Here is a 54,364-nt window from a genome sequence, read left to right on the forward strand (position 1 = left end):
TTCGGTGATGAACTGGTGGCCCGTCAGAAAGTTGCCGATCGTTACAATGAGTCCTTACGCGATGTCATCAAGGTGCCGGAACTGGATGCGGGCGCAACCAGTGCCTGGGCGCAATACACCCTGACCCTGAAGCCGGGCCAGAACCGCGCCGCCGTGATGGATGCATGCAAGGCCGCGGGTGTTCCGACGATGGTTTATTACCCGATCCCGCTGTCGCAACAGCAGGGATACAAGCATTACCCGTCCGTTCCGGGCGGCGTGCCGGTATCGGAGCGTCTGGCGCAATCGGTGTTCAGCCTGCCGATGCACCCGTATCTTGATACGGAAACGCAGGATTACATCATCGGCGTTGTTCGTGATGCGGTCGCCGGATAAAAAACTGGTCTACCTCGCGCTGGAAGCCACGCGCGAGGGTTCGGCCAGTTTCGTCCACGTCAATGAAATCGCAAACGGCCTGCGTGCGCAGGGCTGGCACGTCACGCTGGTGCAACCGGCCTATGCGCGATTCAAAAAATCCCCGCCTTTGCCCGTGCGATTGCTGTGGCTGATGGCGTTACAGGTTAAAATGTGGGCGGGCTGGCCGTTCCGACATCGCGGCGCTGTCTTGTATGTGCGCAATCACAATCTGGCTTTTCCTTCAGGGGTGATGGCGCGTCTGTCCGGGGTTCCGATTTTTCATGAAATCAACGGGCCGTATGACGATGTGTTTATCACGCATACGGCGATCCGCCCCTTTCAATCCATTTTGATCTGGATGCAGAAACAGCAATTCCGCTGGGCTACGGGTCTGTGCGCGGTCACGCCGCAACTGGTGGAATGGGTGCGTGCGCAATCGGGTGGACGCCCGGTTGAATTTGTACCCAATGGGGCGAATACGGATCTGTTCCATCCCGATGCAAAGCGGCCCGGTGGGTTGCCGGAACGCTATGTCCTGTTCTTCGGTTCGTTGGCCCGTTGGCATGGCGTGCCGGCGATGATTGCGGCGGCGGCGTCCGCGCAATGGCCCGCCGGGGTCGATCTGGTCGTGATCGGCGCGGGGCAGGAAAGCGCGGCGGTGCAGGAGGCTGCGCGGGTGCACGCCCATGTTCACGCATTGGGCCATGTTCCGCATCACCAGTTGGCGGGGTATATCGCGCACGCGATCGCGGGGTTGGTCCCGATCGGTAATCCGGGGCAACGGTCCGGGACCGGATTATTCCCGCTGAAAATGTTTGAAACGCTGGCCTGCGGCGTTCCGGTAATCGTGACCGATTTTCCGGGGCAGGCCGACCTGGTTCGTGAACACGGGTGTGGTGTCGTGATTCCGCCGGAGGATGCGGAGGCTTTGGCCCGGGCCGTGGCGGATCTGGCGGCGCACCCGGACCGGGCATCGGCCATGGGCCGGGCCGGGCTGGATCTCGTCCGCCGGGATTATCGCTGGCCGGCTCTGGCCCAGCGGACCGCGGCCTTTATCGAACGGCAGATTTTGGCCAAAACCCCCGGATAAGCGCCGTTTTTAACCTTTGCCCGGTTGCCCGGCTCGGTTAAACACATTAAAACGGAACCTATGGCAACAGAATCGCAAAATACCGTCCCGTACCGCGTTTTGGCCCGGAAATACCGGCCGCAGAATTTTGACCAGTTGATTGGTCAGGATGCGTTGGTCCGCACGCTGACCAACGCCATCAATTCCGGGCGGATTGCCCATGCCTTTATGCTGACCGGTGTGCGCGGGGTGGGGAAAACCACCACGGCGCGGATTATCGCAAAGGCGCTGAACTATACCGGGGCCGATGGCACCGCGGGTCCGACCACGGGTCCGACCGATGATTGCGCCGTGTGTCAGGCGATTTCCGAAGACCGCCATCCCGATGTGATCGAGATGGACGCCGCCACCCGCACCGGCGTCGATGACATTCGTGAAATTCTCGATGGCGTGCGCTACGCGCCCGTATCCGCGCGGTACAAAGTCTACATCATCGACGAAGTGCACATGCTGTCGAAGCAGGCGTTTAACGCCCTGCTGAAAACGCTCGAAGAGCCGCCGCCGCATGTGAAATTCATTTTCGCCACCACCGAAATTCGCAAAGTGCCCGTGACCGTGTTGTCGCGGTGCCAGCGTTTCGACCTACGCCGCGTTGAAATTCCGGTGCTGGAAAAACATTTCACGAATATCTGCGGTTGGGAAAAGGTTGGCGCGGAAGACGCCGCCATTTCCATGATCGCGCGCGCCGCCGATGGGTCGGTGCGGGATGGGTTGAGCTTGCTGGACCAGGCGATTGCGCTGGGGGGCGGCGTTGATATCACCGCCGCGCAGGTACAGGCGATGCTGGGGTTGGCCGATCGTGGCCGTGTGCTGGATTTGCTGGAACACGCGCTGAAGGGCGAAGCACCGGAAGCGTTGGACATTATGGGTGACCTGCACCGTTTGGGTGCGGACCCGGCGGTAATCGTGCAGGATATGCTCGATCTGACGCACTTGATGACACGCCTGCGCGTCGCGCCGAAAACCAAAGATATGCCCGTGGGTCTGTCGCCGGAGGCGCTGGAGCGCGCGATTGATCTGGCCGCGAAACTGTCCATGCCATCTTTGGGGCGTGCGTGGCAGATTTTGTTGAAAGGTCTGGGTGAGGTCACCGCCGCGCCGAACCCGGTGGCCGCATCGGAAATGGTGATCATTCGGTTGATCTATGCCGCCGATCTGCCGGACCCGTCCGATCTGTTGAAAAAGATCAAGGACATGAAAGACACGGGCGCCATCGGTGCGCCGGGTATGAATGCGGATGCAGGGCGCAGCCCGGAACCTGTGGGCTTGCGTGCGGTGTCTGGTGGAGCCGCTGTGGCCATGGCCGCGCCGATGCCTGTGGTTGAGGCCACACCCGTTGCCGCACCGATGCAGATCGCGGCCCTGAACAGCCTAGCGGATGTCGTCGCCGTGTTGCAGGCCAATCGCGAAATTCGTTGGGCCACCGAGCTGTATAACTACGCGCATTTCGTGGCCATCCGCCCCGGCGTGCTGGAGGTGCGTATGGCCCCCGAAGCACACCCGAAAACGTCGCAGGAAGTGGGGGCCATTCTGACCCGTGCGATGGGTTCGCGCTGGCTGGTGTCGCTGTCGTCGGCACCGGGCGCGGCCACCTTGTCCACCGTCGAACGTGCGGAGATGAGCGCCAAGATCGAAGCCGCGCGCGCCCATCCGATCGTGTCCGAAATTCTGGTCCGGTTCCCCGGTTCCGACATCGCCATCAAAACCAAAGACAATTAAACGGAGATTTTCCATGAACATTCAGAAGATGATGCAACAAGCCCAAGCCATGCAGACGAAAATGCAGGAATTGCAGGAGCGTCTGGGTGAAATGGAAGTTCAGGGCATGTCCGGTGGCGGCATGGTGCAGGTTGTGATGACCTGCAAGGGCGAAGTGCGTAAGCTGACCATCAACCCGGAAGTCATCAATCCGGACGACCGCGAAACGCTGGAAGATCTGGTGATGGCGGCGATCAACGCGGCCCGTGCCGTGGCCGACAACACCATGACCGAAGAAACCCAGAAGTTGATGGGCCAGTTTGGTATTCCGGGCGGGGCGAAGCTGCCGTTCTAATCGAGCGGGCTTTGGTTCTGGCTCTATGCGCATCCTGACATGGAATATCAATTCGGTTCGCCTGCGGATGCCGCTTTTGAAAAAGCTGGTCCGCGAATGCGCGCCCGATATGATCTGCCTGCAGGAAACGAAAACGCCGGACGATCTGTTCCCCCTGCGTGATGTTGAAAAAGCGGGATATGCCTACACCCATATCCACGGCATGAAATCCTATAACGGTGTTGCGATTTTATCCAAAATGCCGTTCACCACGACCGAAATCCACCACCGCGTCGGGCGTGAAGATTGCCGCCATATCGCGGCCCATGTGCAGGTCGCGGAATTTAAAAAGCCCCTGCAAATTCATTGCCTGTACATTCCCGCTGGGGGTGATGTGCCCGACCGCACTGTGAATGATAAATTCGGGCACAAGCTGGATTTCGTTGATGAAATGGCGGCATGGTTTTCTGCGCAAGGCAAATCGGGCGACCCGATGATTGCGCTGGGTGATTTCAACATCGCCCCGCTGGAACAGGATGTGTGGTCGCACAAACAATTGCTGGATGTCGTGTCGCACACGCCGGTTGAAGTTGAAAAACTGACCGCGATGCAGGATTCGTTGAAATGGCATGATGCCATTCGCCACTTCGTGCCGCATGATCAAAAATGTTACACATGGTGGTCATACCGCAACCGTGATTGGAAAAAATCGAACCGGGGTCGTCGTCTGGATCATATCTGGGTGACCAAGCCGCTGGTGCCGCATTTGACCGGGCACGATATTCTGGCCACCGCCCGCGATTGGGAAAAGCCCAGCGACCACGTGCCGGTGATGATTGACCTCGACCTGAAGGTCGCGTGAAACGCGCTTTTTTACGTGCGAAAATCGTCCCGGATAATGCGTCCGTTAATTCTGCAATCAATTTGATTTAATTTGATTTATTTGACTTTTTTGCACCATCCGGGCGATCATTGTCTATGCAGTGCCCTGCATCGGTTTACGCGACAATGATGATGGATCATGAATTTCGATTTTAATCTGCCTTATCACGTTTACTGTGAATCCGCCTCGTTCTTCGGGGTGTCCCAGCCATTGAATATTCTCTCCAACCTGGCCTTCGTCGCCGGGGCGTTCTTGCTGTGGTCGCAAGATCGCGGGCGCGGCACGTCCTTGTCGTTGCTGGCCATGCTGATGGCGGTGGTTGGGTTTGCGGGCATGGTGTGGCATATCACCGGGCAACAATTTGCCGCCGCCATTGATATTGGGGCGCAACTGGTCATGGGGGCGATCCTGACCATGATTTTGGCGCATCAAATTTTGCGCTGGCATCCCGTCAATGCGGTGATTGTGGGTGTCATCATGCTGTTGTCCGCCATGCTGGGGCGGGATTTGGGGTTGCCGTTCATGTTGCAAAATGGCGGCGCATTTCTGCCCGCGATGCTGTTTCTGGTTATTCTGGCGTTTGTTGAAATTCAACGCGGGCGCATGCGCGAGGCCAAATTTCTGATGGGCGCGGCCTATGTGTTGTTTGTCGGGTTGATTTTCTATTCGCTCGACTGGGCTTTGTGCTGGTCGTTCCCGTATGGCATGCATTTCATGTGGCATCTCTGCATGGCCCTGTCGATCTGGCTGGCGGTGGAGGCCATCTGGACCGATCGACAGGACAATGCGAGAGAGCAACAACTGGCCGCTTAAGCCGCCAGCCTTTTTTCCGCCCGGATCAGGCCAATCATAAACGGCCCGCCCAGCAATGCGATAAATCCGCCAAGCGCCAGCAACGCGCCATCAATGCCGATGGGCTCCTCCAATATGCCGAAGATGGTCATGGCGGGAATGGCCATGACATGCACCATCAGGCTGGCGGTTGATAAAATGGTCGCGCGCCGCGTGCTGTCCACCCGTTTGTTCAACGCGGCCTGCATCCGGGGTTGGCCCAGACCGTAAACCAGATAGCCGCACAAGATCAGCACAACGCCAATCCAGCCGATAAAAATCCCGGCCACGGCGCAGATCAACACCTCAAACGCCAACAGGCCGCCGAGAACATAACGGTTGGGCCAATGCGCGGGCAGGATATGGCTGAATTGCCCGGCCACCGCGCTGATCAGGAAACCGCACGCGCCCAACACGCCAAACCATGCCGCAGGCACATCATTGGCAATGTAATAAGGCTGCTGCGTCCATAACAACACTTTCGTGCCGCAGAACATGACCGCCCCGGCGAAGATCAACATGGCCACCTCGCGATGACCGTGCAGGGCATAGCGCATGGTTTCGATCATATCGGCAATGGGGTGTTTTTCCGCCGCGCGTTTATGCCGTGCCGGCTCGACCAGCAAGGCCGCGCAAACAATGGCAAACCCATAGCCAAATCCGGTCAAGCCCATGGCCAGATGCGGGTCGATGGCGTAGAGGAATCCGCCCACCGCGCTGGCCGCCGCGATGGAATAAAACCCGTACGAAAACCGCGTGCCCTCGCGTTTGGAAAATTCGTCTTCGCGGCTCTGATCCAGCAGCGTGTCATACAAAAACGCCTGCACCGTCCCGGAATTCAAACTGACCCCAACACCCAGTAAGCCTTGGGCGATGCAGGCATCCAGAAACGAATCCGCATTCCACAACAGGGCAAAGCCAAAAATATTGATCGCGCAACCCAGAATAAGGGTATGTTTGCGCTTCCACACATCGGACAACCACCCGCTGGGAACCTCCATCAACAAAACGACGGCGGAGAAGACCGCCTCCGCAATCATCAACTCGCGAAACCCAATACCGATCACGTCTTGGTAATACAGCAGGAAGACAGGCAGAATAAAAATCGCACTGATCCCGATATTGTGCAGGTTCAGAAGCAGGATGTTGCGGTTTGTAACAGAGGCCATTTTTTCCATTCTTCATGAAATCACAATGAGCTTGTGCGGCGCAATGAATATTCGGTGATAAAATCTATTCAAACGGGTTGTCGAGTGGAGTTATAATCCCGGCCATGAGCGATTCATTCTTCACACGGCATCTGCACGATGCGGACGAACGGTATTTTGAACATCTGGCTTTCACGCTGAAAGTCGGCGCGATGCTGGTCGCGATCGCCTTTGTGGTCGTGGTTCATGGCCTTCTCCCCTTCCTGTTCACCCATACGGGCAGCCGCATGCTGGACCGCCTGAACGCCGATATGGCCGCCCGCCGGGCGCATTGCCAGGCCAAATGTGCGGGCAAACAGGGCGAAAACGGCTGAAAACGGCCCTTGGTATAGGGTGTAAATCACAAAAATCTCGCTTTTTACCCCCGGTTTCGGGTATATCTCCGCCCATGAAACAGGTCAAAAAAGCCCCCACAGTTGGTATGGTCTCCCTCGGTTGCCCCAAGGCGCTGGTGGATTCCGAACGCATCATGACGCAGCTCCGGTCCGAGGGGTATGATTTCTCCTCCACCCATGACGGGGCCGATGTGGTCATCGTCAACACATGCGGGTTCTTGGACTCGGCGAAGGAAGAATCGCTGGCCGCCATTGGCGATGCGCTGAAAGAAAACGGCAAGGTCATCGTCACCGGCTGCATGGGTGCCGAACCGGAATCCATTACCAAAATTCACCCGAAGGTCATGGCTGTGACCGGCCCGCAACAATATGAAGATGTTGTGAGCGCGGTGCATGACGTGGTCGCCCCGGTGCATGACCCGTATGTCGATCTGGTCCCGGAAGCGGGTCTGAAGCTGACGCCGCGTCACTACGCGTATTTGAAAATTTCCGAAGGCTGCAACAACCGTTGCACGTTCTGCATCATCCCGTCCTTGCGCGGTGATCTGGTCAGCCGCCCGGCCCACCACGTGTTGTTCGAAGCGGAAAAGCTGGTCAATGCGGGCGTGAAGGAATTGCTGGTCATTTCGCAGGATACATCGGCCTACGGTGTTGACCTGAAATATGCCGACAGCCCGTGGAAGGGCGGCCGCGTGCGCGCGAAATTCTATGATCTGTGCGCGGCATTGGGCGATATGGGCGTGTGGGTGCGTTTGCATTACGTCTACCCATATCCGCATGTGGATGATGTTATCCCGCTGATGGCCGATGGGAAAATCCTGCCCTATCTGGATATTCCGTTCCAACACGCCAGCCCGAATGTGCTGAAAGCGATGAAACGCCCCGGCAACGTCGACAAAATCGCCGACCGCATCAGCAACTGGCGCAAACAGGTGCCGGATCTGACGCTCCGCTCCACCTTCATCGTCGGCTTCCCCGGCGAAACGGAATCCGACTTCCAGATGTTGCTGGATTTCATGAAGGACGCAAAAATCGATCGCGCCGGATGCTTCAAATACGAAGCGGTGCAGGGTGCAAAAGCCAATGATATCGACGGCGCCGTTCCCGAAGAATTAAAACAGGAACGCTACGACCGCTTCATGCAGGTGCAACAAGACATCAGCGCCGCAAAATCCGAAGCCAAGATCGACACCATCGTTCAATGTATTATTGACGACGTCGATGGCGAAGGCGGCGCCGACGCCCGCTCCATGGCCGACGCCCCGGAAATCGACGGCAAAGTCTTCCTGCGCGACGTTCCATCTGATGTGAAACAGGGCGATTATGTCAGTGTCTTGGTGGAAGATGCGGACGCGTATGATTTATACGGCGTCGTTGTCGAATAAATAAAAAAGCCCCGGTTGATCCGGGGCTTTTTATTTATCTTGGGATCAGGCTTAACGCCCGCTCAATCTTCTGGCTCTGCACCTGCTTCGCCGCTGTTTTGAAAACGCCATATTCGGTTTTCAGGTCGATGCGGCCCAGAGCGCTGGCATTGTCCATGCCGTTCTTTTCAACATCACTGCGCAGGTAAAAACCACCCGTTTCGTGGTTCAGCATGATGCGGTCATTGCGGACCGGGCTGGATAGCAGGGGGTGCATCTGGCGTTTCAATTCGGAAATCCGGTTTTGGATGTCGACCAGATCAAAGGCTGGTTTCAAATTGTGCGTCATCGTGAAAATCCCTGTTTTTTATAATGCGATGCCAAACCATAACAAGTCCCGTAAAAGGCGGCAAGGTGGCCAAATTAAGGCATTGAAAAGCAATGTTTTTTTGCTTCAGGGGTTGAAAAGGCTGCGGGGCGACCTCCTTTATTAGACAAGGGGGCGAGGCCTGTTTGTCGTGCCCCGGATTAGTTCGGGCCGACGGCAGGCCTGTCTCCTGTACTGGGTGGGGTGTTTTGTTTGCAAACGAAAACACCATGAAAGAAGTCGATGGAGGCTCCACATGAAAAATTTGATGCGTAGAATATTGCTGACCGGTTCTGTTCTGGCTCTTGGGTTGGGCGCAATGCCGGTTGGGGCGGAAACCGTGATGCGTGACACATACGTCAAGCAGATCGATCTGCCCAACACGACCGTCGTGAATTTCGGTGCCTTTGACACCAACAAGGACGGTATATTGTCGCGTGACGAAGTGGGTGAACGTCTGTTCGTCAGCTTTGACGGCGACGGCAATGGCGTCATTGATAACGTCGAATTCGATAAACGCAATGTGCTGACCTACATTCCGATGGAACGCGGCACGGTGTTGTATTTCGATTATAATGATGACGGTATCATCGACGACATGGAAAAACTGAGCCAGGAAAGTTTCATTGAGAAATCAATGCTGGATCGGTTTGCTAAGGACTCGCGCGGCCTGTCCCCCCGGGACTTCATTGAAATGGGGTTCTGGCAACTGGACAGCGATCGGTCCCGTGTGATCGAACTGAGTGAATGGAAACGCGGATACGAGGTCGCCCTGCGCCCCGAAGTCGCGGAATCCTATCTGTATAACCAGTAAGGTTTCATCCATATCCTCCTGTGGCATCCCCGCGAAAGCGGGGATCCATTTTTGGTGGTGGACGGATGGATCCCCGCTTTCGCGGGGATGCTAAAAAGGGGCGGTCGTTTCCGACTGCCCCTTTTGCTAGGTCTACGCTATAGCGTGATTATTTACACGCTTGCTATGTTTGTTCGCACTTACGCGCTCAGGGATTCCTTCGCGGATTTCTTTTTCGCGATCTCGCGGTCGTTCGGCGAGAGGTGCTTTTTGCGCAGACGCAGTGACTGCGGTGTGACTTCGACCAGTTCATCATCGTTGATGTACGCGATCATGTCTTCCAGGCTCATCTTCCGCGGCGGAACCAGTGTGACGGCTTCGTCCGAACCGCTGGCGCGCATGTTGGTCAATTTCTTGCCCTTCAGCACGTTGATGTCCAGATCGTTATCGCGGCTGTTTTCGCCGACGATCATGCCTTGGTACACTTTGTCGCCATGGCCGATAAACATCGATCCACGATCCTGCAGGTTGAAAATGGCGTAAGCCACGGCATCACCCTTGTCCGTGGAGATCAGGGCACCGTTGCGACGGCCACCCATCTCACCCTTGTACGGGCCATAGGAGTGGAACAGGCGGTTCATCACGCCCGTACCACGCGTATCGGTCAGGAACTGGCCCTGATACCCGATCAAACCGCGGGACGGTGCCAGGAACGTAATACGGGTCTTGCCCGCGCCGCTCGGGCGCATGTCGGTCATTTCCGCTTTACGCAGGGTCATTTTTTCAACAACCGCACCGGTATATTCCTCGTCCACATCGATGAAGACTTCTTCATACGGTTCGGTCAATTGGCCGGTGTCGTCTTTCTTGAACAAAACGCGCGGGCGGGATACGGACAATTCGAACCCTTCACGGCGCATGTTTTCGATCAACACGCCCAATTGCAATTCACCGCGGCCCGCCACTTCGAACGCATCCTTGTTCGCGCTTTCGCTCACGCGGATGGCCACGTTGGTTTCGGCTTCGGCCATCAGACGGTCACGGATCATGGTCGAGGTCAGTTTCTTGCCCTCGGTGCCCGCATACGGGGAATCGTTGACGGTCAGGGTGATGGACATTGTCGGGGGATCAACCGGGGTCGACGGAACCGGGTTGGTCACGGACGGGTCGCAAATCGTATCGGATACCGATGCGTTCACCATCCCGGCGATGCAGATAATGTCGCCAGCTTCGACCACGTCCACCGGAACGCGTTGCAGACCTTTGTAGGACAGCAATTTGGTCAGGCGGAAGTTTTCAACTTGTTTGCCGTCCAGGCTCATGGCTTTAACGGCCATGTTCACCTTGGCGCGGCCCGATGTAACGCGACCGGTCAGAACGCGGCCCAGATACGGGTCGCGGTCCAGCAGGGTGGCCAGCATCGTAAACGGTGCATCCACTTCCAGGCCAGGGGCCGGAACGTGGGACACGATCAAATCCATCAACGGGGACAGGTTTTCGCGTGCGCCGTCCAGTTCCATGGAAGCCCAGCCATCACGGCCCGACGCATACACAACCGGGAAATCCAATTGTTCCGGTGCGGCGTCCAGCGCGACGAACAAGTCGAATACTTCTTCCAGAACTTCGTCCGGGCGACCGTCCGGGCGGTCAATCTTGTTAATCACAACAATCGGGCGCAACCCTTTTTTCAGGGCTTTGCCCAGAACGAATTTGGTTTGCGGCAAAACGGATTCAGCAGCATCAACCAGCAGCAAAACGCCGTCGGCCATGTTCATGATCCGCTCAACTTCACCGCCGAAATCGGCGTGGCCCGGCGTGTCGATAACGTTCACGCGAACATCTTTCCACTGCACCGCGGTGCATTTTGCCAGAATGGTAATGCCGCGTTCTTTCTCCAGATCGTTGGAGTCCATGGCGCGTTCGGCAACCTGTTGGTTGTCGCGGAACGTACCGGATTGTTTCAGGATGTTGTCCACCAAAGTGGTTTTGCCATGGTCAACGTGGGCGATAATGGCGATGTTGCGAAGATTCTGGACGAACGTCATAAACTCTAAACCTATTGTTGCGATTGCGAAAAACTGGCTGCTGTGTACAGGAAATAGGCCGAGAATGCCATAAAAAAAGCCAGTTTCCGCGTGTTTCAGGGGTTTAATATCGCATTTTCCATGGACGGGGTTCCGCCGGGGGCAAAAATCGCTAAGATCCGCCTGAAATCAAGCCAAAGGATGAAGGTCATGGAACTCTTGAAACCCTACCGCGCCCGGATTGACGCGCTGGATGATAAAATCGTCGATCTGTTGGTCGAACGTGCTGGAATCATTGCCGAAGTTGGTCATTTGAAGGCCCGCGAAGGCATCCCGGCCATCCTGCAAGACCGGGTGGATCAGGTGCGCGAGCGCAATGCCGCCCGCGCGGCGGAGAAGGGGCTGGACCCCGATCTGGTCCGTGCGCTTTATGCCATGCTGATCCAATGGAGTTGCGATCTGGAAGAACAGATCAAAGCCGATAAGGCCGCGTGATTTTTATGTTCGATCTGCCTTTTGATCTGCGGGCTGCGCTGAACGCCCACACCCCGATTGATGACAAGGAAGCCACCGACCGCGATGCGATGCTGGCTTTTTTGGCGTCCGGGGTGCCGTGTTTTGACCGCACCCATTTGCCGGGGCATTTCACCGGATCGGCGTTGCTGATCAGCCGGGATGGGGCGCGGGTGTTGCTGAACCATCACCGGGCGTTAAATTTCTGGCTGCAATTTGGCGGGCATGCGGATGGCAGTGCCGATTTGCTGGATGTCGCCGCGCGCGAGCTGGTCGAAGAATCCGGGTTCAGCGCGTTTGAACACGTGATTGATGGCATCTTCGATCTGGATATTCACCCGATCCCCTACAGCGCCAAACGTGGTGAGCCTGCGCATCTGCATTACGATGTGCGGTTTATCTTTCGCCTGACGACGGATGATGAACGCTTCACGCTCAGTGATGAATCGCTGGATATGCGCTGGTGCAATTATGACGACGCCATTGCGCTCACCGGGCCGGGGTCGGTGGCGCGGATGTTGGGCAAGTGGCGTGCGCTGGCTTAGGGCTTGTATGACGGAAAGGCCGCTTTGCGCGGTGATTCCTGTAACAGGATATTGCGCAATCCGCCCGCATCTTCGATGAAGTTGATCTGGTAGGTGGGCACTTCGCCCAGACGCCCCAGAATTTCGTTATCGGCATATCCGGGAATTTTGCTGGCCTTAAACGGGGCAAATCCGGAATCGCGGAAGAACATGGAACGATAAGTGGAAACGGTCACCGGGTGGTTGTACCACGCATACACGGCGGCGCGCATCGCGGCACCGTTGGTGACATTGTCCGGGTTATCATTGGCGACACGGGCAAAGGCATCGGAGACCGATTTGTAACAAATGCCCGGCGTGCTGCTGCATCCTTTGGTCGTGTTGTGTCCTTGCCACGGGCCGGAAAATCCGTTTTTCTTCATTTCCCACAGGGCCTGAACGGACAGGGCTTCCGCCGCGGCTTCCTGTGCGAAGAACAGGTGCAACAATCCCTCTTCATCCAGATCGTTGCGCAGGGCATAAGGGGTCAGTCCCTCCAGCTCTTGCGTCAAGTGCGCCAGTTCATGCGATGCGGCGGCAATCTGTGCGGCCATCGTGGAGCGGTCATTCAAAATCAGAACGCCTTCGCCCTGATAATACGCGCCATGGCCGCGCATGTTTTTGTTAAAGCAAATCCATGCCGGGCCGGTCTTGTATTGGGCGGCGTTGGCCCATTGGTCGCGGCCAATCGCGGATTGGCTGAGGATTGTATAGATATCGTACACTTTATCGTTGGCGTAATCGTTGGGGCCGGGGCCGGTGACGGGCGCGCACTGGCCGTCGGTTTTCGACAGAAAACGGTTGAGGTTGCGCGGCGGCGTCAGCATCTTGGCGGACGGATCGTATCGCGTGGGTTCGGCGTCCACCGTCACCTTTGGCTCACTCTTCATTGAATCGGGCAACATCGGTTGGATAACATTGGATACGCTGGAGCATCCGCCCAGACCAAGCGCGCCAATCGCCAGCGCCGACCCCAGCAGCACAGAGCGCGCCCGTGTCATCATGGTGGATGACCCGTGGTTTTGGGGGGCGGTGTCGCGGTTATAAAGGCTGGATAAACGCATGGGCTTGGTCCCTGTTCCTGCACACTTATTATTTGTTATGAAAACAAAAGCATGGTTTGGGCACCGCTGCCAAGTTTTTTATGCCCGATCCGGGGGCTCCGGGGCAAAAAACCCTTAAAATCGGGCGATTTTTATGGGGCCGGGTCGTTCCGGTAATATTCCCCGGTGCTGTAGGAATCCTGTTTCAGGATTTTCGCCACATCCGCGCCCAGATAATCAAACCCGTACGGGGCGAGGGACCCCAGTCCCGTAACCGCCTTGGCAAAATCATCCGATGGCACCGTGTGTGATGGAACGCTGCCGCGTGGCGATACATGCTGTGCGCGCCCCATGTACCCGTAATGATGCCGTTCATACCGATCCAGCAATTCCAGATCAGCATACCATTCGCGGAAGGCCGCGCGCGCAGCGGTGCCGTTTTTGATCGCATCCGGATCCGCCGTTACGGCGGCCTCGAAGGCTTTTGAAATCATGGCGTAACAATTGTTCATCGTATCGGGGCAGAGGGATGTGTTGTTGTGCGCATCCCACCCGATCGAATTGCCCGCTTGTTTCTGTTCCCACAACGTCAATGTGGCGAATGTTTCCGCATCGGCTTCCTTCGCCAGTTGCAGGTGCAGGCGGTCATCTTCATCAATGATGCCCAGTGCATCGGCAGTGAAGCCGCGCCGTTCCTGTTCCAGATGACGCAATTCATGCGGCACGGCGGCAATATGTTCCGCCTCGGGCAGGTCGCTGTTCAGAACCAGAACGCCCGTGCCGGTGTAATAAAACGCATACATGTCCGATGACGGGGTGAAGCAAATCCACGCCGGACCCTTTTCATACCCTGCGGCCTGTTCCCAGGCATGACGGCCCAGCGGGGTTTTTTCCATCAATGTGTTGAGTGCCTGAACGCGGCGGTTGGCGTATTGGCTGGGGCCGGGGCCAGTCACAGGGGCGCACAGCCCGTCGAATTTTTTGGCGTGATCCGCGACGTGGGCGGGAAATGTTTGCGCGGGTGCGGCGGGATTATAAAGCGGGGTGGCGGCGGACGTGTCATCAGCCAGAGCCGATGTGGTCAGCAACAACGCGGTGCTGGCGGTTAATCCGGCGACCATGCTCCGCCATGTATGGCGCTTGCGTGATTGTGTGGTCATTGTTTTGGTATCCCTGTCTTTCATCGTTCTGTTTTATGCAAAACGTGCAGCTCTAACGGCCTGCAACCACGATAGAGGTTTGCGAAGGGGTGTCACGTTAATCTTTGGGGAATCTGTTGGAATCACAAAGAAATTTTACCCACAGGGTGAGGATAAGTGGTGAAAGCCCCTGATTTCTTTGATACATTGAATTATGACGTATGCAGTTCCGCGCCCCGTCATTTCCCCATAAGCCCCGGTTTCCAAACGGTTTTTTCGAAATTATGACCGCCCCCAGCCCGATTCGCATTGCGCCCTCCATCCTGTCCGCCGATTTTGCGGCGCTGGGTGAGGCTGTGCGCGCAATCGATGCCGCCGGGGCCGATTATATCCATGTCGATGTGATGGATGGCCATTTCGTGCCCAACATCACCATCGGCCCGAATGTGGTGAAGGCGCTGCGCCCGCATTCAAAGAAGATTTTCGATGTGCATTTGATGATCGCGCCCGCGGATCCGTATCTGGAATCTTTTGCATCCGCCGGGGCCGATATCATCACCATCCATCCGGAAGCGTCACCGCATTTCCACCGTTCCCTGCAAACCATTCGGGCGTTGGGCAAACGCGCGGGCCTTGCGCTCAACCCGGCAACGCCGGTCGATGTGCTGGACCATGTGATGGATCTGGTGGATTTGATTGTGGTGATGACGGTTAATCCGGGCTTTGGCGGGCAGGCTTATATCCCGCTGGCCGATAAAATTCGTTCTGTGCGTCAAAAAATTGCCACATCGGGTCGCGACATTGACCTGGAAGTGGACGGGGGAATCAATCCCCAAACCGCACGCGACGTGATTGCCGCCGGGGCGAATGTTCTGGTGGCGGGGACGGCGGTGTTTAGTGGGGGTGCGGGCCAATATGCGGCGAATATTGCCGCGTTACGTGGTTAAAAGCTGGGCGTTTTCAAGGTTTTCTGAAGTTCATGATGAATCTGAATATCATTCATAAAATTAAACACCGTGTGCATTCCGCCACGTATAACAGCGCGCTTTATCGCTGGACCCTGAATGGTACCGTTCCCGAACATCTGATCGTAAAGCCGGCGGACCCGTGGCCGGGTGATGCTGCGGCTGGGCGCTTCCTGTGCAACGGCATCTTCACATTGCACGGCGAACAATTCCCGGTGACGCAGGGTGATTGGGCTCCGTCCGGATGCAGCGCGGTATGGACCGCGCATATTCACGGCTTTGAATGGCTGCGCGATTTGCGTGCGCTGGGCGGTGACGCCGCGCGGCTTCAGGCCCGCGTGATGATCGAAAGCTGGATCGAACAATGCGGCCATTGGCACGACAGCGCATGGGATGCCGCCATCACCGGACGCCGCATGGCGCAATGGATCGCCCTGTATGATTTCTACGCCGGCAGCGCGGACGAAGATTTTCAATCTCTGGTGCTGGAATCGCTGGTGCGTCAGGGACGCCATTTGTCGCGCGTCCTGATGGGCCGCGGTGTTGAGGGCATGGGCGCGTTCCACGCGATGAAGGGGCTGGCCTATGCGGGCCTCGGCTTCGAAGGGCACGAAAACTGGCTGGAACAAGCGCTGGACATGCTGGACCGCGAATTGCCGCGCCAAATTTTGAGCGATGGCGGCCATGTCAGCCGCTCGCCCGTCGTCCTGCTGGATGTGTTGCGCATTCTGATTGATCTGCGCGGCGCGTTGCGTGCGGGCGGGTTCCCGGTTCCGGATGAAATTCAGCCGACCATTGATCGCGCGTCGCAAGCCTTGCGTTTTATGCGCTACAGCGACAAGGGCTTTGCCCTGTTCAACGGCGCGCAGGAAGGTGACACCGCGTTGGTGGATGCCGTGTTGATGCAATCCAATGCGCGCGGGAAAATTCTGCGCTCACTGCCGGACACTGGATTTGAACGCGCCAGCGTTGGCCGTTCCGTGTTGATGGTGGATACGGGCCGCGTGCCGCCCTATCCGCATGATATTGATGCCCATGCCGCACCGTTGTCGTTTGAATTCTGCTATGGCCGCGAACGGATTTTCGTGGCCTGCGGGTCCAACCCGGTGGATGATGAATGGCGCAACATGCTGCGCGGAACCGCCGCGCATAACAGCGTGACATTGGACTGGCGTAATGCCGCCGAAATTCGCAAAGACGGCCATTTTGGCCGCCGCCCGCGCAGTGTTGTGGTGAACCGCCAGGACACCGGCGATGCCTGCCTGATCGATGCGGTGCATGATGGGTATGTGCCGTTGAACGGCGTATCACACCGCCGTCGCCTGTATCTGTCGGAACAGGGGCATGATCTGCGTGGGGAAGAAACGCTGACCTGTGCCACCAACCTGACCCGTGAAATTGGTGTCGTGGCCCGCTTCCATTTGCATCCGCGCGTGACCGTGTCGCTAACCAAGGATGGAACCGAAGCCTTGCTGCGTCTGCCGGGCGGTGCGGGATGGAGCTTCGTGCAAGGCGGTGGCGTGCTCAGTCTGGAAAATTCCATTTACATGGGCCAAGGCTGCCGCCCGCGCAAAACCAAGCAATTGGTGATTACGGCGACGATGAGTTCCGACCTGACCCAGATAAAGTGGGCCCTACAGCGCGAAGGCGCGTGATTCATAGGTTAGCGCGAAAGCGCTTGGCGGGCCTTCCCCCTCTCCCTCCGGGAGAGGGCCGGGGTGAGGGCACCACACTTTCAATGACACACACCACCATCCACATTCCGTCATCACCCGGTTTATCCGGGTGATCCATACACGCCTATGGATTGCCCGGATAAACCGGGCAATGACGCAAATAATTGATATTGATTCAAGCTTTGACACAGTACCCTCACCCCAACCCTCTCCCGGAGGGAGAGGGGGGATTGTGTCAGGGCCGATAAGCTGGCGCGTGCACAAAACGCATGGCGCTCAACGGTTCGCCATCATCCCAGCGATAGGCTGTCAGATGCTTGCGGTAATCCACGCCAACGATCGTATCCGAGAGCAGGCGCAACGGTTGGTTCAGTGAATAATGGCCGATGAAGGTTGGTTTGCTGACCGCGTTAAAAACATTTTTCAACGCGATGGTCTGATGAATTTTTCCGTGATGCTGTTCGGGAATCGTTGCCACGCGCGGGTCCACAAGATTGTCCAATTGTGCGTTCCGGTCAGACCACCATTGCAGCCGTGCTTCATCCCGTTCATGGCCCATGGCGTCTTTGAAGGTCATGCCATCGGGTAATTTGATCGATGGTCCTTTAAGCGTTTCTTCCAACGCTGTGTAAATCGGCTCGATCCGGCGGGCATAGGCGTTCAAAAGCCCTGTATTGATGCGGTTTCCGTGATCCAGATGCGGGGTCAGCGTGTCGATATAATCATCATTCCAGCACGCGTGAACAACACGCAACGGACCCAAATCCAGATAGATCGGCAGGGTCGTCATCCATTCTATGGTGTCGGTATGCTGCGCGCTGCCCATCGGAAATTCACGCAGGAAATCGTCGTGCTGCTGCCTGTTCTTGCTGGTGTGCGGGCGAATGTAATCGCCGTTTGCATCCCGCGTGGCGTAACAGATGGCATTAAATTCGTGATTGCCCATGATGGCGTAGGCATTATCCGTATCCACCATGTCACGCACGATGCGCAATGTGCGCATCTCCTGCGATCCGCGATCAATCAGATCGCCGATGAAAATGACCTTGCGGCCTTCCGGGTGGATGAAGGATGACGCTGTGTGTTGATAGCCAAGAATATCCAGCAACCGTTCCAGATGGTCGGCGCGCCCGTGAACATCACCGATAATGTCGTACCCTTGGCTCAATCCACTCTCCTCGAATATGGCAAGAAGCCTATCGTTGCATTTTACGGGGGTCAAGTTTATCCGGCATTTTGATCGTTCTTGATTTGTTCGCTTTTTCCGGGCAGGATCATTCTATCCTTTCTTTGTCATTCCCGCGAAAGCGGGAATCCAGGGGACTGGGATAAAACCGGCCCTGTGGCTCTGGATTCCCGCTTTCGCGGGAATGACAGGGAGCCTTGGGGCAGACGATGAACGAATACCACCAAGGAACCCATCATGGCCAAATCTCGCTCCTCCTTCGTTTGCCAATCCTGCGGCGCGGTCACCACGCGCTGGGCCGGGAAATGCGAATCTTGCAACGAATGGAACTGCATTACTGAGGAGGTGGCCGAGGCCGCGACGCCCAAGGGGCTGGGGGCCGGGGCGGGCGCGTCGAAGAAGGGACGCACGCTGGCGCTGGTCGATCTGAAGGGTGAAGATGCCAACAAACTGCCCCGCCGTGTGACGGGCATCGCCGAATATGACCGCGTGACGGGCGGTGGCATGGTGCCGGGGTCGGCCATTTTAATTGGCGGCGATCCGGGCATCGGCAAATCGACATTGTTGTTGCAGGCGGTCTGTGCGCTCAGCGCGCGCGGCTCGCGCTGCCTGTATGTCTCCGGCGAAGAAGCGGTGGATCAGGTGCGCCTGCGCGCCAGCCGTCTGGGTCTGGACGGGGCGAATGTTGAACTCGCCTCCGCCACCAACGTGCGCGATATTGTCGCGACGATGGAGGATACATCGGCCTCCGGTGTTGATCTGATCGTCATTGATTCCATTCAAACCATGTATATCGACACGATCGACAGCGCGCCGGGCACGGTGACACAAGTGCGCACCAGTGCGCAGGAATTGATCCGCGTGGCCAAACGCCGCGGCGTGATTATTCTGTTCGTCGGTCACGTGACGAAAGACGGACAAATCGCGGGCCCGCGCGTGTTGGAACACATGGTCGATGCCGTGCTGTATTTCGAAGGCGACCGCTCGCACCAGTTCCGCATCCTGCGCGCCGTGAAAAACCGTTTCGGCCCCACCGACGAAATCGGTGTGTTCGAAATGGCGAACGAAGGATTGGTCGAAGTTGAAAACCCATCGGCCCTGTTCCTCGCGCAACGGCAACAGGATGTCGCGGGCAGTGCGGTGCTGGCCGGATTGGAAGGCACGCGGCCTGTCTTGGTCGAGGTGCAGGCCTTGGTCGCGCCCACGGCACTGGGCACGGCGCGCCGCGCGGTGATCGGGTGGGATACCAGCCGTCTGGCCATGGTGCTGGCCGTATTGGAAGCACGGTGCGGCGTGCAATTGTCATCATCCGATATTTATCTGAACATTGCGGGCGGTATCCGCATGACCGAACCGGCGGCCGATCTGGCCGTGGCGGCGGCGTTGGTCAGCTCATGGACGGGCGTGCCGGTTCCGGCGGATATGGTGCTGTTCGGCGAAATTGGCCTGGGTGGCGAAGTGCGCCAAGTGGCCCAACCCGATGTGCGGTTGAAAGAAGCGGCCAAACTGGGCTTCGGTCAGGCCTGCATCCCGAAACGGAAGAAAACACCGGCCTCTGACGCGGCGGCCAAAACCGCTCCGGCCATTCGCGTGAATGAATTGGCGCAGGTGCAGGATATCGTCGATTTGTTCTCCGAGATGAAACGGGAAATGGGTGGCGGCATTAAGTATGCGCAGGGATAGGGGCTTTTTGGCCCTTACGCCCCCCAAATTCCCTTGAAATTCCCCCCGCTTTCCCCGACAATCGGGGCAGGATTTCACGGGTTTTAAGGAAAATCGCCCCATCATGTTTATCGACATCACCGTCGCCGTTATCGTCGTCATTTCCGCCATTATCGCCTTCCTGCGCGGATTTATCCGCGAGGTGCTGACCATCGCCGGGGTTGTGGGCGGTCTGGTCGCGGCCGTGGCGCTGGGCCCTCTGGTGCGGCCCTCTTTCAATGGCTGGTTCGGCGTGCCTGCGGATGAGGCGGCGGATATGCCGAAATTGTTCGACATCGTGCCTATGGATATTGTGGCGCAGGTTTGCGCCTATGCCTCGATCTTCCTGATCGTTGTCATCGCCTTGACGGTGGTCAGCCATCTGCTCTGCGGCTTTGCCAAGAAAATTGGTCTGGGCCCGGTGGATCGCACGCTGGGCGTTGTGTTCGGTATTGCGCGCGCGGCTGTGTTGTTGGCGCTGCTCTATCTGCCGGTCTATCTGATGGTGGACAAAGATGATCGCGATGAATGGTTCAAGGACAGCCGCTCCGCCGTCTATATCGAAGGTCTGGCCGCGTGGATGGCCGCGTTCATTCCCGAAGACACTGCCGAAAAACTGGCCGAGGGCGCAGGCCGCACGCGTGAAGATATGGAGAACGCGCGCGAACGTATCGATGCGCTGGATGCCTTGAAAGAGCAGATGCAGAATGTTGAAGAGGCTGTGCAGGATGGTGCCGAAGCCATTGCCACGCCGGACGAACCCAGCGAAGGCTATGAGCCTGTACAGCGCGACGATCTGGACCAACTGATCGAAAACGTACAACCGGAACCACAGGAATAAAAGAATGAGTGTTGATTTAACCGGACGCGTGGCCGTTATCACCGGGGCCAGCCGTGGCATTGGCGCGGCGGTGGCCCGCCGCTTTGCCGCCGCCGGGGCACACGTTGTTCTGGTCGCGCGTACAACCGGCGCGTTGGAGGCGTTGGACGATGAAATCCGCAATGCGGGTGGGCGTGCGACCTTGATCCCGCTCAACCTGCTGGATTTTGACAAGGTGGACACGCTGGGTCCGGCGCTGGCCGAACGGTTTGGCCGTTGTGATATTCTGGTCGCCAATGCGGGGATGCTGGGCACGCTCGGCCCGCTGCCGCATGCGGAGGCAAAAGAATGGGACCGTGTGATCGGTTTGAACTTGAGCGCAAATTTCCGTCTGGTCCGCACGCTCGATCCGCTGCTGCGCGCATCGGACGCGGGCCGTGCGATCTTCGTCACCTCTGGTGCGGCGGAAGGGCCGCGCGCCTATTGGGGTGCATACGCCGTATCCAAAGCGGGGCTGGAGGCGATGGCCCGGACCTACGCGGCGGAGAATGAAAAATCCAACCTGCGCGTCAACATTATCGACCCGGGTCGTGTACGCACGAAAATGCGCGCCGCCGCCTATCCCGGCGAAGATCCGCAAAGCGTCACCCCGCCGGAGGATATCGTGGATGCGTTTCTGGCGCTGGCCGACCCGGCCATTAGCACCCATGGCCAGCGCGTAAAAGCGGCGTAAAACCCATATTTTTCAATGGCTTTTCGGTATTGTTTGCTCCCCTCGGTGTCGGGGGCTACAAAGGTGTATCGAAAATCTAAAAAGAATAGGGAAGACGAAAATGACAATACCAGCCAAGGGGATTTTGCCCCGTTTGTTCGATGCCGTTGTGAATGCGCCAAAAGATGTGGCCTATGGCTTTTTGCTGCCCACGCCGGATCAGGCCAGCAGCGTACACAAGCCGGGTATGATCCTGACAGGCGCGCTGGGGGCCGCGACCATGCTGGCCGGATTGACGATATTGCCGTTGGAGGCCGTTGCCATCGGCGGCGTCTTCGCCGCCCGGGCCAGCATCTGGCTGGCAGCGCAGGGGCGCACCATCCGCCACGGGCTGAACGCCGGCCCGCAATAGGCCTTCACGGACCAGATTGAACAAAAAGCCGGGTTTTGCCCGGCTTTTTTCGTTTTAAACCATTGTTTTATAATGGTTATTTCATGGCCCAAAATTCCTTGCATCGTTACGGAAAATACGGCATTGTTCCGTATCTTTTTTATGACAATTATGGGCGGGCTTTATCCATTATGCGCAGCTTGAAATCCTTTTTGCCCTGGGCAGCGGCAACAAACGATAATGATGCGGCCCGGCAGGCCCTGCCGCGCCTGTCCGCGCCGGACGCGGCCGCTCCATCCGATGAAAAATCATTGCGTGAACGCTTGTTACAGGATTTTGCGCGGGCGCGGTATGGCGTGACGTTCCGCACGCGGGCCTTCCCGAACGTGGTCGAGGGGGCGACGGAATATTACCGTGCGCTGGCCACCGATGTGACGTGCAGCCAATGGATGATCCAGCGCATCGTGGAATCGCCCGTGCAATTGCAATCCGATTTGCACCCGGTGCAAACATCCAATGCTCAAATATCCGTTGTTAAAACGGGTCTGGATTTTTTTCACGCGGTGGAATATCTGGCCCGGGCCGAAACGGGATATGCGAAAGACCCGGTTGGTCCGACACGCGCTGAACTGGGCAATGACCATTACGAAGCCTTCGCCGTTTTGCACTTGATCAGCTTTGACTTGAAAGGTATGCCGCAACCGACGCTCAACGGGCATGTGGCGATCAGCGGGAATTACGCCACAACAGCGTTGGACGATTTGAAAACATCGCGCAATGCGGATGGAATTAAAAATGATCTGGCCTATAAGGCCGCGCATGAGGCCTATGCAACGGGCAGTAAAACTCCGAGCTTGGTGAATGCGCTTGTACGGGGCCTGACAGACTACAAAGAGGCGCATCATGTCTCAGCCATTGCAAACGCGTGGGTTGATGTTTTGCAAACCGTTATGGGGGCAGATAATCGTTGTTTGACGCATAAGCAAGAGCAATATCTTACAAAAAACGAATTATATAACCACCTTAATATGCGGCACGGTTTTGATGCAATGCTATATGCTCCAAGTTCAAATCGCGTTTTTTGTCTTTTCACAAGATGTTGGAATGACATGCAGGGGAATTTCATCTCGCCAGAGTCGAGAGCGGTGTTGCTTGAATTTGTAAAAGAAATTTCGACTTTTGCTCTGGTTCAGGATGCTGTGTCCATGTTGGGTGCCATGGGGGCGCATGAAGGAATGGAGTTCCCCCAAAAGTTAAAGGAGTTTATGTGGCATCACGCCATTATTAATCTTGGCTGGCGGCCGGGGGATACGCTTAAAGAGAAGATAGAAAGAGGGCGTTGGGAAAAAGATGAAAAAACTTTAAATGAGAAGCTTTCCCTGCTGGTTGAGTCAACACCGGTCATGACTGAGGTTCCCCGTCACTTTGTTGAATTTGCGGCCAGTCTTGAAAAACGGCGCAGCGAAATGGAGGTGGAAGCGAATGCCTCGATCTTAAAAGTAACGCGTGTACCGCGCGGCGGCACCCGGGAATGGATTTAAGGTAAAGATATGTGGTCCTTTGGTCGCGATAAAAAGCAAAATCAGGCCCTGCCACCCGCAGAAAGTGATCTGCGGCGCACGTTGGTTGCCGATTTTCAGCGGGCGCGGTATGGCGCGACGTGCCGGACCCTGGCGTTTCCGACGCAGATTGATGGCGAAACGGAATATTACCGTGCCGTGGCCACGAATGTTGAAATGGATCAATGGCTGGTCCAGCGTGTCGTGGAATCGCCAGTGCAATTGGTATCAAACGTCATGCCCGTGACAACGCCGTCAATGAAAACGACACTGGCCAAGGGCGGAATTGGTTTTTTTGATGCGTTGGCCCATCTGGCACGGTTTGAATTTGCACAGGATGAGGACCCCGTCGGCCCCAGCAAGGATCAATTGGGGCAGGATCATTTTTATAAACTGGCCATGTTGCATGACATTGTATTCGACGTGCATGGCGTGCCGCAACCAACCATCGCCGGCCAAGCGGTGATCAACGAAACATATCCGATGGCGGTTATGGATGATTTGAATGCCGCACGGGGGCAGGGTGTTTTGAAAAAAACATTGGCCAGAGCTGCATTGAGTGATGCCTATGTATCTACCAGCAAACTGCCGGAATTGTTCGATCGGACAAAGGCGGCGATTTCTAATGAGGCATCGCTGAGAAAAGCTGTTGGGCTGATCGATGCTGTGCGTGATCTGGTTGAGGAGATATGGTCGCCGAAGAATGACACCCTTTTCCTGAATGGCAGCGCGCGGAAGGATCATTACAGGCGCTGTTTTGACAGTGCTGGCTTGCCCGAGGTGATCGCCGTTTATTTTTGGATTTCGTCCATAAGTGAGTTTGGCAAGCGTTTCCCGCTTTTATATGAAGGCTCTATGAAGGCGCTGAAAGAAAATGAAAATTTATCTTCACAAGACAGGGCGGTGTGCCAGCAATTTATAAAAGAATTGGTATCACTCGGCGTTATTCAGGATGCGCATAAGCTTTTATCGTCAGAAATGGGCAGTGATGATAAAAAGTCTGCGGAGTCCGTGGAAAAATTACTGGCGTTTTATGCACAGATCAACCAAGGGGCTTTGGTGTCAAAAATTGCTGGGCCGTTTCTGGGTGATAGATTCAAGGCATTGGTGATGACGCATGTAAGGCAATATAAAGTGCCCGAGTCGATTCAAAAATTTTCAACGCAAATGCACGACCGTATGAAACAGGTCACAGAAGAGCGGTGCAATTTGCAGGATACAGCAATGACAAGCAAGGCGCGGGGGCCGAAATAGATGGGTGGATTGAGAAATTTATGGCCCTTTGGGACCGCGCAGCAAACGGAAGCACCGGCTTTGCCGCTGCCGACGCCGGATGTGTCGGAAAACCAGCCCGGTGCGCGGTATGGGCGGCGGTTCCAGACCCTTGTCTACGCCAATCCGAATATGCCGGAGGGGGATGAGGAGTTTTACAAGGCGATTGCCAAAGGGCCCAATGACTGGCGCGTGATTAAATACACGAAAAAATCTGGTGATGTGCAGACATTGGTGATGGATAAATCCGTGTCGTTTGTCGCCGCGGCCCAGAAATTGATTTCGTATGAGTTTGCGGCGGAAGAAATGGGTTTGTTGCCGTTGGGTGATGGTCCAGAGGTGTTGGGCTTTGAACATGTTGTTCAATTCTGCCTGCGTGAAGGGTTTGTTCCGGATAAAGTGGGACGTTTACATGAAACCGAAAACGGTGAAATTGTGACCGAAGGAAACTTTGACGGGACAATCACCGCGCAGATGGATGATCTGGTCAATCGCGTGCGGTCCGGGCAATTGTTCCTGCGTGATGTGTGGGTGAATAATTTTATCCATGATCTGTTCAATGACCGGGCGGAACCCCTGCGCTGGAGCGATTTCAGCGAACGGTTAAAGGATACGGATGTCTTGCACAAAGCGGTCTTCCTGATCCGTGCGGCCATGATTGCCGAACGACGCGTGGTCAAAAATGGCGGGAACGAAGGCGCGTGGAAGGCTGAGCAATTTATCGCCGAAACAAAGTTCCAGAATTCCGCATTTTCGGAAAGCTACGTCCAGAACGCGATGAAATCCGCGACGCCATTGACGGAAGATGTTCTGAACCGCGCGGTGGATTTCCTGAAAAAAGACGGTTCGGCTCTGCCAGAAGAGATTGGCAAGGAAGCGCAGCGTCTGGTCACGGATTTGCAGGTGTTCCAAATGACGCGCCGCGTCCGGTCCATGATGCGGGTGGGTGCAGAATATATGGACGGCAATATCCGCACCGATGTGCAAACCACATTGGACAAGGCCAAGGGGCTGATGCGCGGCATGGGGTATGACGAGGCGATGATTGCCGATGCCGAAAGTTCCATGCTCTGCACCGAAACCGTGCGCGATTTCCCCAAAACGTTCGAAGATCGTGTGGCGTCGTTTGAGGATTTGTACAAAACGTCAATCAACGTTTTGAATCAAAAGCTGTCGCCCCAGATTGACGGCAATGCGACGGGCTCAAAAGTGCCGCTGCCAAGGGTGCCGCCTGCTCTGATGTGATCGACGTTTTTAGTCTACGTACGGGTTTTTACTGGTGCGGATCATCACGCGCACCGGAACGCCCGGAATGTCGAAATCACGGCGCAGGCCGTTAATCAAATACCGTTTATACGTATCCGGGAAATCGCCGGGGCGCGATACCCACAACGCGAATGTCGGCGGGCGGGCCTTGATCTGCGTGATGTAACGCAGGCGGTTCGGGCGACCATTGGCCATCGGCGCCGGGTTTTGTTCTTCCATCCCGCGCAGCCAGCGGTTCATGCGTGATGTCGGAACGCGGCGGTTCCATACGGCGTGCGTCTGTAAAACCAGATCCAGCATCGGTTCCAGATTTTTGCCCTTCAACGCCGAAATGGTGATGACGGGAATTTCACGCAACTGGCCCAATGACGCTTCGATGCGGTCTTCGATCCGTTTCATGGCGGCGGCTTTATCCTCAACCGCGTCCCATTTATTGATGGCCAGAACCAAGGCGCGGCCCTCGTCAATAATATGTTCAGCGATGCCCAGATCCTGCTTTTCCATCAGGTTGTTGCCGTCCAGAACCAGAACGCAAACCTCGGCCAGACGAATGGCGCGCAAAGAATCCTGCACCGCCATTTTTTCCAGACGGTCGTCAATGCGGGCCTTGCGGCGCATCCCGGCGGTGTCGACCAGACGGAACAGGCGGTCCTTGTATGTCCATTTCACGGCGATGGCGTCGCGTGTTGTGCCGGCCTCGGGGCTGGTCATCACGCGTTCTTCCTGCAACAGCGCGTTCAGCAACGTGGATTTACCCACGTTCGGGCGGCCAACGAAGGCCACGCGCAGCGGGATCGTATCGGTGTCGATCTCCGGCATCAGGGTGTTCAGGTCGAAATCTTCGTTGCCTTCCAGCGCGTCGATTTCTTCGTCGGTCAAAGACGGGCCGAACGATGCAGCGGCATCTTCAACTTCGGCCTCTTCCTCAAAATACGGGGACAGCAGGTGGTACAGATCATCCAACCCGTATCCGTGCGCGGCCGACATGGGCAACGGCTCGCCCAGCCCAAGGGCATAGGCCTCAGCCAATCCTGCGGCGGCGGCGTTTTCATGTTCGCATTTATTGACGGCCAGAACGGTCGGAATGTCCTGACGGCGCAGCCAGTTGGCGAAATGCTTGTCCATCGGCGTAATGCCGCTGCGGCCATCGACCATAAACAGGACGGCGTCGGCTTCGGCCAGCGCCAGTTCGGTCTGGCGGCGCATTTTGCCGCGCATGGAATCGTCGAACGCTTCTTCCAATCCGGCGGTGTCGATCAGGCGGATTTTCTTGTCGAGCAACCAGCCCTCCGTCTCACGCCAATCGCGTGTCACGCCGGGGGTGTCGTCGATAATCGCCATCTGTTTGCGGGCCAGACGGTTGAACAAGGTCGATTTGCCGACATTGGGTCGGCCAATAATTACGAGGGTAAACATTACTTATACGCCGCCAATGTCCCGTTATCAGACAGGATGTAAAGTGTATCGCCCGCAACAATCGGGGCGATATGCACGGGGCCTTCGGTGCGCCATTCGCTGGCGCCTTCGCCGGTGGCCGGGCTGACCTCTAGCACGTAACCGTGGCTGGATGCCACAAACAAACGCCCACCGGCCAGAACCGGGCCGGTCCAGGTGATCGGATTTTCGCGTTTGTCCGGGTTCTCATACTTTGGGAGGGGTTTGACCCAGGCAATGGCACCGGAATCGCGGCTCATGCCAATCAATTCGTTGTTGGCGGTGATCATGAAGACGTGGTTGCCCGCAACCCACGGCGTTTCCGACCCCGGAATGTCGCGTTGCCAGACGCGCGCGCCCGTGCGTTCATCAATCGCGGCAATGCGCCCGCCATAGGACACGGCAATGACCATGCCCTTGTCCAGAACCGGCAGGCCACGAATGGCCGCCAGACCGGACAGGCCGCCCGTGCGGCGGAAGGAGGTCAAATTATCCGTCCAAGCGACGGAGCCGTTTTCAACGCGCAGGGCGAAGATTTCACCGGAGGAGAAGGCGGGCACAACCATTTCACGGCTGGCGGCCGGGCTGGCGGCGCCCAGCAGGCCGGTGGTTTCGGCCAGACCGGAAAATTCCCACAGCAACGCGCCATCGGTGGTGTTCAGGGCCAGCAATTTGTTATCCATCGTCATCACGAACACGCGGCCATCCATCACGGTCGGCGCGGCGCGGGACGGGGCGGGCAACGGCTTGCGCCATGCGATCGTGCCATCCTTTGGGTTCATGACCAGAATTTCGGCATAGCCGTTGGTGACGAACAATTGGCCTTGGGAATAGGCGATGCCGCCAGCAATCACCGGTTCGCCTTCTTCGGTTTCCGGCGCGAGATCAACGGACCACAGGCGCTTGCCATTCGTCACGTCAAAGGCGGACATTTCCGCGCGTGTATCAATCGTGTAAATCCGGCCATCAATCACAACCGGTTGCGACACCAGCGGCAGGCGGTCATTGCCGCCATCACCGATATTGGTGTTCCATGTTTTTTTCAGCATGCCTTCGCTGAGGGATAAATGCTGCATGGCGTGGTTCGGGTATCCGCCTGTCTGCGGCCAGAATTCGTTCTTCCACGCTTGCGGGGCAATGAAGCCCTGCGCGTTCAATGCAATGTCATCGGGCTCCAGCGCACGCTGCATTTCCAAAACGGAAATCCGTGTGCCGGGCAGCGGGGCCTTGTCATCCGACGATCCGCATGCGGCCAAGGTCAGGGCCGTGCCCAGCAGCAGAAGGTGCAGTGAAAAACGTTTCATGGTTTTTATCCGTTTGTAATTTATTTCTGTTCCGACAGGCGCAGGACGTAAATGTGATCCAGCGCGCGGGCCCGTTCCTTCATGCTGGCCGGGGCCGTTTCCGATTGCAGGACGACGTTCAAATGGTTCAATGCGCCTTTGTAATCGTTCAGCCCTTCGCCCGCGATAATCGCGGCCTGAATGGCGGCGTGCAGGACCCACGGGTTTTTCGCATCATTCGCAATTTTTGCCACGGGGGCGTAGAGCGCTTTCAAATCTGTCGCATCGGTGCGGGTATCGAACGCAATGCGCGCGCCCATGACACGGGCCAGATCGCGGTAGTCGGACGGAACGGATCCGTCATCGGCCAGTGTGTTATACAGCGCCATCGCGTCGGCTTGCTTGTCATTGCGGATATGGTCGCCCGCCGCGTTCAGCAACGCCATCGCGCGGGGACCGCCCTTCAACAAATCGGCGGCGGTGATCAGGTCTTGCGGCTGGTTGGTGCCGGTCATGGCATCCATCAGGATGGCTGTTTGCTGGCGGGCGGTGTGCGCCTTCCATGCGTTCCAGCCGGAGAAGATTCCCGTGAACACCACCAGCATGACAGCGCCAGCAATCAGCGTCGGGCCATTTTCTTTCCAGAATTTTTCGGCCTTGTCGCGTTTCAGGGCTTCGTCGATGTCGTTGAGAATATCGCTCATAATGCGTGGTCCACTTTAGATTGGGGTCCGGGTTCAATATCGGGGGCTATATTAGCCATTTTTCCTTCTGTTTCCAGTGCTTAATGACATAATTCCGGTGGGCGGAGTGTTTTTATCCCGGAAAAATCCGCCCCCGGTCCGGGCGCGGGGTGGTATAATGCCTCTATGAGCCTGACTTTGATCAATAATCCAGCCTTTGAGACCCTCGAAAAAGCGGGGTTTACCCGGTTCCAGTTCCAGCGGCTGGATGCCCTGTACCTGCGCGCGGCGCAGACCAAGGTGCTGAATGCCCGTTTCGTGGATTGTGATTTCGAGGAGGGGGTCATGACCTTCTCTTATGCAAAAACAAATGCGCATGCCCCGATGTTCACTTTCGTGATCCGCCAGGTCGGCCCGCGTCAGGTGATGTATGAGCTGCATCAAGAGGGCAAGGGTCGCCCCTTCAAAAGCGGCCTGTTCGACCGGGTGTATGAAAAGCTGGAATCCGCCATCGACGCCATCCTGCCCCCACCGCTTTAAACGCCGCCCTAAATCTCCAAAAAATCGCGGATTTTTGCGCCTCTCCTCTGGTTTTTTGGGGGGAAGGGGCTATACATTAACGGGACATTTTTTCAAAACATCAGGGAAGGCAAAAACCCATGGCCAAGATCAAGGTTGATAATCCGGTTGTTGAAATCGACGGCGACGAAATGACACGCATCATCTGGCAGATGATCCGCGAAAAACTGATTTTGCCGTACCTTGATATCGACCTGAAATATTACGACCTGTCGATCCAGAACCGTGATGCCACCGACGATAAAGTGACGGTGGATGCCGCCGAGGCAATCAAGAAATATGGCGTTGGCGTCAAATGCGCCACCATCACGCCGGACGAAGCCCGCGTCAGCGAATTTTCCTTGAAGAAAATGTGGAAGTCGCCGAACGGCACGATCCGCAACATTCTGAACGGTACCGTGTTCCGTGAACCGATCATCTGCAAAAACGTGCCGCGTTACGTTCCGGGCTGGACCAGCCCGATCGTCATTGGCCGCCATGCGTTCGGCGATCAATACAAAGCCACCGATTTCAAAGTGGCCGGCCCCGGCAAACTGACCATGCGTTTCGAACCCGCCAATGGCGGCCCGTCGCAGGAATTCGAAATATTCGATTTCCCGGGCGCTGGCGTGGCCATGGGCATGTACAACCTCGATGAATCGATCGAAGGGTTTGCGCGCTCCTGCTTTAACTACGCTTTGGCGCGTGATTGGCCGCTGTACATGTCGACCAAGAACACGATCCTGAAAGCCTATGATGGTAAGTTCATCGAAATCTTCCAGCGCGTGTACGAAAAAGAATTCAAGGCCACATTCGAATCCAAAAAAATCTGGTACGAACACCGCCTGATCGACGACATGGTTGCCTTTGCCGTGAAATCGAACGGTAAATTCGTCTGGGCGTGCAAAAACTATGACGGCGATGTGCAGTCGGATGTTGTGGCACAGGGCTTTGGCTCGCTGGGTCTGATGACCTCCGTGCTGCTGACGCCGGATGGAAAATGTGTCGAGGCCGAAGCCGCGCACGGCACCGTGACCCGCCATTACCGCGAACACCAGAAGGGCAAAGAAACATCGACCAACCCGATCGCGTCGATCTTTGCCTGGACGCAAGGTCTGAAATATCGCGGTCAGTTCGATGGCAACAACGCCCTGATCGATTTCGCTGATACGCTGGAACGTGTTTGCGTTTCTACGGTTGAGGCCGGTGCGATGACCAAGGATCTGGCAATTCTGGTTGGTCCGGATCAGAAATATTTGACCACCACCCAGTTCATGGATGCTGTGGTCGCGAATCTGGATTCCGCCATGCGGAAAGCCGCGTAAATATCTGTAACGGGTTTAACAGGAAAGCAGTGCGTATCATGATCTTCTCCCGCCTTCATCTGTCGGCCGCCTTGGTGCTGGGCCTTTTGCTCGGGACATCGCCCGTTCCTGCGCAGGCAGAGGGGATGCAACTGGCTTTCCTGAAATTCCCGTTCGGTGCTGAGAAGCAGGAGGAGGAAAAGAAGAAGAAAGACGAAGCACCTCCCGCTGAGGCCAAGAAGGCCGAAAAAGACAGCAAGGCTGACAGCAAAAAAGCGGATGCCAAGAAAGAAGACGCCAAAAAGGTTGCAGCCGCACCTGAGCCAGACAAGAAACCCGCGAAGGCCGCGCCGTTTAAACCGTACGACAAAGACTGGGTCGGCACGATGAAAACGCACGTGGCCACCTATGACGACATGTTCGTCGAGCTGGCCCGCAAATATAACGTTGGCTACGTCGAATTGCGGTCCGCGAACCAGCATCTGGATCCGTGGATTCCGGGCGAGGGCAAAAAGGTTGTTATCCCGACCATGCATTTGCTGCCCCAGGCGGAGCGCCGTGATGTGGTGATCAATCTGGCCGAAATGCGGATGTATATTTTTAAAACGCCGGGCAAGGCCCCGCTGACCTATCCCATCGGGATTGGCCGCGAAGGGTTACAAACCCCGCTGGGCCAAACCAGTGTCGTGCGGAAAAAAGACGGGCCCAGTTGGCGCCCAACGGCGCGCATGCGCGAAGAAAACCCGGCTCTGCCCGTGACTGTTGGTCCGGGGCCGGATAACCCGCTGGGCACGCATGCCATGTATCTGGGGTGGCCGGAATATTTGATTCACGGCACCGACAAACCCTACAGCATCGGTCGCCGCCTCAGCAGCGGATGCATCCGTATGTATCCGGAGGATATTACCAAAGCGTTTGGCATGGTGCCCGTGGGCATGGGCGTCAACGTGGTGGACCAATCGGTGAAGGCCGGATGGGTCGGTGATAAATTCTTCGTCGAAGCGGCGCCGACGACCGAGCAGGTTGACCGCATGGAAATTGATGGCGGATTGCCGGGCTATGTCTTCAGCAATGATGACATGGCTATCATCATGAAGGTTGCGGGCGAATACGCCGACGATCTGGATTGGTCGGTGGTGCGCCGCGCCGTGCGCGAACGCCGTGGGTATCCGATCGAAGTTTTCCGCAAGCCGGACCCGGTGAAGCAGGTCGCTGTGGAGGCCGAGGCTGTGCCCGCAGAGAAAACAGCGCCGAAGGAAGACGCTCCGAAAGAGGACGCAAAGAAATCCGATGAGGCCCCCAAGGATGAGAAAGCCGCCGCCGATCAGTCACAGGAACAGGACGCGGTGACGAAAGTTGCTGATGCGGAATCGCAGGGCAACGATTGATACGTCCCTGCCTCCTGTTGTCATTCTCACGTTCGTTGGAATGACAAGCGTGGGGATTACATCAAGCGCATCAGTGTGACGATGCTGTAAATCAATGGAAGCGTGAGCGGCAGGCTTGCCAGCACAGCGTAAAAACGCGGGCCGCTCATCAATGAAAACGCACCAATCAATGTCCCGGCCAGCCATGCCCACATGGTGCCGCCCATATACAATGTTTTGAATTGATCCAGTTGTGCATCGGGGGGCAGGGCGTCAAGAAGGCCCAGCTGTAAGCCCAGCATCAAAACAAACGCGCCACACGCCGAACCCAGCGCGACCATGGCGATCCAGATGGCCAGTTTTTTAATCATGGATTGATTGTCCCCGTTCCCATCCCGCCATCATAAATCAAAAGGCCAAAAGAAAAAGACTGTCTGGCGAAAACCAGACAGTCTTTTTTATCCATTCAACCCCATAGGGTCGAAACAGGGCAAAAATTATTTGCCTTGTTTGCCGTGGAATACCGGCTCGCCAGTTGTACCAACGGTGCGCTCGTGAGCGTACGGAGCTTGGTCAACTTGTGCACTGTTCGTGCTGGAGCAAGCGGACAGACCAACGGCGGCAACAGCCATCGTGAGCAGGACGAAGTTTTTCATTTTGTTCCTCATTATTTTCCAAAGATGGTTAGGTAGTCACGTAAAATTACTACGTGTTTGCGCCCTCTGACCAGAGCAGAAGTCCGTATCTTTATACACGACTCACAGAAACTTGAATATGGTTTTTGCGATTTTTTTCTTTTTTTTCAAAACCTTTGCGGCATTTTCGTGGCACGGGGTATCTTATCGAAAATGGCATGGGTCGGGATCAGGGGCGGCTTTGCCATTCTCCCCTTAATTACCGCCATTTCGCTGCATCTGTTCGAAATAGGCATCGATCCCCCGCACGATCGCACCGGCGATCCGGGCGCGGTGGGCGGGTGTATTCAGTTTGTTGGCTTCCTGATTGTTGGACATGAATCCAGCCTCGATCAGGACGGACGGAACGTCCGGGGCCTTCAACACCGCGAACCCGGCGTAACGGTGCGGGTTGTCCAGCAGGCTGAGGCTGTTGTTCTGCATAAAATCAACGATCGTGTTGGCGAAGAATTTGGATTGATTCATCGTGTCACGCATGGCCAGGTTGACCAGAATGCTGGCGACCTCTTCGTCCTCGACGCTCAAATCCAGCCCGGCGATCAGATCGGATTGGTTTTCACGTTCGGCCAGTCGCGCGGATTCAGAGTCGGATGCTTTTTCCGACAGCGTATAGATGGATGCGCCACTGACATGTTTGCGATCCAGTGAATCGGCATGCAGTGAAATAAACAAATCGGCATTGTGGTGGCGTGCAATTTGGACACGGTGGCCCAGCCGTAAATAAACATCCTTGTCCCGCGTCATCATAACGCGGTACCGGCCTGTTTCTTCCAATGCTTTTTTCAAATCGCGGGCCATGGCCAGCGTGATGTTTTTTTCCTTCAATCCATTCGGGCCCAGCGCGCCGGGGTCATCGCCACCATGTCCCGCATCCAGAACGATCAAAGGGCGTTCACTTTTGGGAATGGCATTTTGTGGCGTGGATGGTTTGCGGGCCGGTGTAACTGTTTGCGCGGCTGACGCGCTGACCGTTTGAACGGATGCATTCTGTGCGGGGGTTTGCAAATCATTATTCCCGGCCACGGCATCATTCATCTGCAGCGTGCCGAAAACGCGATTTTTTTCCGCGGACGGATTGGTGGTCGGGCTGTAATCAATCACCAGCCGGTCATTGTTCTGGCCAGATCGGGGCAGCATCATCGTGCCGCGAATGGCGATGGCCTGATTCATATCAATGACGATGCGGGATATGCCGGGCTGGGTTGGTCCCTGGCGGACGTCGGTAACATGGGTCGAGGCCGGGCGGGTGATCGTGCCCACGGTCCAGCCAAAATGGGGCAAATCAATCACCAGCCGGTCCGGCCCCTGCAGGGTAAAGGCCCGGTATTGGGCCGGGGCGTTCAGGTCGATGACCAGTCGGGTTTTGTCCTCATGCGCGCCAAAACGGATTCCGGTGACGGTCAGGGCGCTGTTCCGAGATTGCGCATGGGCCGTATCGGGCGCGCAGATCATTGCGCCCACCAGCACGGTGAGCATCAAGGCAATGCGCATGCTGGTTTTCATAAGTGCGGCCATAGGGTGGGTCATCGTGGGTTTCATACGCGCCGAATGGGGGTCAATATGGTGGGTCAACGTGATTCAGTGTCTTCGGATCAGGTGGATACATACATTATAAGTGATCCATGTTCACATTATGGCACACGCCGCGCCGGGAAACCAGCCTATCCCCCTGTGCAAGCCGGGGATATAATGAGAGTTTGTGCGGGTATTTGACGCGCGCGGTGGATGGGTGAGGCCCCCAAAAAACGGCGGTTTTTATAAAGGGATAGGGCCCTACTTTGTTGTTGTGCAGGGACCCCCTCCTGTCGTATTGTGGACTTGTGCGACACGTTGCGGCTTTAGCATGTGCATGTGAGATGAAACAGGTTTCGCTAGCTGCAACGGTGAAGGAAGGTCTTGAACTTGCCTTTCTACCGGCGCTGGACAACGCGAAGATCTGCGTGTAGCAGAGGGACCGATCCCCGTTTTGAGTATGGATCCCACCCCCTCCCGAATGGCGACTCTAAAAACGCCGTCCGACCGCGAAAAAACCAGCCCGATCAAGACCTGACGAATTTTTTAAGGCGCATCTCGCGCCGCATGACTGCATTTGTTGCATGGTGGTCATGGCGGGCGCGTGCGCTTGATCCATGAGGAGATAAACATGGCTAAACGTATGTTAATTGACGCAACCCACGCGGAAGAAACCCGGGTCGCGGTGGTCGATGGAAACCGTCTGGTTGAATTCGACTATGAAAGTAAAGTCCGCAAACAGCTTAAAGGTTCTATTTTTCTGGCCAAGGTGACACGGGTTGAACCCTCGCTGCAGGCCGCGTTCGTGAACTTTGGTGGCAACCGCCACGGCTTCCTGCCCTTCACGGAAATTCATCCCGATTATTACCGCATTCCAATCGCCGACCGTGAGGCCCTGCTGGCTGAACAACAGGCCGAGCTGGATGCGTTGGCCGCCGAAGAAGAAGCCGAAGAGGCCGAAGCTCTGGCGCGCGCCGCTGCGCAAGAGGGCCAGCCCGAAGGCCAGCCCGTCGCCGATATGAACGGTGATGATGCCGAACAGGATCAGGCTGAGTCCGATGAAGAGGACGAAGACGACGAAGATGAGGACGACGAGGAAGAAGACGAAATCGTTGAAGAACTGGGTGGTGAGAACCGCGCGGTTGAGATGATCGACGAAGAGTCCGACGACGAAGACGAAATCGTCTCTGCCCCGGTTCAGTTTATTCCAATCGCTATTCCGGTTGATGGCGTGTTCGCCGATGAACAGGACGATGACGGTGACGTCGCTGCCGCTGATGATGCGGACGATGGCGATGATGCCGATGAAGTGACCGCATCCAACGCCGAAGGTCAGGCCGAAGGCGAAGAATCCGCTGAAGGCGCTTCCGAAGAGGGCGCCGAAGGTGAAGCCGGCAATGATCGTCGCCGTGGTCGTGGGAATGACCGGGGCAATGATCGTGGCCGTGGAAATGGTCGCGGTCGTGGCCGTGGTCGTGGGGGCCGCCATGAACGTGGTGGCCGTAACATGGCCTCCAACAGCCGCCGTGTTGAAATGCTGGGCGGTGACGGCGTGGACGGTGATCGTCCGTTGCGCCCGTCCTTGCGCAAAAACTACAAAATTCAAGAAGTGATCAAACGCAGCCAGATCATGCTGATCCAAGTCAGCAAGGAAGAGCGCGGCAACAAAGGCGCGGCCGTGACGACCTATCTGTCCCTGCCGGGCCGTTATTGCGTCCTGATGCCGAACAGCCCGCGTGGCGGTGGCGTCAGCCGCAAGATTGCAAACTTCGAAGAACGTCGCCGGATGAAGGAAATCCTGTCCGAGCTGAACGTACCGGAAGGCATGTCCGTGATTATGCGGACCGCCGGTATGTCCCGCACGAAACAGGAAATCAAACGCGACCTCGATTACCTGCTGCGTCTGTGGAATGATATTCGTGACCTGACCCTGCAATCATCGGCCCCGGCCCAGATCCACGAAGAAGGCAACCTGGTTCGCCGCGCCGTGCGTGACCTGTACAGCCGTGACATCGAAGAAATTCATGTTGCCGGTGAAGACGGTTTCAAAATCGCCCGCGACTTCATGAAAGTGATGATGCCATCCCACGCCAAACGTGTGGTGAATTATCAAGATGAACAAATCCCGTTGTTCCACCGTTATCAGGTGGAAAGCCAGATTCGCGACATGGGTAATTCCACCGCGCAACTGAAATCGGGTGGCTATCTGGTGATCAACCCGACCGAAGCTTTGGTGTCTGTCGACGTCAACTCCGGCCGTGCGACCAAGGAACGCCATATCGAAGAAACCGCTCTGAAAACCAACCTTGAGGCTGCTGATGAAGTGGCCCGCCAATTGCGCCTGCGCGATCTGGGTGGTCTGGTTGTCATCGACTTTATCGACATGGAAGACCGCCGCAACAATGCGAAGGTTGAACGCCGTTTGAAAGAAGCCCTGTCCACCGACCGGGCGCGGATTCAGATGGGCCGCATTTCCAGCTTTGGCTTGCTGGAAATGTCACGCCAGCGTCTGAACCCCAGTCTGACCGAAGCGCAGTTTGAAAAATGCCATGAATGCGGTGGCGCCGGACACGTCCGGACCGAAGATTCCGCATCCATTCTGGCTTTGCGTGCTTTAGAGGAAGAGGGCATTCGCGGTCGTGCGACGACGGTTCACCTGACCGTGCCGCCGCGCGTTGCGCTGTACATCCTGAACCACAAGCGCGCGATGATGGAAGATATCGAACGCCGCTACGGCTTCACCATCCTGATCCGTGTGGACGAAGATCTGACCGCATCCGATTTCAAAATTGAATCGATCAAGGCGCAGCCGCGTGATGACGACGAAGACGGTGTGGTACAAGTGCGCCGCCGTCCGGAACCGCGTGCCGAACGGGCCCCGGTTGCACGCACGGTCGTTGATGATGATCAGGATGACAGCGCAGAGGACGAAGACGAAACGTCCGAAACCGATGCAGAATCCGATGATGAAGCCGGTGAAGGCGATGCCAATGCACCGCGCGAAGAAGGTGAAGACGGTCAACGTCGTAACCGCCGTCGCCGTGGTCGCCGTGGTGGCCGCAACCGCAACCGTCGTGATCGTGATCCGAACGGTGGCGAAGACGCTCCGACGGATGAACAAGGCGATGCCGACGGCAACCGTGCCGAAGCCGATTTCGCCAGCGATGACGATGCCCAACCCCGTGAAAACACGGCGCGCGAACATACACCGCGTGAAGGGAATCGTGATGGCAACCGTGAAGGTGGTCGTGAAGGTTCTCGGGGTCGCAACCGCAGTCGTGGTGGCCGCAACCGCGGTGGTCGCGACAATCGTGGCAGCCGGGATGATCAACCTCAGGGCCAATCCCCTATGAATCAACAGGGTCAGGAACGCAACGACAATGTCGATCATGGCTATGCCGTAAACATTGGCGATGTGCCTCCGGCCCCTGTGTCTGCCCCTGCGCCTGTGCGTGAACGCGCACCGGCGTTTGAAATGGCCGAGCCCCAAGCGCGTCCGCAACAGCGCGACGCTGAAACGACACCGCCGCCGGCCCGCGATTACGAACGCGTGAACGAAGAGCCGTCGGAAAAGAAAAAAGGCTGGTGGAATCGCCTGATGGAGTAATCCATGCGGATCTGCCAATGAAATAGAAAAGCCCGCCTTTATGGCGGGCTTTTTCATGTGGTTTTGAAGGGGGCGGAGAATAGATAGCATTTTAGGCAAAATTCACGGCCACTTTACCATAATGCGATAGAGTAAAAGAATGGAGTGCGGCGATTGCCGGGAATGACCTTCGCCCTTGGTCATGGGGGAGCGAAGGAAAGGCCAGGATCAAGCTGCTCCATGTTGAGTTTCGGATGCTTCGGCATCTGTACAAGTTTGTTTGTCCGCGAGCCAACGGTTGCCGCAGCCCCGCAGTCAGCGGTATGCCGTTTCTCCTCTGGCGTTGACCGGAGAAACAAAGTCCCCCCTCTAGGCCGCCGGGTTCATCCCGGCGGTTTTTTTATGGGGTTGCCGTTTAAAGAAAATGGGCGGGGCGGGGCGCGGGGCTGCCGGGATGCGTGTTTGTTTGGATCTGCTGCGCAGATCGGGCCGGCGGTTTTTTTGCATCCAGATGGTGGAGGTTTTTTTGTGCCGAGATTCCTGCTATTCTCGGCGCAGTTTTTCATTTGAGAAAAGGCCCTATCATGCGCATCGTTTCCGCCCTCTTGCTTTCCGCCGTTATGTTGTCTGGCGTTCTGGCTGTGCCCTCTACGGCATCGGCGCAGGAATTGAACAAGCCGGAAGCGGCGAAAAAATTTATGGAAGCGGAAAACCCGCATCTGAAAAAGCTCAATACCCGCACGGATGAATTGACGAAAAAGCTGGGCGAGGCAGAGTTGAAAAACCTGTTCTATATCCGCGAAGCCTTTGGCACCGTGCGGGCCGTGGCTGTGGTGCAACGGGATGTGGGCGCGGCGGTGAAAAGCTGTGGCAAGGCCAATCCCGATATGAAGGAAACCATGGATGCCCGGTTCAAGGAATGGTCCGATTCCGTCGGCCCGGTGATCAAGGACCGCGAGATCATGATGGATCAGGCGATCACGGCGCAGTCTTATATGAAGCCGAAAGAAGTCCGCGACTATCTGAAGCTGATCCAGCAAACGGCGGAGTATGCGGATAAGAGCATCGAGAAGAACTACGCGACCGCCAAAGAAGATTGCGAGTCCTTGATGAAATCGATGGACCGGACGCAGGAAGTGGTCACGGAACTGCTGGCCGACCTGAAAATTCCGGCCTACGACCCGAAAGACGACAAGTTTGAGGGCGTGCCGGAGAATTACAAGAAGGCCGAATAACTGACCACAGGGAAGCGGCCCTCTCCAAAGGGCGTAACACCCCGGAAATAAAGAGCAATCGGCGGCCCGTGAAATTTGCTTTCGCGGGCCCGCTTGTGTCAAAATGGGTCCAAGAGACATGCTGACGGGGTGCGGTACCCTGTTAACGCATTGAATTTCATCTCTTTTTCCGCAACAGGAAGAGGGCCAGGGAGATGGACTGAGGGCTGTGGCAGACACTATTGACGTCAAAAATGGGCCGAATACCCCGGTGGATGAAGAATCCGCCCGCGAGGGTGCGCCCGTTCTCGCCCTTGATGTGCCCGAACCGGAACGCGCGGCCCATGCGGCCGGTCCCGCCGCAGACGAAGAATCCCCCACCCAAGAAACAGCCGAAACACCGGATCAAAACGGTGCAGATGATCCGGCTATTGCGGCGGACCCGGCGGCGCTTGACCCGCTGGCGATGAAGCTTGCGCCGAAAGATGCGTCAAAATCGCTCGGTGAAAGTTGGAAGGCCGCGATGGAAAATGCGGCGGAGCGGATGGACGGTGCGGCGCTGGCTGATGCGGCGGCGAAAGGGTCTGTTCTGAATGTAACATTGAGTGACGAGGCCTTTGGCCTTGAAACGGCCGAGGATCAGGGGCCAACCGAGGAGGTTGAGGTCTCCGCCTTCGATCGCGATGAAATCACCGACCCGACCGCGGATGGCATTGACCCGCTGATGGCGCTGATCGGTGGGGGTGAACGCCCGTGGGAAAATGAAAGCCTGTCCTTCCTCGAACGCATGAGTTTGTATGGGTATAACCGGAATTTAGAGGCCGTTCAGGACGCTTTAGGGGGGCAGAATGCAAGCGGCGCACGGGTTGGTGCAGCCGCTGTGGTGGCCGGTGCCGCCGTGGCGGGCATTGCGCTGGCGACCGGAATAAACGATGCACAGGCCGCGCCCCAAAATCGGGCCACGGACCCGCAAAACACCCAAAATCCGGCCCCAAAACAAAACGATCCGCAACGGCCCGAGACATCGACTTTGGCCGCTCAAAAAAGCGCCAATGAAGCGAAAATGCAGGCCGATACCCGCCAGATTGAAACGCGGCTGTCGCGCGAAGGTCTGTATCGCCAAAATGTCGATGATGTCACCGTGCGCCGCCTGCGTGAGTTGAGCGCCGCATCCACCCTGACCCAGAAACGGGACATGGATATAGCGGATGATGTGATGCAGGGCCCCGGGGCATCCGGTGGCGATCAATTGACGTGGGATGGGGGCGGCGTTGCTGGCGGCAGCCTGTTTGACCAGACCATGGGCTATCTGTACAGCCAGTTGGACATGAATCCGGCCAATGACCCGTCCGCGGGCTGGCGGGCGGCGATGTGGGATGAAAAACGGGTGGAATTTACCGAAACGGCCCAATCGGCCACCACCCCGCCAAAAGCCCCGGAGATTCCGGTTTACGAAGGCCCGTCTTTGCGCCCGCCGGAACCGGAGCAAAATTTCCAAATGTCTTTTGCGCCCGGAATGGGCATGTGATAGGATAAGGCGTTTCCAGAATGCGGGATTTTGAACGATGAGCGACCAGTTTCCGATTGTTCCAGATGATGACAATAAAAAGCCGGGCACGGCTTTGGTGGCCTTTGGCCGCGCCGTGTCGGTTCAGGACGACGCCCCAGACAATACGGGTCGCACCATCGAAGGTGAATTTCGCCGCGTTGATTCCCGCCCTAAACTGACCGGACCCACCGTGGCCGAACAATTGGCCGAGGATGAACAACGCCTGCTGCAAAATGAACGCGCGGGCCTGTTGCGCGCCGCGCATAAGAAGGCGGGCGAAACAGAGCCGAAAGAGTCCGATACCGTATTCTCCCCGAAAAATCCGCAGGCACAGGGACCACAACAGCCGCTTGCTTTGCCGGGACCGAAAGCCGACCCCGCCGCAAAGGCGGAGGGATACCCCCGCAAAATTCGCTGTGCCGATGGCCGCTATGTTTATGATTACGGCCATGAACTGCGCACACGCGAAGGAAAATTGTCGGCGGCGCAGGCGGCGACAGTGGCCGAATTGTCCGCTGAGAAGGGCTGGACGAAATTATACGTCTATCGCGGCAATGGCCGCACCGTGAACCAAGAAGCCGCCGCCGCAATCAGCGCGGTCGCCCGTGGTGCCGGAATCAATTTCAATTTCGTGATGCAGAAGGCGGGCAGTGTCGGCTCGCACAAAAGCGAAGCGTTGCAGGCCATTGAAATGGTGGCGCGTCTGCGCGAAGCAGTGAAGGCGCAGACCCCGACGGGGTGATGTCTTTCCGTTATCAATCATCATCAATCATATTGGAATCCCCGTGAAAACGGGGATCCATTGTTTTTGGCGTAGGCCATGGCGTGGATTCTCGCTCTCACACACACAAGCCGTCACCCCGGAAAGGGCGCTTGAGCCCTTGTCCGGGGTTTGGGCCGTGAAGGTGACAACGCGGCAAAAATCCCGGATAAACGCTGGCGCGTTTTCCGGGATGACGAAAGTGTATTGTGGGATTAGCCGCGAATGAGCCGATGCTGAGCATTCAGCAACAGGCCGAGCAGGATAAACGCCCCGGCCTGATGTGCGGTGGCGACGTGAATGTCCACTTGTGTCAGCAGGGCGGCGATGCCAAGCCCAACCTGTATCAAAATCATGGCGCCCAACGCTGCAACATCGCCCGTCACCGCACCACTTTTCGTACGCAGCCAGATATACAATCCGGTGACGCACAATGTCGTGATGGCCAGCCAGCGATGGGTGAATTGCACCGCCGCCGGATTTTGCATGATGTCGCCAATGATTGTCGCATGGGTGCGGAAATCGGGCGGGATCAACCCGGCCCCCATATGCGGAAATTCATTATAAATCATCCCGGCATCCAGCCCCGCGACAAACGCGCCCCAAATGATGGTGATGGACACCATCGCCAATGCAATCCACCCGGTGATGATGGTGGATTTTGGCGTGGTGATTTTACGGGCCGTGCCGCGCCACAGACCAATGGTCAGCCATAACATCAGGGCGAACACCAAAGCCGCCATGAACAAATGCAGGGACAGGCGGAAATGCGACACCGACGGGCGGTCGATCAAACCGCTTTGCACCATAAACCATCCGATGAAACCTTGCGCACCGCCAAGGGCCAGCAGGCCGATAAATTTCAATCCATACCCCGGTGGAATTTGTTTACGGACCGCGAACCAGACCAGCGGCACGGCGAAGACAATGCCAATCGCACGACCCCACAGACGGTGCAGCCATTCCCAGAAATAGATTTTCTTGAAATCGGATAATTGCATCCAGAAATGTTTGGCGTCGTATTCCGGCGTTTGTTTGTACAAATCAAACTCCGCCTGCCATGCCTCTTCGTTCAACGGTGGCAACGCCCCCGCAATCGGTTTCCATTCCGTGATGGACAGGCCAGACTCGGTCAATCGCGTGACCGCGCCAATCATCGCCATGCTCAACACCATGAAACAACAAATGAACAACCACACGGCAATTTTGCGGTGCGGGGCGGTGGATTGGATTTGATGATCGGTGGACATGACGATACTCCTTCACTCAACGGGTTTAGCCCCGTGGGTGCGGAATGTCCAGTTTGATGGAAAAATTACCGTTTCGGGCCCAAAGCCTGTTTGGTTTCAAAGGGTTTAGAGCCAACCCAGATCGTGCCCGGACCTTCGGCCTTGGCGACAAAGGCCCCTTCACCGCCCGTGACCATGGTGAGCAACCCGCCCGATAATCCCATGCCCAGTTTGACGGAATCGCTGGCGGCGACCAGACAGCGCGCATCGGTTTTGTAAACTTCGCCCGCGTCCAGTTCGATACATTGCACATTGCCCGGCGCGTTCAGGAAGGTCCAGGCTTCGCCCTTGATTTCCTGCATCACGACGCTGTTGCTGATCAGTCCGAACAGCGAGAGCTTCATTTTCGATCCCAGTTGCGCGCCTTGTTCCGCGGCCAGAAAACTGCCGCGTTGGGCGACGATGCGGTTGCCATGTTCGGCAATATCAATCGCAACAATTTCACCCGGCAAGGCGGCGGCCAGGCTCAGTTTACCGACCTTGTCCGATGCCATATTGACGTATTGGTTGATAAAGAAATTTTCGCCACCGATTTTGCGCATGACGGACCGGAACAGGCTGCTTAAGAAACCGGAATTGGACCCATCGCCCAGCTTGGATTTCATTTTCACGCTGTCGGATTGTCCCATCAATGTGCCGGCCTCGCCAACGAACGCCTGTCCCGGCTGCATGTGCAATTCCAGATACGGGGTGTGCGCGCCGTTGATGCGGAATTCAAACCCGTGCGTTTGCGCCGGGCCGTTAAAGGCGGTGGAGGCTTTCGGGGTGTCGATGGTCGCCATGGTTTTAATCCTTACGCGCTTGATCCGGTTGGCATCTTTGGGTCAAAAAACTTTAAATTCGGCGGTGCCTGTGCTACCGCAAGATGGTTATAGCATGACCGCCCCTGAAGGCCAAGAAAATTATGGTAAATAAGCGGGTAAAATCAAGCGGTCCAGAATGGTGAAATCATGGAAAATCAACCGGTTAGAACAGATGTGGTGATTATCGGCGCGGGCCCCGTGGGCTTGTTTGCCGTGTTTGAGCTGGGCTTGCTGGATATGAAGGTCCATCTGGTCGATATTCTGGACAAGCCGGGCGGTCAGTGTGCCGAGCTGTACCCCGAAAAACCGATTTACGACATTCCCGCCTGGCCCATCATTACGGGTCAGGATCTGACCGATCGTCTGATGGAACAAATTGCGCCGTTCAAGCCGACCTTCCATCTGGGCCAGATGGCGGAGGCGTTGGAGCGGACCGATGACGGGTTCTGGCGTCTGACCACCGATATTGGCACCGTGATCGAAGCGAAGGTGGTGGTGATTGCCGCCGGTGGCGGATCGTTCGTGCCGAAGAAGCCGTCCATTCCGGGGCTGGAGGCGTTCGAGGGCACATCGGTGTTCTACGCCGTGCGCGAAATGGAAAAATTCCGCGACAAGAAAATCGTGATTGCCGGGGGCGGTGATTCCGCGCTGGATTGGACGATCAATCTGCAACCGCTGGCCAAATCCGTGAATCTGGTTCACCGCCGTGATGATTTCCGCGCGGCCCCGGACAGCGTGAATAAAATGCGGGCGTTGGTGGCCGACAATAAAATGGCGCTGGATATTGCGGGCATCACCGGGCTGGAAGGTGAAAATGGAATCCTGCGCGCCGTGCATATGCATTCGGCAGAGCGGGGCGATTACGTGGTCGAGGCGGATACGTTGCTTGCCTTCTATGGCCTGACCATGAAACTGGGGCCGATTGCCGATTTCGGGTTGCACCTGCATGAAAATCTGGTCCCGGTCGATACGGAAAAATTCGAAACATCGACACCCGGCATTTTTGCCATCGGCGATATCAATTATTACCCCGGCAAGCTGAAACTGATCCTGTCCGGGTTCCATGAGGGGGCGTTAATGGCGCAGGCCGCGTTCCGTTATGTCTTCCCCGACAAAAAACTGCGGTTCCAGTACACCACGTCGTCGTCCGCCCTGCAGGATAAGTTGGGCGTGCGCGAGTCCAAGGATGCGGCGTAGACCCACCTTTTAACCCCGCCCATGCTGGTGTAGAGTAGGGACCATGAAACAGACGGCCCCGGCCTTGCCCACATTCGATATTGTTGACGCCGCCAGCTTTGGATACCAGTTGGCGTGGGCGGAGCGTCAATATCTGGTCCGTCTGGCCACCGTTCCGGTTCTGGTCAGCATCGTCTGTCAATTGATCGTCACACTGCTGGGGTGGGAAACCAATTACCTGCGCCAGGCGCTGGTGATGTTGCCGTCCTATTTCGCCGAAGGGTGGATGGTGTGCCATATGGTGCGGCTGGTCTTTCTTGGTCAACGTTGGCCCTTTATCCCCAGTGGGGATCCGGTGCGCGATGAAACGGCGCTGGATGACCGGGCCTATGGTATTTTTGCCGGGACGCTGGTTTATGTGCTGATTAAAATGATTGCCTCGGCCTTGCTGGCGTTTTCGTCGATGTTCCAAATGTCGGATGAAATGGAAACATTGGTGGAATCCGGCGGCAACCCGCCTGCGGCCCTGCTGGTCATGCAGATTGTGATTGTGATTGTCGGGATATGGGCGTTCCGGTTTTTGTGGGTGCATATTGGTGTGGCGGCGGGGTATCGCATTCGCACCTATTTCCGCGCTGTGCATGGGCTGGGCGTGTCGGTACAGATGCTGGGCGTGTCCTTGCTCTGCTTCTTCCCGTTCTTTGTCGTGTTGCTGTTTATCACCATGGGGCTGGTATCCGGCTATCACCAGCAGAATGTTCCTGTTCCATTTTCAACAAAATTCATGGTCATCGCGTTGCAGGTGTGCGGCGGTGCGGCCATCACGTTGATCAACACGGCCGCCATCGCCCAAGGCTTTGGCAAGCTGGTTGATATTTACCTGCGCAAAAACCCCTCAGCATGACCATCCGCCGAAGCCGAGCGCGCGCACCGCTGCGGTGGCGGTGATTCCGGCTGTGCGGTTGTACGTCGTCTGGGCCGTGATGATGCGTTCGGCCAGCGCACGGTTTTCGCCCTGCTGGTTAAAATAATCCTTGAGATCATTCAGAATGGCGGGCGTGGTTCCCAAAACGGCGCAGGTGGCGGTGATGTCATTCGTGGCCGCGATGATTCCGGCACGTGTGATCAGGCCGCCTAAAATCGCTTTGGCCATTTGGACCTGAACAGGGTGCAGGGTTTGGTCCGGCGTGCGGGGCAGGATGGTGTCGTGAAACTGGTCGCGCAGGGTTGTTTGCATTGTGGTGGTGTGTGTCATTGTCTTGTCCTTGATGTGTGGTGTGTCATTGTGGTTTGGGGAACCAAAGGACCGGGACAAGATGTGCAAAACGCATAAAAAAAGCCCGGACCCTGAAGGGTGCCAGACCATTTCCATGTTTCGATATATACCAAAAGAAATGCGCTGGGACCCGCTATGACAGGGGCCACCACCAATTCATCGGCATTGTTGCGTTCATCGAAATCATGCCCCATCCATAGCGCAGGTGCGGACAAGCCGTCAAGAAAAGTTGAAATCGCGGGATGGCCGGTATAGATAGATGGACATGAACACATACAAAATTCATGTCACGAACCCGGACGGCACCCGTACCAGCCTCGATGCGCTGGAGGGGTGGCAGGTCATGGAAATCCTGCGCGATTACGGCCTGCCGGTGAAGGCGGAGTGTGGCGGCGCGTGCTGCTGCGCCACCTGTCACGTGTATGTGGACGCCGACTGGCTGGACAAGCTGCCCCCGGTCGGGGACGAGGAAGAGTGCATGCTGGATAGCGCCTTGTCACCAAAGGCAAATTCCCGCCTGTCCTGTCAGATCATTATGACCCCGGCGTTGGACGGGCTCAGCCTGACCATTGCCCCGAACGGGGTTTAATTTCTTTGCATAATCGCTGTCTTGGGGTAGGTTAGCCCCCAGAAACCATGAGGTTCCGCCCGTTCTTGGAATGGGCGGTGTTTGTTCGTTTTGGGCCATCGGTGCGATGGGCCGGGTGATCGTGATGCCAAGGCCAGATCATTTTATTGTCCTGTCCGCAGGGGCGGATTGCGATATTGACCTGTATAGCCGCCATGACCGTGGTGATGCGGGATCCGTGTGGTCACGTATGGATATCGGGATGGTGACGAAACATGTGAACGTACAGACCGGGCCCGTCAATTCATTTTCAAACTACAAACGCCGTTTACAATTCGCCATTGTCATCCCTGTATCTGCGGCGGCGGCGGGCCGCTTGCGTGATTTTTGCGACATGGCCTTTTCGATCGAACCCTATCTGGCCACGGGTGAAACATCGACCGATATTGTCGGGACCAAACGCGAAATTCCGTATTACTTTACACAAGATATGACCCCGCTGGAGCCGTTTGAAAAAGATCGCGATGCCAAGGGGCTGGCGCGGTTGTTTGGCGGGCCGGAAACACGATATTTTCAACATGCCATTTCTGCCGTCGGTGATCATGCTGATCGCATCAGGGGTGTGCGGGCCAACATCAAGAATATCTGGGCGCGGGCCAGTGCGCCGTTCCGCACACGGGCGGATACGTCGCCGTCGTCTGATAGCGTTCTGCGGGCGCGGTATAATTGCTGGACTGGCGCGCAGGGGCTGGCCGAATATGTGGCGCGCGTGGATCTGGCGGACATCGATCCTGATTTGTCCCGCTATCACCGCGCCTGGCAGGTGACGGCATGGTTTGCCGCCCAGATGCAACAGGGCGTGTTGTGCAAAGACAAAGATGTGCAGGACAATATTGAGAAGATCAAAGCCGTGCGCCATCCTGTGCGCACGCTGACATCACCGTACAATACGGATGGAGTTTATGTATTGGATGGGAATCATGCGCCCGTATTGATCGTGCCGGATCTGGATTCGTTTACCACGCTCAACCAATCCGGTTTTCGGGATGGCAGTGGAGCAATGATTTGTCCGTTGCGTGATCTGTATGATGACAATACGAAATTATTCGGCGATGTGACGATGGGGCATCCGTTGAAAAATGTGGATGCGCGGCCCGATCTGGATGGACCGCACGCGCTGGCCACATTGCACCGTCGCAATCGTGATCCACGGTTCAATCTGTAATCGATTTTAATGCAGTTGGAATTCCGCGTTGATGAACCGGGCATCCCCCGGTGTGATCAGCTTGTGGCTGGCGACGTACACGGAATGCAGTTTGCCATCCAGATTATGACTCCAGAAATCCAGAAACTTGCTCAGCACCGGGTATTTCGGGGCCAGATCATATTCCTGCCAGATATAGGTTTGGAGCAAATCCGGGTAATCCGGCAAATGATACAGGATCTCCGCCGTGGTCAGGCGGTAGTCCTTCAAAAACTGGTCGCGTAGAGAAGCCATGGTCTAACCTCCTGATGTTCCATTCTGAATCGGGGGTTGGTTACCGGGATTTCTTCCCGTTTTAACAGAATGCCATGGGGGCCCTTTCAAAATTCTTAATTTCCTGAGGTTTTCCCTATGGTTTCTCTATGGTTTCTGGGGGTTTCACCTGTGTGTGGATGGACTCGAAACACTTGAATGTTGGGGGGCATTGGCTTAAATGAACGTCTGGCACTCCCCGGACCCGAGTGCCAAATCATGGAAACATGAGGGCTTGGCCGGGGGGAAGTTGTTTTTAACCAAAGGCTTGAATGGCCAAAACTGAAATATTGGAGAGTCGAATGAAGTTTCGTCCTTTGCATGATCGTGTTCTGCTGCGTCGCGTTGAACAGGATGAGAAAACCAAGGGTGGCATCATCATCCCGGATACCGCGAAAGAAAAACCGATGGAAGGTGAGATCGTTGCTGTGGGCTCTGGCCTGCGTGATGAAACCGGCAAGATCGTACCGTTGGATGTAAAAGCTGGCGATCGCGTCCTGTTTTCCAAATGGTCCGGCACGGAAGTAACGCTGGAAGGTGAAGACCTTCTGGTGATGAAAGAGTCCGACATTATGGGTGTTCTGGCTGCTTAATTTCGGCCCCCATACAAGACCATTAACAACGTAAATTTTTAGGAGAAGACAGCTATGGCTGCAAAAGATGTAAAATTCCGTGGCGAAGCCCGCGACAAAATGCTGCGCGGCGTGAACATTCTCGCTGACGCTGTGAAAGTAACGCTGGGTCCGAAAGGTCGCCTGGTTGTGCTGGAAAAATCCTTTGGCGCACCGCAAGTGACCAAGGACGGTGTAACCGTTGCCAAAAGCATCGAACTGAAAGACCGCCACGAAAACATTGGCGCGCAATTGGTTCGTGAAGTGGCCAGCAAGCAAAACGACGTTGCCGGTGATGGCACCACCACCGCAACCGTTCTGGCCCAATCCATCATCCGCGAAGGCGTGAAGGCCGTTGCGGCCGGAATGAACCCGATGGACCTGAAGCGCGGTCTGGACAAAGCGGTCATCGCCGTTGTCGAAGACCTGAAATCCCGTGCGAAGCCGGTGAAGGACAACAGCGACATCGAGAAAGTCGGCCTGATCTCCTCCAACGGTGATAAAGAAATCGCCGAATACATTGCCAAGGCCATGGACAAAGTCGGTAACGAAGGCGTGATTACGGTTGAAGAAGCCAAATCGCTGGAAACCGAACTGGACATCGTCGAAGGCATGCAATTCGACCGTGGTTACCTGTCCCCGTACTTCATCACCAATGCCGACAAGATGGTGTGCGAGCTGGAAAACCCGTACATCCTGTTGCACGAAAAGAAGCTGTCCAACCTGCAATCCATGTTGCCGATTCTGGAAGCTGTGGTGCAGTCGGGCCGTCCGTTGCTGATCGTTGCGGAAGATGTTGAAGGCGAAGCTTTGGCAACGCTGGTTGTGAACAAACTGCGCGGCGGCCTGAAAATCGCTGCGGTAAAGGCGCCGGGCTTCGGTGATCGTCGTAAGGCGATGCTGGAAGACATGGCCGTTCTGACCAAAGGCGAAGTGATCTCCGAAGATCTGGGGATCAAGCTGGAAACCGTAACCCTGCCGATGCTGGGTCAAGCGAAGAAAGTCCGTATCACGAAAGACGATACGACGATCATCGACGGTGCAGGCGAGAAAGCCGACATCGACGCACGTTGCACACAGTTGCGTGCCCAGATTGGCGAAACCACATCCGACTACGACCGCGAAAAACTGCAGGAACGTCTGGCCAAACTGGCTGGCGGTATTGCCGTGATCCGCGTTGGTGGCGCATCTGAAGTTGAGGTGAAGGAGCGTAAGGATCGCGTTGATGACGCAATGCACGCCACCCGCGCCGCAGTGGAAGAAGGCATCATCGCCGGTGGTGGCGCAGCGTTGCTGTACTCCACCAAAGCACTGGCCAGCCTGAAGGGCGACAACCGCGATCAAGATGTTGGTATCGACATCGTGCGCCGCGCGATCCAGTCCCCGGTTCGTCAGATCGTTGAAAACGCTGGCGTCGAAGGTTCGGTCGTTGTTGGTCACATGCTGGAAAAAGGCGATGCCAACTGGGGTTACAACGCCCAGACCAACGAATATGTCGACCTGATTGCGGCTGGCATTATCGACCCGGTGAAGGTTGTTCGTACGGCTCTGCAGGATGCGGCATCTGTTGCCGGTCTGCTGATCACGACCGAAGCAATGGTCACCGACGCGCCGGAAGACAAAAAAGGCCACGACCATGGCGCCGATATGGGCGGCATGGGCGGTATGGGTGGCATGGGCTTCTAATCGCCCATCCCTCTTGCGCAATTTTATCGAAAAGGGCCGGTTCTTCCGGCCCTTTTCTTATGTGGATATTTGACGCATATTAGTGGGCATGACACAGACGCCACCAAAACCGAAAAAAGCAAAGCCCGCAAAATCCACGCCGCCCGCGGCGTATCTGGTGCTGGTCTTTGGTGTGGCGGTGTTTATTGGTGTGGCCGTTTTGGTGGCGCAACGTTTCATCACCGTGCCCACCACCGAACCGGCGGGACAGCAAGTGGCGCAAACAACCGCGCCCGTGGGGCCGCTGGAAGTGGTCACGCCGAAAAAGCCGGAAATGCCCAATTTGCCGGAACTGGATATCGCCGACAAACAGGTACAGGGCAATTGGATCGCCAAGTTTCTGGATTACACCGCGTTGTTTCAGGTGCGTAACGGCGCATACCAAATTCTGGTCAGCCGGGATGATCCGTCGGCCCCGGTTTATTACTCACGCGGCACCTATACGCTGAACAAGGCGACAATGACCTTGATCCCGAACGCATCGCTGGGCGCGCCCGAGGCCAATACGCAAACGCAATATCTGCCGCTGGCGGGGCGTGCGTTTGATGTGATCATGATGTTGGACAAGGATATGATGGTCTGGCGTCCGGGGAAAACGGACCCAAACTTTCCGAACCGCAACGCCACGCACCCGTTGATTCAATATAGCAGCCAGGAATTTCTGGTGTTTGATCGCGATGATGCCGCCCCCCCTGCACCTGTGGCCCCTGCGGCACCGGCAGCGCCATAAACCATGCCTGAATTACCCGAAGTTGAAACAGTGTGTCGCGGTCTGGCCAAGCCCTTTACCGGACATGTGATTGCATCCGCACACGTGCGCCGCCCCGATTTGCGGCGTCCGTTTCCGCGTGGTCTGGTGAAAAATATCACGGGCCGCAAAATCGCATCGGTCACGCGGCGGGCCAAATACGCGTTGCTGAATATGGATGATGGATCGATTCTGGTGCTTCATCTGGGCATGTCGGGCCGCGTGAAAATTCTGCCCCCGGCGCAGGCGCGCGAGTATGAACCCGAAACACACGACCATTTTTTATTCACCTCCGCGCGCGGGCACATGATGGTGCTGAACGATGCGCGTCGTTTTGGGCAGGTGATGTGGTTTAAATCCGAAGACGCGATGATGAAGGATGCATCCTTCGCCACGCTGGGGCCGGAGCCCTTGTCGAATGATTTTAGCGGCCCGGCGTTGCTGGCGGCGTTGGCGGGGAAGAAAGTCGCGATCAAGGTCGCGTTGCTGGACCAGCGTGTTGTTGCTGGGATTGGCAACATCTACGCCAGCGAGGCGCTCTATATTGCCGGGATCAAACCGACCCGCGCGGCGGGATCGATTCGCGAGGGAGAGGCGGAGAAACTGGTCGCCGCCATCCGTCAGATTTTGACCAAGGCCATCGAATCGGGCGGATCGTCCCTGCGCGACCACCGCCAGACCAATGGCGAAATGGGCTATTTTCAATTTGAATTTGCCGTCTATGATCGCGAAGGCGAAGCCTGCGCCCGGTGTGGTAAACCCATCCAGCGTTTGGTGCAGGGTGGGCGGTCGACCTTTTATTGCGCAGGTTGCCAGAAATGAGAGAACAGATGACCCGGTTTTTGACGATTGTGATGGTGGCGATTGTAATGCTGAGTGCGGGCGCGCAGGCGGCGGACCAACGTTTTTTCAGCAATATCAGTGACTTGCCGTTGATGCCCGGCCTGTATGAACTGCCCGATGCGGCCGTGGTGTTTGACAAGGAAGAGGGGCGCATTGTTGAAAGCGCCGCCGCGGGCGAAGGTGTGCATCACACGCAAGTTATTGATTTTTATACAAAAACACTGCCGCAATTGGGTTGGGCCGTGGTGTCCTCGGCCCCGGCGGCGGGGATGGGGCTGTACCAGCGCGATGGCGAAATGCTGAATTTGACGGCCAGACCTGAAGGAAATCAAGGGGATGGGGTGGTTATTCTGCAGGTGTCGCTGGCGCCGTTAACCCGATAGGGTTGAAAAAGAGCACTGCGCGCGGGAAAAGATGGCGCGGGGGCATCAAAACGTCTAAAAAACCAAAGAAATCTGCGGCTTTCACCTGTGTATGAATCTCTTGACAAGGGTGGGGCCCGAAGCGTAAAACACACCGTTCCCGACCGGGCCCCTTTGCGGGTATTGGTGCGCGATTGTGACGCAGCACGGTGGGAGGGCGGACGAGACGAATGAGTTGAAACGCCCAGTGAATTGAAACAATTGTAAGGATAAAGAGAGCAAACAATGGCCAACCATAAATCGGCAAAAACACGTATCCGTCGTAACGCACGCGCAGCCACCATCAACGGCAGCCGCGTTGGCCGTATCCGTACCTTTGTGAAAAAGGTTGAGCTGGCTCTGTCCGCGAACGATGCTTCTGCTGCTGAAGCTGCTTTGAAAGTGGCGCAGCCGGAACTGGACCGTGGCGTTGCCAAAGGCGTGATGAACAAAAACGCCGTTGCCCGCAAGATGTCCCGCCTGACGGCACGCATCAAGGCAATGAAAGCCGCGTAATTTAAACGCGATTTCAAAAGGAGTTTTTAAAAGCGCCGCGATCAACGCGGCGCTTTTTCTTTGTGCGTTTTGTATCGATTCGCATGTGTGCGCGTAAGCGATTCTGATTCATCGTGCGGATCGAGAAAGTGGTTGTCGCGTATCGATGCAAGGAAAAAATTTTTTATTTTTTTAGTGAATAAAAAACGCACGAAGTGCAAAAAACCCAAGTGACATAAGCACTGAACGATTCTTGCTTTTTAGTTGTTCACATTTTGATCCAGTTGCATTGATAAAAAAATCTGTCTAACGTCACCCAATCGAATGACGGACCGATGATCAAGAAATTGACCGCCACCATCAAACGATATCACTCTTCAAAAATCGGAAGCGGCCGTTCGGTCCGTTTCGGGAACAGCCAGTTCCCCACCCGTGGTCTTCACCACGATTGAAGAACGTAAGGATGTGTTGAACGCAAGCGACCCGCCTGATGGCTCAGGTCGATTGATTCAGAAAGTCCCTAAAATTTTCGCTGATCTGTGTTGGGCTTTAAGTAAGACGCCCCGGATGTGATGGTCCCGGCTTTTTTGCCGCGGTGCAATCGCAATGGGACGATTTTATTATGTCGTCGGATGTGTGCAGCGGACATTTTTTTGAAGAGTGCACGAAAAGAGTAAACAAAAAATAAACGCCGTTTTGTCGGGTTTGTTTTTTGGTTTTGGGGTCCGTTCCAGGATCCTTTTTATGGACTATTAAATTTGTGGGAGAAGTAATCCATGACGACTGAAGCCGGGGGAACA

General features: G+C 56.4%; 53 protein-coding genes (1 of these 53 only partly in view). 37 read left to right on the forward strand and 16 right to left on the reverse strand.

All coding sequences use genetic code 11. The features are described from left to right. The 6 genes from ACSC94_RS11500 to ACSC94_RS11525 form a co-directional block, all read left to right on the forward strand. Positions 1–375, forward strand: the 3' portion of a protein-coding gene (locus tag ACSC94_RS11500) for a DegT/DnrJ/EryC1/StrS family aminotransferase (RefSeq protein WP_435640979.1). The gene continues 792 nt to the left of window position 1, outside the view; 375 of the gene's 1,167 nt are visible here — the last part of the coding sequence; its start codon lies beyond the left edge, outside the window; its stop codon occupies positions 373–375. Then, on the forward strand, positions 359–1,486 hold the full coding sequence (locus ACSC94_RS11505) for a glycosyltransferase family 4 protein (RefSeq protein ID WP_435642178.1): 1,128 nt from the start codon (positions 359–361) through the stop codon (positions 1,484–1,486). The genes ACSC94_RS11500 and ACSC94_RS11505 overlap by 17 nt, the downstream gene beginning before the upstream one ends. Before the next feature lie 60 nt (positions 1,487–1,546). Further along, positions 1,547–3,244, forward strand: a complete 1,698-nt coding sequence (locus ACSC94_RS11510) for a DNA polymerase III subunit gamma/tau (RefSeq protein ID WP_435640980.1) — start codon at positions 1,547–1,549, stop codon at positions 3,242–3,244. Between the two features lie 13 nt (positions 3,245–3,257). Then, the gene (locus tag ACSC94_RS11515) at positions 3,258–3,578 is read left to right on the forward strand and encodes a YbaB/EbfC family nucleoid-associated protein (protein WP_014101888.1); all 321 of its coding nucleotides are present in this window, start codon (positions 3,258–3,260) and stop codon (positions 3,576–3,578) included. A gap of 25 nt (positions 3,579–3,603) precedes the next feature. Next, a complete protein-coding gene (gene xth, locus ACSC94_RS11520; protein WP_435640981.1) occupies positions 3,604–4,419 on the forward strand; it encodes an exodeoxyribonuclease III in 816 nt (271 codons plus the stop codon). A gap of 159 nt (positions 4,420–4,578) precedes the next feature. Continuing rightward, complete coding sequence (locus ACSC94_RS11525) at positions 4,579–5,253, forward strand: hypothetical protein (RefSeq protein WP_435640982.1); 675 nt, start codon at positions 4,579–4,581, stop codon at positions 5,251–5,253. Here ACSC94_RS11525 and ACSC94_RS11530 read toward each other — a convergent pair. After that, positions 5,250–6,440 (reverse strand): MFS transporter, encoded by a 1,191-nt coding sequence (locus ACSC94_RS11530; protein WP_435640983.1) that lies wholly within the window; start codon positions 6,438–6,440, stop codon positions 5,250–5,252. The genes ACSC94_RS11525 and ACSC94_RS11530 overlap by 4 nt on opposite strands. Before the next feature lie 104 nt (positions 6,441–6,544). Between ACSC94_RS11530 and ACSC94_RS11535 the strand changes: the two genes are divergently transcribed. After that, positions 6,545–6,793, forward strand: coding sequence for a DUF6356 family protein (locus ACSC94_RS11535; RefSeq protein ID WP_435640984.1), 249 nt, complete (start codon positions 6,545–6,547; stop codon positions 6,791–6,793). Positions 6,794–6,867: 74 nt separating this feature from the next. Next, a complete protein-coding gene (gene rimO / locus ACSC94_RS11540) occupies positions 6,868–8,199 on the forward strand; it encodes a 30S ribosomal protein S12 methylthiotransferase RimO (RefSeq protein ID WP_435640985.1) in 1,332 nt (443 codons plus the stop codon). A 34-nt stretch (positions 8,200–8,233) separates the two neighbouring features. Here rimO and ACSC94_RS11545 read toward each other — a convergent pair whose 3' ends face one another. Then, complete coding sequence (locus tag ACSC94_RS11545) at positions 8,234–8,527, reverse strand: hypothetical protein (protein WP_435640986.1); 294 nt, start codon at positions 8,525–8,527, stop codon at positions 8,234–8,236. Positions 8,528–8,801: 274 nt separating this feature from the next. On the opposite strand from ACSC94_RS11545, the gene ACSC94_RS11550 reads away from it, so the two are divergent. After that, entirely contained in the window at positions 8,802–9,359 is a 558-nt protein-coding gene (locus ACSC94_RS11550; RefSeq protein WP_435640987.1) for a hypothetical protein, read from the forward strand. A gap of 179 nt (positions 9,360–9,538) precedes the next feature. On the opposite strand, the gene typA is transcribed toward ACSC94_RS11550, so the two are convergent. Next, on the reverse strand, positions 9,539–11,383 hold the full coding sequence (gene typA, locus ACSC94_RS11555; RefSeq protein WP_435640988.1) for a translational GTPase TypA: 1,845 nt from the start codon (positions 11,381–11,383) through the stop codon (positions 9,539–9,541). A gap of 189 nt (positions 11,384–11,572) precedes the next feature. Here typA and ACSC94_RS11560 point away from each other — a divergent pair, with 189 nt between their 5' ends. After that, positions 11,573–11,857, forward strand: a complete 285-nt coding sequence (locus ACSC94_RS11560) for a chorismate mutase (protein WP_435640989.1) — start codon at positions 11,573–11,575, stop codon at positions 11,855–11,857. A 5-nt stretch (positions 11,858–11,862) separates the two neighbouring features. Further along, positions 11,863–12,420 (forward strand): NUDIX hydrolase, encoded by a 558-nt coding sequence (locus ACSC94_RS11565; protein WP_435640990.1) that lies wholly within the window; start codon positions 11,863–11,865, stop codon positions 12,418–12,420. On the opposite strand, the gene ACSC94_RS11570 is transcribed toward ACSC94_RS11565, so the two are convergent. Both ACSC94_RS11570 and ACSC94_RS11575 read right to left on the reverse strand, forming a co-directional pair. Beyond that, entirely contained in the window at positions 12,417–13,502 is a 1,086-nt protein-coding gene (locus ACSC94_RS11570) for a DUF6782 family putative metallopeptidase (RefSeq protein ID WP_435640991.1), read from the reverse strand. The genes ACSC94_RS11565 and ACSC94_RS11570 overlap by 4 nt on opposite strands. Positions 13,503–13,633: 131 nt before the next feature. Then, positions 13,634–14,641, reverse strand: a complete 1,008-nt coding sequence (locus ACSC94_RS11575; protein WP_435640992.1) for a DUF6782 family putative metallopeptidase — start codon at positions 14,639–14,641, stop codon at positions 13,634–13,636. Between the two features lie 263 nt (positions 14,642–14,904). Between ACSC94_RS11575 and rpe the strand changes: the two genes are divergently transcribed. Continuing rightward, complete coding sequence (gene rpe / locus ACSC94_RS11580) at positions 14,905–15,567, forward strand: ribulose-phosphate 3-epimerase (RefSeq protein WP_435640993.1); 663 nt, start codon at positions 14,905–14,907, stop codon at positions 15,565–15,567. A 32-nt stretch (positions 15,568–15,599) separates the two neighbouring features. Further along, positions 15,600–17,240 (forward strand): heparinase II/III family protein, encoded by a 1,641-nt coding sequence (locus ACSC94_RS11585; RefSeq protein ID WP_435640994.1) that lies wholly within the window; start codon positions 15,600–15,602, stop codon positions 17,238–17,240. A gap of 256 nt (positions 17,241–17,496) precedes the next feature. Here the strand turns inward: ACSC94_RS11585 and ACSC94_RS11590 are convergent, their stop codons facing one another. Then, positions 17,497–18,429, reverse strand: a complete 933-nt coding sequence (locus tag ACSC94_RS11590; RefSeq protein ID WP_435640995.1) for a metallophosphoesterase — start codon at positions 18,427–18,429, stop codon at positions 17,497–17,499. A 255-nt stretch (positions 18,430–18,684) separates the two neighbouring features. Between ACSC94_RS11590 and radA the strand changes: the two genes are divergently transcribed. From radA to ACSC94_RS11625, 7 genes are all read left to right on the forward strand, one after another. Further along, positions 18,685–20,130, forward strand: coding sequence for a DNA repair protein RadA (gene radA, locus ACSC94_RS11595; protein WP_435640996.1), 1,446 nt, complete (start codon positions 18,685–18,687; stop codon positions 20,128–20,130). 103 nt (positions 20,131–20,233) lie between these two features. Continuing rightward, positions 20,234–20,989 carry a CvpA family protein gene (locus ACSC94_RS11600; RefSeq protein ID WP_435640997.1) on the forward strand — a complete coding sequence of 252 codons (756 nt, stop codon included), beginning with the start codon at positions 20,234–20,236 and terminating at the stop codon, positions 20,987–20,989. A gap of 4 nt (positions 20,990–20,993) precedes the next feature. Further along, positions 20,994–21,701 (forward strand): SDR family NAD(P)-dependent oxidoreductase, encoded by a 708-nt coding sequence (locus ACSC94_RS11605; RefSeq protein ID WP_435640998.1) that lies wholly within the window; start codon positions 20,994–20,996, stop codon positions 21,699–21,701. Between the two features lie 100 nt (positions 21,702–21,801). Then, complete coding sequence (locus tag ACSC94_RS11610; protein WP_435640999.1) at positions 21,802–22,092, forward strand: hypothetical protein; 291 nt, start codon at positions 21,802–21,804, stop codon at positions 22,090–22,092. 290 nt (positions 22,093–22,382) lie between these two features. Then, a complete protein-coding gene (locus ACSC94_RS11615) occupies positions 22,383–23,612 on the forward strand; it encodes a hypothetical protein (protein WP_435641000.1) in 1,230 nt (409 codons plus the stop codon). 9 nt (positions 23,613–23,621) lie between these two features. Then, the gene (locus ACSC94_RS11620; RefSeq protein ID WP_435641001.1) at positions 23,622–24,884 is read left to right on the forward strand and encodes a hypothetical protein; all 1,263 of its coding nucleotides are present in this window, start codon (positions 23,622–23,624) and stop codon (positions 24,882–24,884) included. Then, positions 24,885–26,147 carry a hypothetical protein gene (locus ACSC94_RS11625; RefSeq protein WP_435641002.1) on the forward strand — a complete coding sequence of 421 codons (1,263 nt, stop codon included), beginning with the start codon at positions 24,885–24,887 and terminating at the stop codon, positions 26,145–26,147. It abuts the gene before it with no gap. A 9-nt stretch (positions 26,148–26,156) separates the two neighbouring features. On the opposite strand, the gene der is transcribed toward ACSC94_RS11625, so the two are convergent. From der to ACSC94_RS11640, 3 genes are read right to left on the reverse strand one after another with little or no spacing between them, the layout of a single operon-like run. Then, a complete protein-coding gene (gene der, locus ACSC94_RS11630) occupies positions 26,157–27,584 on the reverse strand; it encodes a ribosome biogenesis GTPase Der (protein ID WP_435641003.1) in 1,428 nt (475 codons plus the stop codon). Next, positions 27,584–28,906: a PQQ-binding-like beta-propeller repeat protein gene (locus ACSC94_RS11635; RefSeq protein ID WP_435641004.1), complete on the reverse strand. Its 1,323-nt coding sequence runs from the start codon at positions 28,904–28,906 to the stop codon at positions 27,584–27,586. Before ACSC94_RS11635 ends, der begins: the two co-directional genes overlap by 1 nt. A 20-nt stretch (positions 28,907–28,926) precedes the next feature. Continuing rightward, entirely contained in the window at positions 28,927–29,589 is a 663-nt protein-coding gene (locus tag ACSC94_RS11640) for a tetratricopeptide repeat protein (protein ID WP_435641005.1), read from the reverse strand. A 165-nt stretch (positions 29,590–29,754) separates the two neighbouring features. Here ACSC94_RS11640 and ACSC94_RS11645 point away from each other — a divergent pair, with 165 nt between their 5' ends. The 3 genes from ACSC94_RS11645 (at position 29,755) to ACSC94_RS11655 (ending at position 32,818) form a co-directional block, all read left to right on the forward strand. Then, on the forward strand, positions 29,755–30,108 hold the full coding sequence (locus tag ACSC94_RS11645; RefSeq protein ID WP_435641006.1) for a hypothetical protein: 354 nt from the start codon (positions 29,755–29,757) through the stop codon (positions 30,106–30,108). Between the two features lie 119 nt (positions 30,109–30,227). Further along, on the forward strand, positions 30,228–31,451 hold the full coding sequence (locus ACSC94_RS11650) for an NADP-dependent isocitrate dehydrogenase (RefSeq protein ID WP_435641007.1): 1,224 nt from the start codon (positions 30,228–30,230) through the stop codon (positions 31,449–31,451). Between the two features lie 38 nt (positions 31,452–31,489). Continuing rightward, positions 31,490–32,818: a L,D-transpeptidase family protein gene (locus ACSC94_RS11655; RefSeq protein WP_435641008.1), complete on the forward strand. Its 1,329-nt coding sequence runs from the start codon at positions 31,490–31,492 to the stop codon at positions 32,816–32,818. 56 nt (positions 32,819–32,874) lie between these two features. Here ACSC94_RS11655 and ACSC94_RS11660 read toward each other — a convergent pair whose 3' ends face one another. From ACSC94_RS11660 to ACSC94_RS11670, 3 genes are all read right to left on the reverse strand, one after another. Next, positions 32,875–33,168, reverse strand: coding sequence for a hypothetical protein (locus tag ACSC94_RS11660; protein WP_435641009.1), 294 nt, complete (start codon positions 33,166–33,168; stop codon positions 32,875–32,877). A gap of 126 nt (positions 33,169–33,294) precedes the next feature. Next, entirely contained in the window at positions 33,295–33,453 is a 159-nt protein-coding gene (locus ACSC94_RS11665) for a hypothetical protein (RefSeq protein WP_435641010.1), read from the reverse strand. 234 nt (positions 33,454–33,687) lie between these two features. Beyond that, complete coding sequence (locus tag ACSC94_RS11670; protein ID WP_435641011.1) at positions 33,688–35,007, reverse strand: N-acetylmuramoyl-L-alanine amidase; 1,320 nt, start codon at positions 35,005–35,007, stop codon at positions 33,688–33,690. Positions 35,008–35,635: 628 nt separating this feature from the next. On the opposite strand from ACSC94_RS11670, the gene ACSC94_RS11675 reads away from it, so the two are divergent. The 4 genes from ACSC94_RS11675 (at position 35,636) to ACSC94_RS11690 (ending at position 42,095) form a co-directional block, all read left to right on the forward strand. Continuing rightward, on the forward strand, positions 35,636–38,611 hold the full coding sequence (locus ACSC94_RS11675) for an Rne/Rng family ribonuclease (protein WP_435641012.1): 2,976 nt from the start codon (positions 35,636–35,638) through the stop codon (positions 38,609–38,611). A gap of 563 nt (positions 38,612–39,174) precedes the next feature. Continuing rightward, positions 39,175–39,825: a hypothetical protein gene (locus tag ACSC94_RS11680; RefSeq protein ID WP_435641013.1), complete on the forward strand. Its 651-nt coding sequence runs from the start codon at positions 39,175–39,177 to the stop codon at positions 39,823–39,825. 208 nt (positions 39,826–40,033) lie between these two features. Continuing rightward, a complete protein-coding gene (locus ACSC94_RS11685) occupies positions 40,034–41,332 on the forward strand; it encodes a hypothetical protein (RefSeq protein WP_435641014.1) in 1,299 nt (432 codons plus the stop codon). Between the two features lie 37 nt (positions 41,333–41,369). Next, positions 41,370–42,095 (forward strand): hypothetical protein, encoded by a 726-nt coding sequence (locus ACSC94_RS11690; RefSeq protein ID WP_435641015.1) that lies wholly within the window; start codon positions 41,370–41,372, stop codon positions 42,093–42,095. A 233-nt stretch (positions 42,096–42,328) separates the two neighbouring features. On the opposite strand, the gene ACSC94_RS11695 is transcribed toward ACSC94_RS11690, so the two are convergent. Both ACSC94_RS11695 and ACSC94_RS11700 read right to left on the reverse strand, forming a co-directional pair. Further along, positions 42,329–43,363, reverse strand: coding sequence for a COX15/CtaA family protein (locus ACSC94_RS11695; protein WP_435641016.1), 1,035 nt, complete (start codon positions 43,361–43,363; stop codon positions 42,329–42,331). A 65-nt stretch (positions 43,364–43,428) separates the two neighbouring features. Then, positions 43,429–44,184 (reverse strand): AIM24 family protein, encoded by a 756-nt coding sequence (locus ACSC94_RS11700; protein ID WP_435641017.1) that lies wholly within the window; start codon positions 44,182–44,184, stop codon positions 43,429–43,431. 168 nt (positions 44,185–44,352) lie between these two features. On the opposite strand from ACSC94_RS11700, the gene ACSC94_RS11705 reads away from it, so the two are divergent. Further along, complete coding sequence (locus ACSC94_RS11705; protein ID WP_435641018.1) at positions 44,353–45,402, forward strand: NAD(P)/FAD-dependent oxidoreductase; 1,050 nt, start codon at positions 44,353–44,355, stop codon at positions 45,400–45,402. Positions 45,403–45,445: 43 nt separating this feature from the next. Next, positions 45,446–46,285 carry a hypothetical protein gene (locus ACSC94_RS11710; protein ID WP_435641019.1) on the forward strand — a complete coding sequence of 280 codons (840 nt, stop codon included), beginning with the start codon at positions 45,446–45,448 and terminating at the stop codon, positions 46,283–46,285. Here the strand turns inward: ACSC94_RS11710 and ACSC94_RS11715 are convergent. Next, positions 46,277–46,636, reverse strand: a complete 360-nt coding sequence (locus ACSC94_RS11715; RefSeq protein WP_435641020.1) for a hypothetical protein — start codon at positions 46,634–46,636, stop codon at positions 46,277–46,279. The two genes, ACSC94_RS11710 and ACSC94_RS11715, sit on opposite strands and share 9 nt — an antisense overlap. Before the next feature lie 280 nt (positions 46,637–46,916). Here ACSC94_RS11715 and ACSC94_RS11720 point away from each other — a divergent pair, with 280 nt between their 5' ends. Together ACSC94_RS11720 and ACSC94_RS11725 are read left to right on the forward strand one after the other, a co-directional pair. Further along, the gene (locus ACSC94_RS11720) at positions 46,917–47,246 is read left to right on the forward strand and encodes a 2Fe-2S iron-sulfur cluster-binding protein (RefSeq protein WP_435641021.1); all 330 of its coding nucleotides are present in this window, start codon (positions 46,917–46,919) and stop codon (positions 47,244–47,246) included. Between the two features lie 124 nt (positions 47,247–47,370). Beyond that, positions 47,371–48,450 (forward strand): hypothetical protein, encoded by a 1,080-nt coding sequence (locus ACSC94_RS11725; protein WP_435641022.1) that lies wholly within the window; start codon positions 47,371–47,373, stop codon positions 48,448–48,450. Positions 48,451–48,456: 6 nt separating this feature from the next. Here ACSC94_RS11725 and ACSC94_RS11730 read toward each other — a convergent pair whose 3' ends face one another. Next, positions 48,457–48,723 (reverse strand): usg protein, encoded by a 267-nt coding sequence (locus ACSC94_RS11730; protein ID WP_435641023.1) that lies wholly within the window; start codon positions 48,721–48,723, stop codon positions 48,457–48,459. 320 nt (positions 48,724–49,043) lie between these two features. Here ACSC94_RS11730 and groES point away from each other — a divergent pair, with 320 nt between their 5' ends. The 6 genes from groES (at position 49,044) to rpsT (ending at position 53,585) form a co-directional block, all read left to right on the forward strand. Next, on the forward strand, positions 49,044–49,334 hold the full coding sequence (groES, locus tag ACSC94_RS11735; RefSeq protein ID WP_435641024.1) for a co-chaperone GroES: 291 nt from the start codon (positions 49,044–49,046) through the stop codon (positions 49,332–49,334). Positions 49,335–49,388: 54 nt separating this feature from the next. Next, positions 49,389–51,038 (forward strand): chaperonin GroEL, encoded by a 1,650-nt coding sequence (groL, locus tag ACSC94_RS11740; protein ID WP_435641025.1) that lies wholly within the window; start codon positions 49,389–49,391, stop codon positions 51,036–51,038. Positions 51,039–51,126: 88 nt separating this feature from the next. Further along, a complete protein-coding gene (locus tag ACSC94_RS11745; RefSeq protein WP_435641026.1) occupies positions 51,127–51,807 on the forward strand; it encodes a hypothetical protein in 681 nt (226 codons plus the stop codon). Positions 51,808–51,810: 3 nt separating this feature from the next. After that, a complete protein-coding gene (gene mutM / locus ACSC94_RS11750) occupies positions 51,811–52,647 on the forward strand; it encodes a bifunctional DNA-formamidopyrimidine glycosylase/DNA-(apurinic or apyrimidinic site) lyase (protein WP_435641027.1) in 837 nt (278 codons plus the stop codon). A gap of 8 nt (positions 52,648–52,655) precedes the next feature. Next, positions 52,656–53,051, forward strand: a complete 396-nt coding sequence (locus tag ACSC94_RS11755; RefSeq protein ID WP_435641028.1) for a hypothetical protein — start codon at positions 52,656–52,658, stop codon at positions 53,049–53,051. A 264-nt stretch (positions 53,052–53,315) separates the two neighbouring features. Next, complete coding sequence (rpsT, locus tag ACSC94_RS11760; protein ID WP_435641029.1) at positions 53,316–53,585, forward strand: 30S ribosomal protein S20; 270 nt, start codon at positions 53,316–53,318, stop codon at positions 53,583–53,585. The last annotated feature ends 779 nt before the right edge of the window (positions 53,586–54,364 follow it).

Source organism: Micavibrio aeruginosavorus (genome assembly GCF_051245535.1).
Lineage (GTDB): Bacteria > Pseudomonadota > Alphaproteobacteria > Micavibrionales > Micavibrionaceae > Micavibrio > Micavibrio aeruginosavorus_D.

Coding starts and splice junctions, on each gene's coding strand:
- ACSC94_RS11505 (WP_435642178.1), top strand. CDS start 359: ATGCGGTCGCCGGATAAAAAACTGGTCTACCTCGCGCTGGAAGCCACG.
- ACSC94_RS11510 (WP_435640980.1), top strand. CDS start 1,547: ATGGCAACAGAATCGCAAAATACCGTCCCGTACCGCGTTTTGGCCCGG.
- ACSC94_RS11515 (WP_014101888.1), top strand. CDS start 3,258: ATGAACATTCAGAAGATGATGCAACAAGCCCAAGCCATGCAGACGAAA.
- xth (WP_435640981.1), top strand. CDS start 3,604: ATGCGCATCCTGACATGGAATATCAATTCGGTTCGCCTGCGGATGCCG.
- ACSC94_RS11525 (WP_435640982.1), top strand. CDS start 4,579: ATGAATTTCGATTTTAATCTGCCTTATCACGTTTACTGTGAATCCGCC.
- ACSC94_RS11530 (WP_435640983.1), bottom strand. CDS start 6,440: ATGGCCTCTGTTACAAACCGCAACATCCTGCTTCTGAACCTGCACAAT.
- ACSC94_RS11535 (WP_435640984.1), top strand. CDS start 6,545: ATGAGCGATTCATTCTTCACACGGCATCTGCACGATGCGGACGAACGG.
- rimO (WP_435640985.1), top strand. CDS start 6,868: ATGAAACAGGTCAAAAAAGCCCCCACAGTTGGTATGGTCTCCCTCGGT.
- ACSC94_RS11545 (WP_435640986.1), bottom strand. CDS start 8,527: ATGACGCACAATTTGAAACCAGCCTTTGATCTGGTCGACATCCAAAAC.
- ACSC94_RS11550 (WP_435640987.1), top strand. CDS start 8,802: ATGAAAAATTTGATGCGTAGAATATTGCTGACCGGTTCTGTTCTGGCT.
- typA (WP_435640988.1), bottom strand. CDS start 11,383: ATGACGTTCGTCCAGAATCTTCGCAACATCGCCATTATCGCCCACGTT.
- ACSC94_RS11560 (WP_435640989.1), top strand. CDS start 11,573: ATGGAACTCTTGAAACCCTACCGCGCCCGGATTGACGCGCTGGATGAT.
- ACSC94_RS11565 (WP_435640990.1), top strand. CDS start 11,863: ATGTTCGATCTGCCTTTTGATCTGCGGGCTGCGCTGAACGCCCACACC.
- ACSC94_RS11570 (WP_435640991.1), bottom strand. CDS start 13,502: ATGCGTTTATCCAGCCTTTATAACCGCGACACCGCCCCCCAAAACCAC.
- ACSC94_RS11575 (WP_435640992.1), bottom strand. CDS start 14,641: ATGACCACACAATCACGCAAGCGCCATACATGGCGGAGCATGGTCGCC.
- rpe (WP_435640993.1), top strand. CDS start 14,905: ATGACCGCCCCCAGCCCGATTCGCATTGCGCCCTCCATCCTGTCCGCC.
- ACSC94_RS11585 (WP_435640994.1), top strand. CDS start 15,600: ATGATGAATCTGAATATCATTCATAAAATTAAACACCGTGTGCATTCC.
- radA (WP_435640996.1), top strand. CDS start 18,685: ATGGCCAAATCTCGCTCCTCCTTCGTTTGCCAATCCTGCGGCGCGGTC.
- ACSC94_RS11600 (WP_435640997.1), top strand. CDS start 20,234: ATGTTTATCGACATCACCGTCGCCGTTATCGTCGTCATTTCCGCCATT.
- ACSC94_RS11605 (WP_435640998.1), top strand. CDS start 20,994: ATGAGTGTTGATTTAACCGGACGCGTGGCCGTTATCACCGGGGCCAGC.
- ACSC94_RS11610 (WP_435640999.1), top strand. CDS start 21,802: ATGACAATACCAGCCAAGGGGATTTTGCCCCGTTTGTTCGATGCCGTT.
- ACSC94_RS11620 (WP_435641001.1), top strand. CDS start 23,622: ATGTGGTCCTTTGGTCGCGATAAAAAGCAAAATCAGGCCCTGCCACCC.
- ACSC94_RS11625 (WP_435641002.1), top strand. CDS start 24,885: ATGGGTGGATTGAGAAATTTATGGCCCTTTGGGACCGCGCAGCAAACG.
- der (WP_435641003.1), bottom strand. CDS start 27,584: ATGTTTACCCTCGTAATTATTGGCCGACCCAATGTCGGCAAATCGACC.
- ACSC94_RS11635 (WP_435641004.1), bottom strand. CDS start 28,906: ATGAAACGTTTTTCACTGCACCTTCTGCTGCTGGGCACGGCCCTGACC.
- ACSC94_RS11640 (WP_435641005.1), bottom strand. CDS start 29,589: ATGAGCGATATTCTCAACGACATCGACGAAGCCCTGAAACGCGACAAG.
- ACSC94_RS11645 (WP_435641006.1), top strand. CDS start 29,755: ATGAGCCTGACTTTGATCAATAATCCAGCCTTTGAGACCCTCGAAAAA.
- ACSC94_RS11650 (WP_435641007.1), top strand. CDS start 30,228: ATGGCCAAGATCAAGGTTGATAATCCGGTTGTTGAAATCGACGGCGAC.
- ACSC94_RS11655 (WP_435641008.1), top strand. CDS start 31,490: ATGATCTTCTCCCGCCTTCATCTGTCGGCCGCCTTGGTGCTGGGCCTT.
- ACSC94_RS11660 (WP_435641009.1), bottom strand. CDS start 33,168: ATGATTAAAAAACTGGCCATCTGGATCGCCATGGTCGCGCTGGGTTCG.
- ACSC94_RS11665 (WP_435641010.1), bottom strand. CDS start 33,453: ATGAAAAACTTCGTCCTGCTCACGATGGCTGTTGCCGCCGTTGGTCTG.
- ACSC94_RS11670 (WP_435641011.1), bottom strand. CDS start 35,007: ATGGCCGCACTTATGAAAACCAGCATGCGCATTGCCTTGATGCTCACC.
- ACSC94_RS11675 (WP_435641012.1), top strand. CDS start 35,636: ATGGCTAAACGTATGTTAATTGACGCAACCCACGCGGAAGAAACCCGG.
- ACSC94_RS11680 (WP_435641013.1), top strand. CDS start 39,175: ATGCGCATCGTTTCCGCCCTCTTGCTTTCCGCCGTTATGTTGTCTGGC.
- ACSC94_RS11690 (WP_435641015.1), top strand. CDS start 41,370: ATGAGCGACCAGTTTCCGATTGTTCCAGATGATGACAATAAAAAGCCG.
- ACSC94_RS11695 (WP_435641016.1), bottom strand. CDS start 43,363: ATGTCCACCGATCATCAAATCCAATCCACCGCCCCGCACCGCAAAATT.
- ACSC94_RS11700 (WP_435641017.1), bottom strand. CDS start 44,184: ATGGCGACCATCGACACCCCGAAAGCCTCCACCGCCTTTAACGGCCCG.
- ACSC94_RS11705 (WP_435641018.1), top strand. CDS start 44,353: ATGGAAAATCAACCGGTTAGAACAGATGTGGTGATTATCGGCGCGGGC.
- ACSC94_RS11710 (WP_435641019.1), top strand. CDS start 45,446: ATGAAACAGACGGCCCCGGCCTTGCCCACATTCGATATTGTTGACGCC.
- ACSC94_RS11715 (WP_435641020.1), bottom strand. CDS start 46,636: ATGACACACACCACCACAATGCAAACAACCCTGCGCGACCAGTTTCAC.
- ACSC94_RS11720 (WP_435641021.1), top strand. CDS start 46,917: ATGGACATGAACACATACAAAATTCATGTCACGAACCCGGACGGCACC.
- ACSC94_RS11725 (WP_435641022.1), top strand. CDS start 47,371: ATGCCAAGGCCAGATCATTTTATTGTCCTGTCCGCAGGGGCGGATTGC.
- ACSC94_RS11730 (WP_435641023.1), bottom strand. CDS start 48,723: ATGGCTTCTCTACGCGACCAGTTTTTGAAGGACTACCGCCTGACCACG.
- groES (WP_435641024.1), top strand. CDS start 49,044: ATGAAGTTTCGTCCTTTGCATGATCGTGTTCTGCTGCGTCGCGTTGAA.
- groL (WP_435641025.1), top strand. CDS start 49,389: ATGGCTGCAAAAGATGTAAAATTCCGTGGCGAAGCCCGCGACAAAATG.
- ACSC94_RS11745 (WP_435641026.1), top strand. CDS start 51,127: ATGACACAGACGCCACCAAAACCGAAAAAAGCAAAGCCCGCAAAATCC.
- mutM (WP_435641027.1), top strand. CDS start 51,811: ATGCCTGAATTACCCGAAGTTGAAACAGTGTGTCGCGGTCTGGCCAAG.
- ACSC94_RS11755 (WP_435641028.1), top strand. CDS start 52,656: ATGACCCGGTTTTTGACGATTGTGATGGTGGCGATTGTAATGCTGAGT.
- rpsT (WP_435641029.1), top strand. CDS start 53,316: ATGGCCAACCATAAATCGGCAAAAACACGTATCCGTCGTAACGCACGC.